The sequence below is a fragment of the Caulobacter ginsengisoli genome (genome assembly GCF_030814835.1).
GTDB lineage: Bacteria > Pseudomonadota > Alphaproteobacteria > Caulobacterales > Caulobacteraceae > Caulobacter > Caulobacter ginsengisoli.
In genome coordinates this window covers 1-56669 of record NZ_JAUSVS010000012.1, presented here as the reverse complement: position 1 = coordinate 56669, position 56669 = coordinate 1, and the positions used below count along the sequence as shown (strand labels likewise).

Annotated in this window: 48 protein-coding genes and 1 pseudogene (1 of these 49 running past the window's edge); 21 read left to right on the top strand and 28 right to left on the bottom strand. The window is 68.6% G+C overall.

All coding sequences use genetic code 11. From position 1 onward, the window contains the following. Both QO010_RS21550 and QO010_RS21545 read left to right on the top strand, forming a co-directional pair. Positions 1-1795, top strand: the 3' portion of a protein-coding gene (locus QO010_RS21550) for a M13 family metallopeptidase (protein ID WP_307352631.1). The gene continues 332 nt to the left of window position 1, outside the view; 1795 of the gene's 2127 nt are visible here — the last part of the coding sequence; its start codon lies off the left edge, out of view; it ends in the stop codon at positions 1793-1795. A gap of 166 nt (positions 1796-1961) precedes the next feature. Next, positions 1962-2351 (top strand): endonuclease domain-containing protein, encoded by a 390-nt coding sequence (locus QO010_RS21545; RefSeq protein WP_307352630.1) that lies wholly within the window; start codon positions 1962-1964, stop codon positions 2349-2351. A gap of 395 nt (positions 2352-2746) precedes the next feature. On the opposite strand, the gene hisG is transcribed toward QO010_RS21545, so the two are convergent. The 5 genes from hisG to pgi form a co-directional block, all read right to left on the bottom strand. Then, positions 2747-3709 (bottom strand): ATP phosphoribosyltransferase, encoded by a 963-nt coding sequence (hisG, locus tag QO010_RS21540; protein ID WP_307352629.1) that lies wholly within the window; start codon positions 3707-3709, stop codon positions 2747-2749. Next, the gene (locus QO010_RS21535) at positions 3709-4827 is read right to left on the bottom strand and encodes an ATP phosphoribosyltransferase regulatory subunit (protein ID WP_307352628.1); all 1119 of its coding nucleotides are present in this window, start codon (positions 4825-4827) and stop codon (positions 3709-3711) included. The genes hisG and QO010_RS21535 overlap by 1 nt, the downstream gene beginning before the upstream one ends. Beyond that, positions 4824-6299: a histidine--tRNA ligase gene (gene hisS / locus QO010_RS21530; protein ID WP_307352626.1), complete on the bottom strand. Its 1476-nt coding sequence runs from the start codon at positions 6297-6299 to the stop codon at positions 4824-4826. The genes QO010_RS21535 and hisS overlap by 4 nt, the downstream gene beginning before the upstream one ends. A gap of 218 nt (positions 6300-6517) precedes the next feature. Then, positions 6518-7105: a hypothetical protein gene (locus QO010_RS21525; protein ID WP_307352625.1), complete on the bottom strand. Its 588-nt coding sequence runs from the start codon at positions 7103-7105 to the stop codon at positions 6518-6520. A gap of 12 nt (positions 7106-7117) precedes the next feature. Next, the gene (pgi, locus tag QO010_RS21520; protein ID WP_307352624.1) at positions 7118-8659 is read right to left on the bottom strand and encodes a glucose-6-phosphate isomerase; all 1542 of its coding nucleotides are present in this window, start codon (positions 8657-8659) and stop codon (positions 7118-7120) included. An 84-nt stretch (positions 8660-8743) separates the two neighbouring features. Here pgi and QO010_RS21515 point away from each other — a divergent pair, with 84 nt between their 5' ends. Further along, a complete protein-coding gene (locus tag QO010_RS21515; protein ID WP_307352623.1) occupies positions 8744-9211 on the top strand; it encodes a hypothetical protein in 468 nt (155 codons plus the stop codon). Here the strand turns inward: QO010_RS21515 and QO010_RS21510 are convergent. Next, entirely contained in the window at positions 9183-11306 is a 2124-nt protein-coding gene (locus tag QO010_RS21510) for a protein-disulfide reductase DsbD family protein (protein ID WP_307352622.1), read from the bottom strand. The two genes, QO010_RS21515 and QO010_RS21510, sit on opposite strands and share 29 nt — an antisense overlap. Positions 11307-11386: 80 nt before the next feature. Between QO010_RS21510 and QO010_RS21505 the strand changes: the two genes are divergently transcribed. Both QO010_RS21505 and QO010_RS21500 read left to right on the top strand, forming a co-directional pair. Next, positions 11387-12403 carry an NADP-dependent oxidoreductase gene (locus tag QO010_RS21505; RefSeq protein ID WP_307352620.1) on the top strand — a complete coding sequence of 339 codons (1017 nt, stop codon included), beginning with the start codon at positions 11387-11389 and terminating at the stop codon, positions 12401-12403. A 4-nt stretch (positions 12404-12407) separates the two neighbouring features. Then, positions 12408-12800 carry an acyl dehydratase gene (locus QO010_RS21500; protein WP_307352619.1) on the top strand — a complete coding sequence of 131 codons (393 nt, stop codon included), beginning with the start codon at positions 12408-12410 and terminating at the stop codon, positions 12798-12800. A gap of 106 nt (positions 12801-12906) precedes the next feature. Here QO010_RS21500 and QO010_RS21495 read toward each other — a convergent pair whose 3' ends face one another. Next, positions 12907-13680, bottom strand: coding sequence for a SapC family protein (locus QO010_RS21495; RefSeq protein WP_307352618.1), 774 nt, complete (start codon positions 13678-13680; stop codon positions 12907-12909). 180 nt (positions 13681-13860) lie between these two features. Here QO010_RS21495 and QO010_RS21490 point away from each other — a divergent pair, with 180 nt between their 5' ends. From QO010_RS21490 to QO010_RS21480, 3 genes are read left to right on the top strand one after another with little or no spacing between them, the layout of a single operon-like run. After that, entirely contained in the window at positions 13861-14715 is an 855-nt protein-coding gene (locus QO010_RS21490) for a MaoC/PaaZ C-terminal domain-containing protein (protein ID WP_307352617.1), read from the top strand. A gap of 31 nt (positions 14716-14746) precedes the next feature. Then, positions 14747-15589: an acid phosphatase gene (locus tag QO010_RS21485; protein ID WP_307352616.1), complete on the top strand. Its 843-nt coding sequence runs from the start codon at positions 14747-14749 to the stop codon at positions 15587-15589. Continuing rightward, positions 15586-16446, top strand: a complete 861-nt coding sequence (locus QO010_RS21480) for a hypothetical protein (RefSeq protein WP_307352615.1) — start codon at positions 15586-15588, stop codon at positions 16444-16446. The genes QO010_RS21485 and QO010_RS21480 overlap by 4 nt, the downstream gene beginning before the upstream one ends. 110 nt (positions 16447-16556) lie before the next feature. On the opposite strand, the gene QO010_RS21475 is transcribed toward QO010_RS21480, so the two are convergent. The 4 genes from QO010_RS21475 to QO010_RS21460 all read right to left on the bottom strand — a co-directional run bounded on the left by QO010_RS21475 (position 16557) and on the right by QO010_RS21460 (position 22378). Then, positions 16557-17084, bottom strand: coding sequence for a GNAT family N-acetyltransferase (locus QO010_RS21475; RefSeq protein ID WP_307352613.1), 528 nt, complete (start codon positions 17082-17084; stop codon positions 16557-16559). After that, positions 17084-17962, bottom strand: coding sequence for an N-carbamoylputrescine amidase (gene aguB / locus QO010_RS21470; protein ID WP_307352612.1), 879 nt, complete (start codon positions 17960-17962; stop codon positions 17084-17086). The genes QO010_RS21475 and aguB overlap by 1 nt, the downstream gene beginning before the upstream one ends. Continuing rightward, a complete protein-coding gene (locus QO010_RS21465; RefSeq protein WP_307352611.1) occupies positions 17962-18960 on the bottom strand; it encodes an agmatine deiminase family protein in 999 nt (332 codons plus the stop codon). The genes aguB and QO010_RS21465 overlap by 1 nt, the downstream gene beginning before the upstream one ends. 103 nt (positions 18961-19063) lie before the next feature. Beyond that, entirely contained in the window at positions 19064-22378 is a 3315-nt protein-coding gene (locus QO010_RS21460) for a TonB-dependent receptor (RefSeq protein ID WP_307352610.1), read from the bottom strand. A 291-nt stretch (positions 22379-22669) separates the two neighbouring features. Here QO010_RS21460 and QO010_RS21455 point away from each other — a divergent pair, with 291 nt between their 5' ends. Further along, entirely contained in the window at positions 22670-24259 is a 1590-nt protein-coding gene (locus tag QO010_RS21455) for an ArnT family glycosyltransferase (protein ID WP_307352609.1), read from the top strand. Here QO010_RS21455 and QO010_RS21450 read toward each other — a convergent pair whose 3' ends face one another. Together QO010_RS21450 and QO010_RS21445 are read right to left on the bottom strand one after the other, a co-directional pair. Next, positions 24260-24889 (bottom strand): 3-oxoacid CoA-transferase subunit B, encoded by a 630-nt coding sequence (locus tag QO010_RS21450; protein ID WP_307352608.1) that lies wholly within the window; start codon positions 24887-24889, stop codon positions 24260-24262. Further along, on the bottom strand, positions 24889-25599 hold the full coding sequence (locus tag QO010_RS21445; protein ID WP_307352607.1) for a CoA transferase subunit A: 711 nt from the start codon (positions 25597-25599) through the stop codon (positions 24889-24891). The genes QO010_RS21450 and QO010_RS21445 overlap by 1 nt, the downstream gene beginning before the upstream one ends. Before the next feature lie 99 nt (positions 25600-25698). Between QO010_RS21445 and QO010_RS21440 the strand changes: the two genes are divergently transcribed. From QO010_RS21440 to QO010_RS21425, 4 genes are all read left to right on the top strand, one after another. Then, positions 25699-26277, top strand: a complete 579-nt coding sequence (locus QO010_RS21440; RefSeq protein WP_307352738.1) for an NAD(P)H-dependent oxidoreductase — start codon at positions 25699-25701, stop codon at positions 26275-26277. Then, positions 26277-28193, top strand: coding sequence for a monovalent cation:proton antiporter-2 (CPA2) family protein (locus tag QO010_RS21435; RefSeq protein WP_307352606.1), 1917 nt, complete (start codon positions 26277-26279; stop codon positions 28191-28193). The genes QO010_RS21440 and QO010_RS21435 overlap by 1 nt, the downstream gene beginning before the upstream one ends. A gap of 262 nt (positions 28194-28455) precedes the next feature. Then, on the top strand, positions 28456-29394 hold the full coding sequence (locus QO010_RS21430; protein ID WP_307352605.1) for an isopenicillin N synthase family dioxygenase: 939 nt from the start codon (positions 28456-28458) through the stop codon (positions 29392-29394). A 115-nt stretch (positions 29395-29509) separates the two neighbouring features. Beyond that, positions 29510-31903 (top strand): ATP-binding protein, encoded by a 2394-nt coding sequence (locus QO010_RS21425; RefSeq protein WP_307352603.1) that lies wholly within the window; start codon positions 29510-29512, stop codon positions 31901-31903. 167 nt (positions 31904-32070) lie between these two features. Here QO010_RS21425 and pstB read toward each other — a convergent pair whose 3' ends face one another. From pstB to QO010_RS21375, 10 genes are all read right to left on the bottom strand, one after another. Next, positions 32071-32910: a phosphate ABC transporter ATP-binding protein PstB gene (gene pstB, locus QO010_RS21420; RefSeq protein ID WP_370873839.1), complete on the bottom strand. Its 840-nt coding sequence runs from the start codon at positions 32908-32910 to the stop codon at positions 32071-32073. Next, a complete protein-coding gene (gene pstA, locus QO010_RS21415; protein WP_307352602.1) occupies positions 32904-34172 on the bottom strand; it encodes a phosphate ABC transporter permease PstA in 1269 nt (422 codons plus the stop codon). The genes pstB and pstA overlap by 7 nt, the downstream gene beginning before the upstream one ends. Further along, complete coding sequence (gene pstC, locus QO010_RS21410) at positions 34165-35607, bottom strand: phosphate ABC transporter permease subunit PstC (protein ID WP_307352600.1); 1443 nt, start codon at positions 35605-35607, stop codon at positions 34165-34167. The genes pstA and pstC overlap by 8 nt, the downstream gene beginning before the upstream one ends. 79 nt (positions 35608-35686) lie before the next feature. Next, a complete protein-coding gene (locus QO010_RS21405; protein WP_307352599.1) occupies positions 35687-36724 on the bottom strand; it encodes a substrate-binding domain-containing protein in 1038 nt (345 codons plus the stop codon). Between the two features lie 36 nt (positions 36725-36760). Then, positions 36761-38032: an OprO/OprP family phosphate-selective porin gene (locus QO010_RS21400; RefSeq protein ID WP_307352598.1), complete on the bottom strand. Its 1272-nt coding sequence runs from the start codon at positions 38030-38032 to the stop codon at positions 36761-36763. Between the two features lie 167 nt (positions 38033-38199). Then, positions 38200-38604: a TadE/TadG family type IV pilus assembly protein gene (locus tag QO010_RS21395; RefSeq protein ID WP_307352597.1), complete on the bottom strand. Its 405-nt coding sequence runs from the start codon at positions 38602-38604 to the stop codon at positions 38200-38202. Then, complete coding sequence (locus tag QO010_RS21390; protein WP_307352596.1) at positions 38601-39044, bottom strand: TadE/TadG family type IV pilus assembly protein; 444 nt, start codon at positions 39042-39044, stop codon at positions 38601-38603. Before QO010_RS21390 ends, QO010_RS21395 begins: the two co-directional genes overlap by 4 nt. Positions 39045-39048: 4 nt before the next feature. After that, complete coding sequence (locus QO010_RS21385) at positions 39049-40269, bottom strand: pilus assembly protein TadG-related protein (protein ID WP_307352595.1); 1221 nt, start codon at positions 40267-40269, stop codon at positions 39049-39051. A gap of 118 nt (positions 40270-40387) precedes the next feature. Further along, the gene (locus tag QO010_RS21380; protein WP_307352594.1) at positions 40388-41998 is read right to left on the bottom strand and encodes a TadE/TadG family type IV pilus assembly protein; all 1611 of its coding nucleotides are present in this window, start codon (positions 41996-41998) and stop codon (positions 40388-40390) included. A 158-nt stretch (positions 41999-42156) separates the two neighbouring features. Next, positions 42157-43524, bottom strand: a complete 1368-nt coding sequence (locus QO010_RS21375) for a TadE/TadG family type IV pilus assembly protein (RefSeq protein WP_307352592.1) — start codon at positions 43522-43524, stop codon at positions 42157-42159. A gap of 198 nt (positions 43525-43722) precedes the next feature. On the opposite strand from QO010_RS21375, the gene QO010_RS21370 reads away from it, so the two are divergent. Continuing rightward, the gene (locus QO010_RS21370; RefSeq protein ID WP_307352590.1) at positions 43723-45789 is read left to right on the top strand and encodes a PAS domain-containing protein; all 2067 of its coding nucleotides are present in this window, start codon (positions 43723-43725) and stop codon (positions 45787-45789) included. A 217-nt stretch (positions 45790-46006) separates the two neighbouring features. After that, positions 46007-46396, top strand: a complete 390-nt coding sequence (locus QO010_RS21365) for an endonuclease domain-containing protein (protein WP_307352589.1) — start codon at positions 46007-46009, stop codon at positions 46394-46396. 227 nt (positions 46397-46623) lie between these two features. Here QO010_RS21365 and QO010_RS21360 read toward each other — a convergent pair whose 3' ends face one another. Then, on the bottom strand, positions 46624-48468 hold the full coding sequence (locus tag QO010_RS21360) for a M2 family metallopeptidase (protein WP_307352588.1): 1845 nt from the start codon (positions 48466-48468) through the stop codon (positions 46624-46626). Positions 48469-48718: 250 nt separating this feature from the next. After that, a complete protein-coding gene (mtgA, locus tag QO010_RS21355; RefSeq protein WP_307352736.1) occupies positions 48719-49381 on the bottom strand; it encodes a monofunctional biosynthetic peptidoglycan transglycosylase in 663 nt (220 codons plus the stop codon). Between the two features lie 490 nt (positions 49382-49871). On the opposite strand from mtgA, the gene QO010_RS21350 reads away from it, so the two are divergent. Further along, positions 49872-50531 carry a nitroreductase gene (locus QO010_RS21350; RefSeq protein WP_307352587.1) on the top strand — a complete coding sequence of 220 codons (660 nt, stop codon included), beginning with the start codon at positions 49872-49874 and terminating at the stop codon, positions 50529-50531. A 9-nt stretch (positions 50532-50540) separates the two neighbouring features. After that, positions 50541-51002 carry a hypothetical protein gene (locus QO010_RS21345; protein ID WP_307352586.1) on the top strand — a complete coding sequence of 154 codons (462 nt, stop codon included), beginning with the start codon at positions 50541-50543 and terminating at the stop codon, positions 51000-51002. On the opposite strand, the gene QO010_RS21340 is transcribed toward QO010_RS21345, so the two are convergent. Then, complete coding sequence (locus QO010_RS21340) at positions 50983-51963, bottom strand: WD40 repeat domain-containing protein (RefSeq protein ID WP_307352585.1); 981 nt, start codon at positions 51961-51963, stop codon at positions 50983-50985. The two genes, QO010_RS21345 and QO010_RS21340, sit on opposite strands and share 20 nt — an antisense overlap. A 152-nt stretch (positions 51964-52115) precedes the next feature. Here QO010_RS21340 and QO010_RS21335 point away from each other — a divergent pair, with 152 nt between their 5' ends. Continuing rightward, complete coding sequence (locus tag QO010_RS21335; protein WP_307352584.1) at positions 52116-52559, top strand: biopolymer transporter ExbD; 444 nt, start codon at positions 52116-52118, stop codon at positions 52557-52559. 287 nt (positions 52560-52846) lie between these two features. Here the strand turns inward: QO010_RS21335 and QO010_RS21330 are convergent, their stop codons facing one another. After that, entirely contained in the window at positions 52847-53905 is a 1059-nt protein-coding gene (locus tag QO010_RS21330) for a CobW family GTP-binding protein (protein ID WP_307352583.1), read from the bottom strand. A gap of 32 nt (positions 53906-53937) precedes the next feature. Next, a complete protein-coding gene (locus QO010_RS21325) occupies positions 53938-54573 on the bottom strand; it encodes a hypothetical protein (RefSeq protein ID WP_307352582.1) in 636 nt (211 codons plus the stop codon). 175 nt (positions 54574-54748) lie between these two features. On the opposite strand from QO010_RS21325, the pseudogene rplU reads away from it, so the two are divergent. From rplU to QO010_RS21310, 3 genes and pseudogenes are all read left to right on the top strand, one after another. After that, positions 54749-55246, top strand: a pseudogene (rplU, locus tag QO010_RS21320) (50S ribosomal protein L21); the annotation flags it as partial. A gap of 266 nt (positions 55247-55512) precedes the next feature. Then, complete coding sequence (rpmA, locus tag QO010_RS21315; RefSeq protein WP_307352581.1) at positions 55513-55785, top strand: 50S ribosomal protein L27; 273 nt, start codon at positions 55513-55515, stop codon at positions 55783-55785. A 145-nt stretch (positions 55786-55930) separates the two neighbouring features. Further along, the gene (locus QO010_RS21310) at positions 55931-56461 is read left to right on the top strand and encodes a GNAT family N-acetyltransferase (RefSeq protein WP_307352580.1); all 531 of its coding nucleotides are present in this window, start codon (positions 55931-55933) and stop codon (positions 56459-56461) included. Positions 56462-56669: the final 208 nt, after the last annotated feature.

The window sequence follows — 56669 nt, the reverse complement described above, 5'->3', positions numbered from 1 at the left end:
CCTCTCCGAAGCCCGCACCCGCTCGATCATCGAGGACTCGGCGTCCGGCAAGGAAAAGGGCCCCGACGCCACCAAGATCGGCGACGCCTACAAGGCCTTCATGGACGAGGCCCTGGCCGAGAAGCTGGACATCCAGCCGATCGCCGGCGACCTGGCCCAGATCCAGAAGGTCAAGACGCGCGACGACCTGACCACCCTGATGGGCACGGACAACTTCTCGGGCTTCACCGCCCTGATGGGCCTGGGCATCGGCCAGGACGCCAAGGACCCGGCCCACTACGCCGTCTATGCCGGCCTCGGCGGCCTGGGCCTGCCCGACCGCGACTACTATCTGGACGCCAAATACGCCGACAAGAAAGCCAAGTACGAGGCCTACATCGCCCAGATGCTGACCATGGCCAAGTGGCCCGACCCGGCCGGCTCGGCCAAGGCCGTCCTGGCCTTCGAAACCCAGCTGGCCGAGGCCTCCTGGACCCGCATCGAGCGCCGCGACCGCGACAAGACCTATAACCCCATGACCTGGGCCGAGCTGAAGGCCTATACCCCCGGCTACAACTGGGACCGCTATTTCGCCGGCACCGAGCTGCCCAAGGTCGATCGCGTCATCCTGGGCACCAACACCGCCTTCCCGAAATACGCCAAGATCTACGGCGAGACCTCGGTCGATACGCTGAAAGCCTGGCAGGCCTTCCACCTGGTGGACGGCGCCGCCCCGCTGCTCTCCAAGCGCTTCGTCGACGCCAACTGGCAGTTCCGCGCCCATGAACTGTCGGGCGCCCCCGAGCAGCGCCCCCGCTGGAAGCGCGGTGTGGGCATGGTCAACGGCCTGCTGGGCGAGTCGGTGGGCAAGGTCTATGTCGCCCGCTACTTCCCGCCGGAATCCAAGGCCAAGATGGTCTCGCTGATCAGCGACATCCGCACGGCCCTCAAGGCCCGGATCGAGAAGCTGGACTGGATGAGCGACGAGACCAAGGCCAAGGCGCTCGACAAGCTGGCCAAGTTCAACGTCAAGGTCGGCTATCCCGACAAGTGGCGCGACTATTCCAAGCTGGTCATCAAGTCCGACGACCTGGTCGGCAACGCCCGCCGGGCCGGCGCCTTCGAATGGCGCTATGAGGTGGCCCGGCTGAACGGCCCGGTCGATCGCCAGGAGTGGGGCATGACTCCGCAGACGGTGAACGCCTACTACAACTCGACCATGAACGAGATCGTCTTCCCGGCCGCCATCCTGCAGGCGCCCTTCTTCGATCCGAACGCCGACCCGGCCATCAACTATGGCGGCATCGGCGGGGTGATCGGCCACGAGATCAGCCACGGCTTCGACGACCAGGGCCGCAAGTCCGACGGCGACGGCGTGCTGCGCGACTGGTGGACCCCCGAGGACGCCGCCAAGTTCAAGGTCCAGGCCGACAAGCTGGGCGCCCAGTATTCGGCCTTCGAGCCCATCCCCGGCTTCCATGTGCAGGGCGGCCTGACCATGGGCGAGAACATCGGCGACATGGGGGGCCTCTCCCTGGCGCTCGACGCCTACCGCGTCTCGCTGGGCGGCAAGCCGGCCCCGGTCCTCGACGGCTTCACCGGCGACCAGCGGGTGTTCCTGGGCTGGGCGCAGGTCTGGCGCGCCAAGATCCGCGACGAGGCCCTCAAGCAACAGGTCGCCACCGACCCCCACTCGCCGGCCTACTACCGCGTCGACGGGACCATCCGGAACGTCAACGGCTGGTATGACGCCTGGGGCGTGAAGGAAGGCGACAAGCTGTATGTCGCGCCGGCGGACCGGGTGAAGATCTGGTAGGCGCAAGACAGCGCTGAGACGGAGAAGGGCGGACCTCACGGTCCGCCCTTTTTCATTCCTCCCCCGGAGGGGGAGGGGGACCGCGCCGAAGGCGTGGTGGAGGGGGTTCGCCTCTACATCCACGCCAGGAGATTGCCTCCCGACATGTTCATGATATGTTCCAGTCATGGATGCTCCGGCGAAAACGAGAACCCGGGCTCGCCGTCTGCGACGCCAGATGACCTACAGCGAGGTCGTCCTTTGGACGCTTCTGCGCCGCGGAGGTCTGCAGGGGCTCCATTTCCGAAAGCAGCACCCCTTCGGACGTTTCGTTCTCGACTTCTACTGCGATGAGATCCGCCTGGCCGTGGAGGTCGATGGGGGAATCCACCATCTCGAAGCCAGGCGGGCCGAGGATGCTCAGCGCGATGCCTGGCTGGCCGACCGCCATATCCGCGTGTTGCGCATTCCGTCCGGCTTGGTCGTTCACGATCCCAACCGGGTCAAAAGCTTGATCCTGGCGGCTGGAGCCGAGCCGTTTGAGCGGCCATGGGGTCGCACGGCGTCGGCGCAGTAGGCTGGGCGCGAACACCTAGATGTGGATGTAGAGGCTGACCCCCTCCACCACGCCTTCGGCGCGGTCCCCCTCCCCCTCCGGGGGAGGATTGATGAAGTTTTGACGCACACGCCAAAAACACCAAACCCGCCGCGGGGGATAATCGCGGCGGGTCCGGCTTTTTCCTCGATCACTCGATCCAAGTGGGCGTTTCCTCCCCGAAACGCCGGAGGCCTCAAGATCTACGTCTTGATGAACCTCACGCAGTCACGAAAAGACGGCATGTCCCGTCCCCTGTCAAGGCGAGTCGCCCCCGTTCTGAGCAACAAAATTCGCCTAAGTGGCGGAAAAAGGGTCGATTATTGGACCCGACCGTCGAAAAAACCCCTCTGGTTGCGGAATTTTTGACGCCCGTGTCAAATACCGACCGACAGTCTGCCGGCGAGCGCGTCGGCGGCGGCGCTGGCCGGCTCGAAAACATAGTCCGGACGCGAAACCGTCAGCGGACCGATTCCCGCCGCGCCCAGGGCCTCGGCGATGGCGAAGAGGTCGCCCTGCCCGGCCAGCAGGCCATTGGCCCGCCGCTGCGCGCCCCGCGCCAGGAAGGCCTCGCTGGCCGTCCGCGCCGCCGCGTCCTGATCGGCCGGCCAGACCAGGCTGGCCAGACCGCCGGCCCGGGCCCGCGCCTCCACGACACCGAGCAGGCGGCGCACGTTCGCCAGGTTCTCAGCGGTCCAGTCGGCGGTGAGCGCCGCCGCCAGCTGGGCCTGGCTCTTCAGGATGACCCCGTCGCTGACGATCTTGAGGTTGTTGGCCGCCAGGGTCGCGCCCGTTGTGGTGATGTCGACCACCACCTCGGCCGCCCCGGCCGCCGGCGCCCCCTCGGTGGCGCCGCTGGACTCGACGATGCGGTAGTCGGCCACGCCGTGACCGGCGAAGAAGGCCCGGGTCTGGGCGACATATTTGGTGGCCACCCGCAGGCGCCGGCCGGTGCGGGCCAGGTGCAGGTGGGCGACCTCCTCCAGGTCGGCCATGGTCTCCACGTCCAGCCAGGCGCGGGGCACGGCGGTGACCAGGTCGGCTCGCCCGAAGCCCAGCGGCCGCAGCAGCTGCACCCGATCCTCCAGCGCCCCGCCGCGCTCGCGCAACAGGTCCTCGCCGGTGACGCCCAGATGGACCTCGCCGCTATCGACGGCGGCGGCGATGTCGGAGGCGGACAGCAGCCGCACCTCGATGCCCGGCGCACCGCTCAGCGAGGCGGAGTAGCCGCGCGACCCGCCGTCGGCCTTCAGGCCGAGGCCCGCATCGGCCAGCCAGCCCTCGACCTGTTCCTTGAGCCTTCCTTTGGAGGGAATGGCGAAGACTGCCGGACCGCTCATCATTCCCCTCCCGCCGCCAGGGCCCGGGCCGGGCGGACCATGCAGCCCACCGCCCCGCCGGCCCCGCCGCCCAGCCGGGCGATCAGCCCGTCATAACGCCCGCCGGCCGCCACCGGCCGATCCTCGGCCAGGGCGGCGCTGCGCACCTCGAACAGCACCCCGTCGTAGTAGCCGAACGCCCGGCCAAAGGCCGTGGTCAGGGTGCAACGCTCCAGCGCCACGCCCTGCGCGGCCAGGGCCTCCAGCCGCGCCGTCCAGGCCTTCAGCGCCGCGTCCAGGCTGGCGCGCGCCGGACCGGCCAGGGCGGCGACCTGGTCCAGCACCGCCTGGGGCGGGCCGGACAGGGCCAGATACCTGCGGATGACGTCCGCCTCGTCCTCGGTCAGGTGCGGGGCCCGCGCCGCCTCGGCCCGTTCGGCCAGGCGGCGGACGATCTCTTCCGGCGGACGCCCGCCGACCGGCGAGACGCCCGCCATGGCCCAGAGCTGGGCCAGGGCCGCGACGGCCTGGTCTTCCGAGACCCCGGCCAGTGGATTGACCGCCGCCTGCGCCTCGCCGGCCCGCGCCGAACCGTCCAGCTCGGCCGCCAGCAGCCGGGGCCGCGAGAACACCCGCTTCAGCCGGGCGGCCAGCAAGGGCGCGAGATCCAGGCTGTCGATGAAGGCGGCGAAGAGGGCGATGTCGCCGAACCGCAGGGTCAGGTCGTCGCGACCGCCGGCCAGCGAGGCCCGCCAGGCCAGGCCCGCGGCCTGGGCGTCGGCGGCGACGGGGTCGTCACCCCCGAAAGCCTCCAGCCCGACCTGCAGGAATTCCTCGGCCCTGGCCGTCGCGCCCGCCGCGCGGAAGGCCTTGCCCTCATAGAAGTAACGGCCGCCCGAGACGCCGCCATCCAGGTGGGCCCGCGCGACGGCGATGGTGAAGTCGGGCCGCAGCGCCGCCTCCTCGCCGCCCTCGGCCTGGACCACGAACAGCCGCGGCCGCATGGCCTCGCCGGCCAGCTCGAGCAACAGGGCCAGGGGCTGGAGCACCGGAACCTCGACCGGCGTCGCGCCGGCGCTGAGGAACGGCGCGCGGATGGCGGCCAAGGCCTCCGCCGGAACGGCCGGCTCCAGTCTCACGCCTTGTCTCCGACAATCGCGCGGATGGCGGCGACCAGGCCGGCGCGCGGGATGGTCTGCTGGCCCGGCCGCTCGGCCTTCCAGGCGGCGTTGTCGGCGATCTGGCTGGACAGTTCCCGGCCCAGGTCCAGATCCTTGATGGTCACCGTGCCGGCGGCGATCTCGTCCCCGCCCAGCATGATGGCGGCCGGCGCCAGGCGGCGGTCGGCGTATTTCATCTGGGCCTTCATGCCCGAGGAGCCGAGATAGACCTCGGCGGCGATCCCGGCGGCGCGCAGCTCGCGCGTGACCGAGAAATATTCCGCCATATGGGCCTGGTCGAAGGCGATGACCACGACCGGCCCGCGCACCGCGTCCGCCTCGGCCCGGCCCGCCGCCCGCAGCGCCGCCGCCAGCCGCGAGACGCCGAACGAGAAGCCCGTCGCCGGCACGGGCTGACCCGTGAACCGCGCCACCAGGTCGTCATAGCGCCCGCCGCCGCCGACCGAGCCGAACCGCATCGGCTTGCCGGCCTCGTCCAGGGTCTCGATCAGCAGGTCCGCCTCGAAGACGGCCCCGGTGTAGTATTCCAGCCCACGCACGATCGAGGGATCGAACAGCGCCTGGTCGTCGGCCACGCCCAGCCCCTTCAGCGCCGCGTCGATGCGGGCCAGCTCCTCCAGCCCCTCATCGCCCTCGGCCGAGCCGCCGATGACGTTGCTCAGAGCACTGAGCGTCCCGCCCCGGGTCTCCGCGCCGGCCTTCAGGAAGGCCAGCACGCTCTCGGCCGCCTTGGCGTTCAGGCCCGCGCCCTTGGTGAAGGCCCCGGATTCGTCCTTGCGGCCCTCACCGAGCAAGAGTCGCACGCCGTCAGTCCCCAGACGGTCCAGCTTGTCGACCGCCCGCAGCACGGCCAGCTTCTGGCCATTGCTCTCGACGCCCGCCGTGGTCAGCAGGCCGTTGAGGAGCTTGCGGTTATTGATCTTCATCACCGCCTGGCCACGGGTCAGCCCGGCGGCCTCCAGCCCAGCGGCGGCCATGGCGATGATCTCGGCGTCGGCTTCCGGCCGGGCCGAGCCCACGGTGTCGGCATCGCACTGGATGAACTGGCGGAACCGTCCCGGCCCGGGCTTCTCGTTGCGCCAGACCGGCCCGAAGGCGTAGCGGCGATAGGGCTTGGGCAGCGTCTCCCAGTTCTCGGCCGCGAACCTCGCCAGGGGCGCGGTCAGGTCGTAGCGCAGGGCCATCCACTGCTCGTCATCGTCCTGCAGGGCGAAGACGCCCTCGTTGGGGCGGTCGGCGTCGGGCAGGAACTTGCCCAGCGCATCGGCATATTCGAACGCCCCGGTGTCCAGGGCCTCGAAGCCCCAGGCCTCATAGACCCCCGACACCGCCTCGACGATGCGGCGCTCGGCCCGCAGCACCGCGGCGCGCTTGTCGGCGAACCCACGCGGGGCGCGGGCTTGCGGTCGGAATTGGGTTTCGTCGGTCATCGGTCCATCTCAGGTCTTGTTACAGGCCGGATGGAGCTCGCTTCGCAGCGCGCCCCATCCTGTTCGGCGGGGCGCTTCGGGATCGCTGGGTTCAGCCCGCGTGATCCCGCACCAGCCCGCCAAGGGTGGTGTGGTGGCGCCAGTGGCAATGGTGCGGCCGAACGATCATCGCGGGCGGCTATAGCGGATGAGGGCCCAGGACGCCAGACCCTGGGTGGTCAGGGCTTGGCGGCCGCGGCCTGCGGCGGATCAGGGATGTAGGTGGCCAGGTCGACGACGCTGATCTGGGGCCCCGCCGTCACGATCAGCACCCTCATCTCGCCGCCCTGGATGTTGGCGGGGAGGTTGCTGTCCGGCTGGCTCAGCGCGACGCGGCCGGTCGGGGTCTGGCGATAGATGTAGGTCGCCTGCGGGCCGAACGTGCGGGTGGGCTGGATGCCCGGCCAGGCGTTGGCGCCCTTGGCCAGGGCATGATCCGGATCAGTGACGATGATCCGGCACCGGGTCGCACGGGCCCCGCGAGCCTCATCGCGATCCCCCAGGAAGACCAGGTCGTAGGCGGCGGGCGCGGGCGGGGTCAGGATCGGGGTCGGCGGCGCGGCAGGGTCGCCGCCATAGTGCTTGAGGCTGGCGGTGAAGCCCATGGCGCGAGCCTGGGCTTCCGCCGCGGCGTTGTCGCCCTGATAGGCGGCGCAGAAGGTCTTGAAGGCGTCGAAGGCCGTCTGCGGAACGCCCGCCGGCTCGCCGTCAGCCCCGGCGGCGGCGAGGGAAAGGGCGCAGGCCAGGGCTGAGGCGCGAACGATCATGACAAGGCCCTTTCAGGTCTGGCGCAGCCGCGCGATGAGCGCCGCCGTCGAGGGATCATGCGCCCCGGCCGGCCCGCCCTCAAGCTCGGCCAGCACCCGGCCGGCCAGGGTCTTGCCCAGCTCCACGCCCCACTGGTCGAAGCTGTTGATGTCCCAGATGACCCCCTCGACGAAGGTCTTGTGCTCATAGAGGGCGGTGAGCGCCCCCAGCGCCCGGGGAGTCAGCCGGTCCATCAGGATGAAGCTGGAGGGAATGTCGCCGGAGAAGTCGCGATGGGGCTCGGCGGCGTTGGCCTGGCCCCGCATCAGGGCCTCGGCCTGGGCTATGGCGTTGGCCAGCAGGATGGGTTGCTGGTCCACCGGCCCCTCCTCGGCGTGGGCGATGGCGATGAAGTCGACCGGTATGACCGAGGTGCCCTGATGCAGCATCTGGAAATAGGCGTGCTGGTCGTTGGTCCCGGCATTGCCGAACACCGCCGCCGCCGTCGCCCAGGCGACGGGCTGGCCGCCTTGCGTGACCCGCTTGCCGTTGGATTCCATCTCCAGCTGCTGAAGATAGGACGGCAGCAGCCGCAGACGGCGGGCATAGGGGGCGACGACGCGGGTCGGCCGGTCCAGGCCATTGCGGTTGAAGATATGGGCCAGGGCCAGCAGGACCGGCAGGTTCCGCTCCAGCGGCGCCGAGCGGAAATGCGCATCCAGCTCGGCCGCCCCGGCCAGCAGTTCGGCGAAGGCCTCCCAACCCAGGGCGATGGCGCAGGAGAGGCCGACCGCCGACCACACCGAATACCGCCCGCCGACCCAGTCCTCGAACCCGAACACCCGCTCGGGGGCCACCCCGAACGCCTGGCAGGCCGGCAGGTTGGTCGAGGCCGCCGCCAGGTGGGCGTTGGCCTCCGCCTCGCCCAGGCCCTCGGCCAGCCAGGCCCGGGCCGCCGTGGCGTTGGCCATGGTCTCCTGGGTGGTGAAGGTCTTGGAGACCACGAAGACCAGGGTGGTCGCCGGGTCCAGCCCCGCCAGGGCGGCGGCCAGGTCGGCCGGGTCGACATTGGCGACGAAGCGCAGGTCGATCTGCGGCTCCAGGGGTTTCAGCGCCTCCCAGACCATGCGCGGCCCCAGGTCCGAGCCGCCGATGCCGATATGGACGATGGCCCGGATGTTGCCGGCCCGCACCGTTTCGACATAGGCCCGCATGGCCGCTCGCACCGCCTCGACCCCGGCCGAGACCGGCGCCCCCGCGGCCTTGAAGTCCGCCCCGTCCGGGGCCCGCAGCGCCATGTGCAGGGCGGGCCGGCCCTCGCTGACATTGACGATCTCGCCGCCGAACAGCCGCTCGCGGGCCGCCTCGACAGCGCAGGCGCGGGCCAGGTCCAGGGCGGCGGCGAAGCCCACATCACGGCTCCAGGGCTGCTTGGACAGGTCCAGCCGCAGGCCGGCGGCCTCGGCGCAGAAACCGTTCAGCCGGCCTGGATCGGCGCGGAACAGGTCGATGATGCGATGCCAGCCGTCGGCCTCGGCGGCCTCCAGGAAGGCGTTCCAGGCGTCGGACCTCATCGAATCCCTCCACGCGGTAGCATCTCGTTTACCATAACGGACTTAGTCCTCAGGCGGGGTGTGTTCCGCCCGGAGGCCTGATCCATGTCCTGCGACGCTGTCGCCTTTTCCGCCATGCTGTGGCTGGCCGCCGCCAGCCCCGCCGACAAAGCCAACCTGCAGATGGCTGAGATTTCGGCCCCGGCCCCGCCGCCCTCGGTGGCCGGTGAGCCGCTGTTCGCCGACATTATCCGCCGGGCCGGGGCGCTGAGGACCCAGGTCGACGGCTTCAAGGGCCTGACCGGGCCCCTGCCCAACTTCGCCCAGTTCCAGGCCGATGTCGCCAAGCTGTCCGACCTCGACATGCAGGGCCACCTGGTCCTGAAGGAGCGCGGCGTGACCGACGACCTGAAATGCATCCTGCGCGGCATCTCCCAGGACCTGCCGGTGCGGCTCAAGGACGTCGCCAACGCCGCCGATCCCAAGGCCCGCGACCAGGCGCTCAAGGAAATGTCGTACCTGCTGCGCGACAATGTCGAGGTGATCACTTCGCCGCCGCAGCCGGCGGCGTAGCGGCGGCCTCGTCCAGCGCCTTCACCACCAGCCCCTCGGTCAGCAGCTGCGGCAGCACCCGGGGCGGTCCGCCGTCCCGGCCATAGACCAGGTAAAGCGGCACCCCCGCCCGGCCAAACTGGCTGAGCGCGGCGGCGATGGTGGCGTCGCGATTGGTCCAGTCGGCGACCAGATAGACCGCATTGTCCCGCTTCAGCGCCGCCGCCACGCCGGGGGTCGCCAGGGCGACGCCCTCATTGACCTGGCAGGTCACGCACCAGGCGGCGGTGAAATTGACCAGGACCGGGCGGCCCTCGGCGCGCAGGGCCTCGACCCTGGCCGGACTCCAGGCCTGGCTTTCCAGCTCGATCTTGCCGGCCGCGGGGGCCTGCGCGACCCGGGCCGGCCCATAGGGATCTCGGGTGATCAGGAGGACGGCCAAGGCCAGGACCAGGAACGCCGCCCATTGCCAATAGGCCGCCAGCGGCCGCGCCTGGGTCAGGCCCCAGAGCCAGGCCCCGAAACCGACCAGCACCGCGGCGATCAGCAGCCGCGCCAGACCCAGCGAATCGGTCTGCTGCGACAGCACCCAGACCAGCCAGGCCGCCGCCGCATACATCGGGAAGGCCAGGACGTGGCGGAAGACGTCCATCCACGGGCCGGGCCGGGGCAGGCGGCCGCGCAGGGCCGGCGTAACCGCCAGCAGGGTGAAGGGCGCGGCGAAACCGAGCGCCAGCCCCAGGAAGATGGCCAGGGCGGCTATGGGCGAGAGAGTCAGGGCCAGGCCCAGCGCCGGACCCATGAAGGGCGCGGTGCAGGGGGCGGCGACCACCACGGCCAGCACGCCGGTGAAGAAGGCGCCGATCAGCCCGCCCCGGCCGGCCAGGCCCGAGCCCAGGCCCTGGATCGAGGTTCCGATCTCGAACACGCCTGACAGGTTCAGCGCCGCCAGCAGGATAATGAGCGAGAGCGCGGCGACCACCGGCGGTGACTGCAGCTGGAAGCCCCAGCCCACCGCCGCCCCGCCGGCCCGCAGGGCCAGCAGCGCGCCGGCCAGGGCCAGGAAGGTGGCGACCACCCCGGCCAGAAAGGCCAGCCCCTCGGCCCGCGCCGCGCCGCCATGACCGGCCAGAGAGGCGGCCTTCATGCTGAGCACCGGGAAGACGCAGGGCATCAGGTTGAGGATCAGCCCGCCCAGGAAGGCGTAGAGGATGGCCAGGAGCAGGCCGAGCCTGGCCTTCGCCGCCGGCGGACCGAGCCCCGTGGTCCCCGGCAGGGCGGCGCCCGGGGTGGCGGTGACTTCGTAGGACGCGCCCGGCAGCACCAGCACGCCATCCACCTCGGCCAGCGGCGTCCCCTTGGTGAAGCTGTAGCCGGCCGGATAGCGCAGGGTCAGGCCCTGGGGGCCGTGGTCGAGGACGGGGTCGGCCCGGTGCTTCAGCGCCTTGGGCGAATAGGGCAGGAACTGCGCGCCGGCCAGGTCGGCGCCGGCGAGCGGGGCCCCGGCGATGCTGATCGTCAGGGTCTGGCTGTCGGCGGCGAAGCGGGCGTCCAGGCCCGCCGGTTTGGGGGCCTTGGCCAGGGCCTCGGTGACCGCCCTGCCCCACTGCGGATCGGGCGCCGGGGCGCCGGCCTTGACGGGAATGTCCAGGGTCAGGTCGGCGTTTTCCGGCACGCACTGCTCGGCGCAGACCAGGAAGGCGACGGTGGCCTTCAGATGGGCCGTGGTCCCCGGCCGGGCGTCGGCCGGAACCTGGATGGCGACGGGCAGCAGCACCTCGCCCTCGTAGGCATAGACGGCCACGGCGAACTCGCCCTCGCCCTCGATCAGCCGCTTGGGAACTGCCCAGACCAGGTCTCCGGCCTTCCAGCCGGCCGGCAGGGTCCAGGCGATCTGGGTGGCGGCGCCGGAATCGCCGCTGTTGCGCCAGTAGGTGTGCCAGCCCTTCTGGATCTTCTGGCGCAGGGCGACATAGACGGTCGAGCCCGGCGCCACCGAGGCGTCCTGGGCGACCAGCTGGGCCTCGATATGGCCGGTATTGACCGGGCCGGCCACGGCTGCCAGCGGCGCGGCGAGCATCGCCAGGAGCAGGGCCAGAAGAGCGGGAAAGCGCATCAACCCGCTATAGGCTGGCGCCCGCCCCTCGACAACGCCAGCCGGGCCGTGATGATGGTGCAAAGACCGGGAGACGAGCCTTGCCGACGAATCGCCAGTGGATCCTGAGGAAGCGCCCCCAGGGCGAGATCGCGCCGGGCGATCTGGAATTTACCGAGGCGCCGATCCGGCCGCTGGAAGACGGCGAGGTGCTGGTCCGCAATATCTACCTGTCGCTGGACCCGACCAACCGCATCTGGATGAGCGACCAGGACCAGTATCTGCCGCCGGTCGAGATCGGCGAGGTGATGCGCGGCGGGACCATCGGCGTGGTCGAGGCCAGCCGCAGCGACCGCTACAAGGGCGGCGAGATCGTCAATGCCGGCCTCTCGGGCTGGCAGAGCTACACCATCGCCCAGGGCGCTTCGCTCAGCCCCGTGCCGGTCATCCCCGGCGTGCCGCTGACCGCCTTCATGAGCGTGCTGGGGGCCACGGGCCTCACCGCCTGGTTCGGGATGATGGACATCGGCCGGCCGCAGCCGGGCGAAACCGTGGTGGTCTCGGCCGCCGCCGGGGCGGTGGGCTCGATCGCCGGCCAGATCGCCAAGCTGAAGGGCGCCCGCGTCATCGGCATCGCCGGCGGCCCGGACAAATGCCGCTGGCTGACCGATGAACTCGGCTTCGACGGGGCCATCGACTACAAGAACGAAGATGTCGGCGCCGCGCTCGACCGGCTCTGCCCCAATGGCGTCGACGTCGATTTCGAAAATGTCGGCGGCAAGATCATGAACCAGGTGGTCAGCCGCATGAACAATTTCGGCCGCGTCTCCCTCTGCGGGATGATCAGCACCTACAATGCCGAGGGGCCGGTCCCGGGCCTCGACGACTTCGCCGCCATCCTGATGAAGCGGCTGACGATCAAGGGCTTCATCATCATCGACTACCTGCCCCGGGCCGGCGAGGCCTTTGCGGAACTGGCCCCCTGGGTGATGGGCGGCCAGCTGAAATGGAAGGCCCATGTGGTCGAGGGGCTGGAGAACGCCGCCACCGCCGTCCAGCGCCTGTTCACCGGCGACCACGACGGCAAGCTGCTCATCCGCGTTTCGGCGGAGCCTTAGGTCCATGCCCGCCGCTTTTGACGACATCCGCATCGGCCAGGTGGTTTCGCTGGGCGTCACCGCCATCGACGCCAAGGCGCTGGAGAGCTTCATCTCGTCCTACGCCCCCGGCTGGGACATCGAGCGGGGCGCCCCGGACGCCCTGATCTACGCCATCTGGTCCAAGCTCGAGGCCGAGGCCTCCGACCAGTGGCCGCAGACCAAGCGGTTGGGCGTCGACGCCCTGCGCTGGTCCCGCAACCCGCCGGCCGGCGAGCTGCTGCGCGGCCGCATGACGGTGATGGGCAAGGACGCGGTGGGCGAATCCAAGGGCATCGTCATCGCCCAGCACGACCTGCTGGATGAGGCGGGACGGCTGGTGTTTTCGTGCCTGACGCGGAGTTTGTTCGCTCGATAGCCTTCTTGTTTCTCCCTTCCTCGTCGATGGAGGAAGGGTTCCAGAAAGGACAAAGCCTCCCCCGGTCCGGAGGAGGCTTTGCCGATCCCTGAGGCTGTAGCTTGGCTTACGCCGTCTGCGCGGCCCGTTCGCTGGCGATCATCACCAGGCGGTCCCAGCCCAGCAGCGAGGCCATGTGCGAGTAGATCTTGTCCAGGGCGCCGCTGTCGCGCAGCTCGGCCAGCTTTTCGGCCGGCAGCTTGCCCAGCTTCTCTTCCGAGACGCCGAAATAGTCGGCCAGCACCACCGGGGCGCTCTGGGTGCCGTCCGGCAGGGTGGTCTGGAAGCTGGCCTGCTTGGTCTCGAACAGGTCCAGGCTGGTCAGCAGGTCGACGAAGGCCTCGGTGCGGCGGCGCTCGGTTTCGAAGTCCTCGCAGAACTTGATGGCGCTCTGGGTGTATTCGCTGGGCTCGCCCTTGTCGTCGAACAGCGGCACCTCGGCGTTCTCGCCCAGCATCGGGGCGTTGCGCTCGATGCAGACCACCATGCGGTTCTGGGACTCGTCCGAGGCCAGCACGAAGGGATAGCGGCGGATATAGGCCGGGATGTAGGCGCCGGTGGCGAAGGCCCCATCGTTCTTGATGAACAGGTTCTCGCCGGCGTTGACGCCCATGACGCACAGCGGCACGCGCTGCTCGCCGGCGAAGATGATCGGGAAGTTGATGCCGGCAAAGCCGAACTCGGCGACGGTCAGCGGCACGACATGGCCGATCGAGGCGAAGCCGTAGGGCTTGTCCATGCGCAGGACGCCCAGCTTGCCGTGCTCTTCACGGCTGAGGGGCTCGGGCTTGGTATAGAACAGGACGTTGCCGGAGACGGGGCCGACGGTGGCGGTTTCCATGGAGGATCTGGCTCGGGTTCGAAAAGTTGACGGCAGCGGCCGTAGGAAGGTCGAGGGCGGGTGTCTAGCCGATCAAACGGCGCCGGGCAATGCGACCGCCATCCACAGGCGAGCAGCTTGCACGCCCTAGCGTCAATCGGCTTCTATCCCTCCAACCACCAAGCCTGACGAGGAAGCGCCATGCCCATCGCCTATCCCGAGATCCTGGACCTGAAGAGCGAGGGCCAGACGTTCGCCTGGGGCGACCGCGAGACCATGCTCTATGCCCTGGGCATCGGCCTGGGCTCGGACCCGATGAACGAGCAGGAGCTGCCCTTCGTCTACGAAAGCGGCCTCAAGGCCGTCCCGAGCCTGGCCACCGTCGTGGCCTGGGGCGCGGGGCCCGGCGGCCCCAAGATGGGCATCAACTACCTGATGGTCGTGCACGGCGAGCAGAAGGTCGAATTCCACAAGCCCATGCCCACCGAGGCGGCCATCACCGCCGAAGGCCGGATCATCGGGGCCTATGACAAGGGGGCCGACAAGGGGGCCGTGATCGTCTCCGAGACCATCCTTCGCGACCAGAAGGACGGCAGCAAGATCGCCACCCTGACCGGGGCCACCTTCGCCCGCGGCGACGGCGGCTTCGGCGGCCCCTCGGAAGGCGCGCCCGAGCCGCACAAGGTTCCGGATCGTCCCGCCGACCTGTCGCTCGACTTCCCGACCCAGCCCAACCAGGCGCTGATCTACCGCCTGTCGGGCGACCGCAATCCGCTGCACAGCGACCCCAGGATCGCCAAGGCCGCCGGCTTCCCTCGCCCTATCCTGCACGGCCTCTGCACCTACGGCATCACCTGCCGGGCTGTGCTGCAGGCCTATTGCGATTTCGACCCGGCCAGGGTGAAGAGCCACCAGGTGCGCTTCTCCAGCCCGGTCTTTCCCGGCGAGACCATCACCGTCGATCTGTGGAAGGACGGCGACGTGGTCAGCTTCGAAGCCCGGGTCAAGGAACGGGGCGTCACGGTGATCCGCAACGGCAAGACCCAACTGGGTTGACGTTTCCGCTCGCCTGGGGACCACTCGGCGGATGAAGTTGCGAAAATCATGGACCGGCCTGGCCGTGGGCGGGCTGCCCCTCCTGGCGCTGGCGGCCTGCTCGGTCATGCCCTCGGTCTGGCCGCTGGCCGGCCCCCGGCCGGGCGTGGGCCCCTTCGACCAGCCTCCGACGCCGGTCAGCTCCAGGGACTGGAAGGTCCCGCCCAAGGGCTATCTGCCAGACGGCGGCGCGCCGGACGCTCTGAAGATCCTGGGACCGCCGCCGACCCCGGGCTCCAAGACCGGCAAGGCCGACAAGGCCCGGTTCGAAGCGACCCGGGACCTGGCCGGCTCGGCCCGCTGGACGATGGCCCAGCGCGACGCCGACCTGTCGGGCGGCGAGGCCTGGAAGAGCTATGGCTGCGCGGCCGGGGTCAGGATCGGGCCGGACACGACCCCGGTCCTGGCCCGCATGATGCTGCGCATCGAGGCCGACGCCGCGCCGGTCTACAGCCCGATCAAGGACCGCTACGACCGCAAGCGCCCGCCGGTGGGCAACAACAAGCAGATCTGCGTGCCGCGCGAGACCTGGATCTACACCAACGGCTCCTACCCCTCCGGCCACAGCCTGATCGGCTGGAGCTGGGGCCTGGTGCTGGCCGAACTGGTCCCGGACCGCTCCAGCCAGCTGGTCGCCCGCGGCCGCGACTTCGGCGACAGCCGGGTGATCTGCGGGGTGCACTGGCAGAGCGATGTCGACGCCGGCCGCGACCTGGGCTCGGCCCTGGTGGCCCGCCTGCACGCCGATCCCGGCTTCATGGCCGACCTCGCCAAGGCGCGGGACGAGATCGCCGCGGCGAGGAAGCTGGGTCCGCCCGAGGGATGCGGCGCATGAACCGATTGTCGATCGTCCTTGGCCTGGCCGGCCTGCTGGCCCTGGGCGCCGGACTGCCCGCCCGGGCCGCGGAGGGTCCGCCGCCGCCCGCTTGCCGCGCCGCCTACGACCAGCACTGGGAGGCGGCCAAGGCTGGGCTGAAGAGCGGTGGGCTGGCGGCGGCCGAACCGCATTTCCAGGCGCTCAAGGCGGCCTGCGGCGACGGCGCCATGGGCCGTCTGATCGGGACCGTGCATGCCGAGGCCCGGCTGCAGAACGGCGACGCGGCCGGCGCTCTGGACGAGCTGACGGCCCTCAACCTGCCCGACACCGATGACATCAAGCCGGTCGCGCTGTGGATCGAGCTGGCGGCCCGGGCCCGGCTGGGCGACGTCCCCGCCTTCACCGCCGCCCGCGACCGCCTCCTCGACCTGGCCGCCACCCGGCTGACCGACCCGGCCGGCCCCTTCAAGGGCCGCCTGCGCGAGCGGTTCGAGACCGAGGCGGCCGTGGTCGACGTCTATGACCTGGACCTGCAACAGGGGGTCTTCCAGCGGCGGATGCTGTTCGTCGCCCGACCCAAGGACGGCGGCATGTTCGTCACCGGCGCGGTGACCCTGGACCTGGCGGTCGAAAGCATGGGCCTGGGCGGCGGCGGCAAGGCCTCCTGGTTCCTCGACCTCTATCCTTGCGACAGCCACGCCACCCTGACCATCATGCCCGGCAAGAAGAGCGCCCCGCCCGACTACGCCAAGGTCAAGGAGGTCTTCGCCAAGACTTTCGGGCCCGAGGGCTTCAAGGCGCGGATCGGCGATCCCGAGCGGCCCTTCTGCGCCTTCGAGTCCTATATGGCGCCGGGCCTCTATCCGCCGGGCTAGAGCATGTTAGGGCGAAGTGTATGCGGTTCGCCCGCCCGGACATGCTCTAAACTTTTGAATCTAGACCCTTTTTGTCAGGTTTTGATGAAATCATCAAAACCTGAAAGGGTCTAGGGCTGAGCGATCGCGTAGACGACGTGCCGCAGCAGTGGACTGTCCTTGGCCAGGCTGGGGTGGTCGAAGTCCAGCTCCGGCCTCGCCGTCATGCCGATGCGGCGCATGACCGCCTGGCTTTGCAGGTTGCTTGTGGCGGTGATGGCCGAGACCTCCGGCGCGTTTAGCGTCTCGAAGGCGAAGGCCAGGGCCGCCCGGGCCGCCTCGCTGGCATAGCCCTGGCCCCAGGCATGGCGGGCCAGCCGCCAGCCGGCCTCTATGCCGGTCAGCGGCAGGTCGGGGCTATAGTCCTGGATGCCCGTGAAGCCCAGGAAGACGCCGTCGCTCCTGCGCTCCAGCGCCCAGAAGCCGTAGCCGCGGTCGGCGATCTTGCCGCGCGCCCGATGGAAGGTCGCCACGGACTCGTCGTGGCTCAGCAGGGCCGGGAAGTGCCGCATCACCTCCGGGTCCTGGCCCATGGCGGCGAAGGGCTCGACGTCCTCTTCGCGCCAATTGCGCAGGATCAGGCGTTCGGTCTTGATCATCACGCGGGCCGGGGCGCCGTCAGCGATCCATAGAGATCCGGCCGGCGGTCGCGGAAGAAGCCCCAGGCGGCGCGGTGGCGGGCCAGGAAGTCCAGGTCGAAGCTGGCGGTCGTCACGCCCACTTCATCGCGGCCCAGGTCGCCGACCAGGTCGCCGCGATGGTCGGCGATGAAGCTGGAGCCGTAGAAATGCTGGCCGCCGCCCGGATAGCCGTCCCAGGGCTCGAAGCCGGTGCGGTTGGCCCCGACCACCGGGATGACGTTGCTGACCGCGTGGCCCTGCATGGCGCGGCGCCAGGGCAGGGCGGTGTCGAGCGTCGGGTCGTGCGGCTCCGAGCCGATGGCGGTCGGATAGAGCAGGGCCTCGGCCCCCATCAGGGCCATGGCCCGGGCGGCCTCCGGGTACCACTGGTCCCAGCAGACGCCCACGCCGATGCGGCCAAAGCGGGTGTCCCAGACCTTGAAGCCGGTGTCGCCCGGCTTGAAATAGTATTTCTCCATATAGCCCGGCCCGTCGGGGATATGGCTCTTGCGGTAGACGCCCAGCAGGGAGCCATCGGCGTCGGCCATCACCAGGCTGTTGAAATAGTGCGGCCCCTCGCGCTCGAAGATCGAGATCGGCAGCACCACGCCCAGCTCCCCGGCCAGCGGGGCCAGGGCGGTGACGCAGGGATGCTCGCGCCAGGGATGGGCCTCCTGGAACCAGCGCTCCTCCTGGGCGACGCAGAAATACGGCCCCTGGAACAGTTCCGACGGCAGGATGACCTGGGCGCCCCTGTCGGCGGCCTGGCGGATCAGGTCGGCGGTCACGGCGATGTTGGCGGCCAGGTCCGTCCCGTAGCCGGTCTGCAGGGCGGCGAGGGTCAGCATGCGGCTCATCAGGCGGGCTCCTGCTGGCTGATGCAGTGGAACGAGCCGCCGCCGGTCAGGATGGCCCTGGACGGCAGGCCGATGACCTGGCGCTCGGGAAACAGGCTGCGCAGGGCGGCCAGGGCGTATTCGCCGATCTTTTCGTCATAGATCGGGACGATGACAGCCCCGTTGGCGATCAGGAAGTTCATGTGGCTGGCGGGAACCATGTCGCCATGGCTGTCCTCGGTCCAGCCGGGAGAGGGAATGCGCATGACCGTCAGCGCCGCGCCGCGCGCGTCGGTCATGCCCGACAACAGGCGGGCGGTCTCGCCATAGAGGTCGGTGTTGGGGTCGGCCCGGCCGACCGCCACCGGACAGGCCACCACGCCGGGGGCGACGAAGCGGGCCAGGTTGTCGACATGGCCGTCGGTGTGATCGTTGCGCAGGCCATCGCCCAGCCACAGCACCTTGCGGGCCCCCAGCGCCGCCGTCAGGGCGGCCTCGGCGGCGGCCTGGTCCCAGCCGGGGTTGCGGTTGGGGTTGAGGAGGCACTGGCGCGTGGTCAGCACCGTGCCCAGGCCGTCATGGTCGAGCGCCCCGCCCTCCAGGATGAAGTCGTGGACGTTCAGCGGCGCCCCGGCGGCGGCGGCGATCTGGCCGGCCACCGCCTCGTCGCCCTCGAGCTGGTATTTGCCGCCCCAGCCGTTGAAGCCGAAGGCCTGGGCCGTCCCGTCGGCGGTGAACAGCGGGCCGGTGTCGCGCAGCCAGATGTCGCCGAACAGGCCCCGCACGAACTCGACGCCCGCCACCCCGTCCAGACGCGCCCGGGCGGCGGCTTCCGCTTCGTCGCCGCAGACCATCAGCCGCACCCGCTCGCCGCCGGGACCGGCCAGGGCGCGGGCCAGGGCGGCGACCTCGTCCTGGGCGGGTTCGAGGTTGTCCTCCCACAACTCGCCATGGCTGGGGAAACCCAGCCACATGGCGCGATGCGGGGACCATTCGGCGGGAACGAGGGGCGTGGTCATGGGGCTGCGCAAGTGGCCTCAGCGAAGGCTGTCGTCAAGATGGCAAAGGAAAAGGGCGGCCCGTCGCCGGACCGCCCTTCCCCTGTCAGTGTCGATGACGGGATCAGAACCGGTAGCGGATGCCCAGCTTGACCTGCCACAGCGACGGGTTGGTCACCGTGAAGGGCTTGGGCACGCTGAACGAGCCGCCGGCTCCGAGGCCGGAGTAGGTGTAGAAGGGCGCGCCGCCGCAGGTGGTTCCCACTCCGCCGCTGCAACTCACGTTCACCACGGGCACGCCGCGATAGAAGGTGTACTGATCCAGCACGCCCCACTCGTCATTGAGCATGTTGCCGATGTTTTCGATGTCCATATAGGCCTGGAACTTGGCGCCGCCCGGGAAGAAGGCCGGCAGCTCCTGGCTGAGGTGGATGTCGACCGTGGTCACGTCATGGACGGTGAAGCCGTTGCGCGGCGCGATCTTGCCGGCATAGCCGATCAGGCCGCTGGTCTTCAGGAAGGCGTTGAAGCTGGCGATATCGAAACCGGGGGCGTAGTGGACCTTGGGATCGCTCGTCAGGGTGACGTCGCCGCTGGCGTCCTTGGCCGGCACATAGAGCAGCTGGTTCGAGGTGGCCTGCAGGCCGCTGTAGGTCTGGGTGACCAGGTTGCCGAAGTCGTTGTCGAAGTTGCCGGTCCGGCTGTTGCCGAAGGTATAGCTGAACGGCGTGCCGCTCCTCCGCTGGCCGAACAGGGTGACGCCGGTCTCGTAGTCGCCGAAGAACTTGCGATGATAGTCCAGGGTCACCGTGTAGCGGTCACGGATTTCATAGTCGGACGTCGCGGCGCCCGGGTGGTTGTGGTCCGACGAGGCAAAGCGCACGAAGCTCGAATCGGCGATGGAGCTGGTCATCGGGTTGGCGTCGGTCGCGTGGGTGTTGGTGTAGGCCAACCGCATCGACAGGCCGTCGAGATAACCGTCGTTCCAGGACTTGGACACACTGAAGGCCGCCGATTTGGAAATGCCCACATCGGTGTTGGTCAGCATCATGTCGAAGACGTTCGCGCCGATGGTGCCGGTGGTCGAGCGGGTGTAGACCGGACGGCCGTCCGGGGCCACGCCGTTGGGCCCGGCCGCCTGAACGGCGCGCAGGTCGTACCAGTACAGGGCGTCCTTGTTCTTGGCGTAGACATAGTCGAACTGGAAGCGCCAGTCCTCGCCCAGGAAGGGCAGGTCCGTCGTATAGGCGGCCGAGAAGGTGCTCTTCCAGACCGACGGAATCTTGAAGTCCGGATCCATGACGTTCACGTTGCCGTTGCCGGGCGTGAAGGTGCAGCCGGCCGGCGCCTGGCGCAGGTCGACGTTGAGATAGGGGCCGGCGGGGCAGACGGCGTTGGTCTGGCGCACCCCGTCATTGGCGAAGGGGTTGGAGATCCAGACGTTCAGGCCCTGGCTGGAGAACCGCCCGAAGCCCGCGCTGAGGTCCCATTTGTCACTGGGGTCCCAGGTCACGTAGATCCGCGGCAGGAGAATGCTGACGCCGTCCAGGTTCTGGCGGTTGGAGAAGCCTTCCCGCGAGAAGAAGTTGGTGTTTTCGGTGGGCAGGCTGTCCATCGAATACCAATCGTAACGCAGACCGCCGAGAATGCGGATGGTGTCGCTGAACTGGTAGGTGTCCTCGAAATAGAGCGAGTTCAGCCGGTATTTAAACTGCGCCGCGCCATCGCGGGCGGTGCCGGTCGTCGCCGGCACGGTGCCGCCGGTCGGATCGACGGCGCCGGTCAGCGTGAAGCTCTGGGCCGTCCGGTTGAGGAAGTTGGTGTAGCTGCTGAAGGTGTAGCTGCCGATAGAGTTGGCGACGAAGACGTTGAAGACCTGCAGTTCTTCGGTCCGAATCCCGGCCAGGAAGTCGTTCGCCCCCCAGCTGTAGCGGCCGTAGAACTCGATGTTGGTGGTCTTGACGTCGAGATAGTTGTCGTGCCGGAAGGTGTCGGCGCCGAACTGGATGCGCGGGGTGCCGGCGCCGGCGAGAACGCCGGGCAGGTCGGTCACGGTCACCTGGGTTTGCCCGACGTCCAGGCCCTTCAGCGGAATCTGGCTGGTCTCGGTCTCCTTCCAGCCCACCCGAAGCTGGGTCGAGAAGTCCGGCGTCCACTGCGAGTTGACCTGCAGGTTGTAGGTCGTCAGCAGCTCGTTCTTGTCATACTGGCGCGATTCCAGGCCGATCTGCGGCTGGGTGGTGCTGTTGCCCGAGGCGAAGGTCGACGAGGTCGAGCCGTTGAACGAGTTGCCCTCGGTCTTCTGGTAGGTCAGCGAGGCGCGCTGATCGTTGGTGATGTTCCAGTCGACCTTGGCCAGGAATTTCTTGTCCGACACCGGCGGAGCGCCGTCCACCCACGTGCCCGGATCATAGTTGTAGACCGACTGGGTCGCGGCCTGGAAGGTGTCGATGGCGCCGGTGGTGATGCGCGGGATCAGGGTCGTCTTGTCCGAATCGGCCGGCCCCTGGTCAAGGTTGAAGATCCCCTCGAACTCGTCGTAGGACAGGAAGAAGAACAGCTTGTCCTTGATGATCGGGCCGCCAAAGGTCCCGCCCTTGGTGGTCTCCTCGAAGGTCAGTTTGACGGGGTTGCCGCGGATCGTGTCGCCCTTATGCTTGGCGTCGGTCTTCTCGTAGAACAGCGAGCCGCTGAAGTTGTTGCCGCCCGACTTGGTGACCGCGTTGATCGAGCCGCCGAGGAAGCCGTTGTTCAGTACGCTGTAGGGCGCGATCGAGACCTGGACGCCTTCGACGGCGTCGATCGAGATCGGCGAGCGCTGGGTCGGATAGCCGTTGTTGTTGAGGCCGAAGTCGTCGTTCTGGCGGATGCCGTCGACGGTCAGCTGGTTGAAGCGGGTGTTGACGCCGCCGAAGGAGAGGGCGTCCTGGTTGTCCGGGTCCTGGACCACGGCGAACGGGTCGGCCCGGGCGACGTCCTTCAGGTCGCGGGAGATCGAGGGCAGGGCCTGCACCTGAGAGCCAGAGAAGTTGGTGCCCGTGCCCTGGGTGGGCTTGGTGGACGAAGAGGCGGTGACGATCAGTTCGCCGACGGTGGCGCCGGAGTTCGCGAGCAGCAGATCGACCTCGGCGGGGTCGCCGACGCCGATGGAAGCAACCGTGGTCTGCTGGGGGTCATGACCGGGGGCCGTCGCCGAAATTGTATATGGACCGCCGACGCGCAGGCCGCGGGCCGAAAAGAAGCCATTATCCCCGGACATGGTGGTCTGCACCGAACCGGTGGGAACGTGGGTGATCGTCACCGTGGCGCCGGCCACGGGCGCGCCGGCGTCGTCGGTGATCTGGCCGCGGACGCCGCCCGTGGTTTCCTGGGCATAGACGGCGGTCGACATGGCCAGCGCCAGCACGGACAGCGCGGCGCCGCCGGCGAGCCTATTCATCAACATCATTTGAGTAACCCCTCTTATCCCGACGCCGGCCAATTGCTTTGAGTTCCCAGCCCCGCGGTCCATCGCCTTTAGCGTGGGTTTGCGAAGCTTCGGTGACCCCCTGCGGATCATGACGCCTATAGAATTCCTTGTATGGGTGCGCTGCAGCAAGGCAAGCGGCATTAACACTTCGGGGCGGTTTTGAGGCGACTTGTCGCAAGTTTGCGACACTCCCGGGGCGGTTCGCCTGTAGAAGGAGCGTCCGGCGCAAAGCTGTTTCCCGCGCCGATTCTCGGAGGCCGTGTGACCGACGCCACAACCCCGTTGAGCGGCAATCCCAACCTGGAAAAGGGCTTGCGGCTTTGCCTCTGGGCGCTGGTCGCCCTGACATTGCTCCGTGTGGCGGTGCTTTTCGCCTCGCCGCTGGAAATCTACCCCGACGAGGCCCAGTACTGGCTGTGGTCGCGAAAGTTGGACTTTGGTTACTTCTCCAAGCCGCCGATGATCGCCTGGGCCATCGCGCTGACCACCACGGCGGGCAACGCCGAGGCCTTCGTGCGCCTCTCCGCCCCCCTCTTCCATTTCGTCGCGGCCCTGGCCCTGTTCGGGGCGGGACGAAAGCTCTACGGCCCCTGGACGGGCGCGGCCGCGGCGGCCCTCTACAGCCTGATGCCGGGCGTGCAGCAGTCGTCCTTCATCATCTCGACCGACGCCCCGCTGCTCTGCTTCCTGGCCCTGGCCCTGCTGGCCTATGCCACTCATCAGAGTACGGACTTTAAGATTCGCGCGGCCGCGGGCCTGGGCGCGGCGCTGGGCCTGGCCATGCTCAGCAAATACGCCGCCCTCTACGCGGTGATCGGCATCGTCCTGCACCTGGCCCTGTCTTCCCAGGCCCGCCAGGCCTGGACCCTCAAGGCGGCGGGGACAACGATCGGCGTCTTCCTGCTGGTCCTGGCCCCCAACCTGATCTGGAACGCCGCCCACCACTTCGCCACGGTCGGCCACACCGCGGCCAATGCCGACTGGGGGGCCGGCAGGCTGTTCAATCCCGGCGAGATGGCCAGCTTCCTGGGCGCGCAGTTCGGGGTGTTCGGCCCCATCCCCTTCGCCGTCTTGCTGGGCGGGCTCATCCTGCTGGCCGTGCGCCGCAAGCTGGCCGGGCCTGACCTGCTGCTGGCCTGCCTCACCCTGCCGCCGCTGCTGGTGGTGACCGTCCAGGCCTTCATCTCGCGCGCCAACGACAACTGGGCCGCCAGCGCCTATGTGGCCGGCTCGGTGCTGGCCGCCGCCCTGCTGACCCGGCCCTGGCCCGGTCGCTGGCGGCGCGTGGCGCCGGTTCTCCTCGCCATCGCCATCGGCCTGCAGGGCCTGCTGGTCGTGGCCGTCGAAATCGGCCTGGCCAATCCCCGGCTGATCGACAAGGCCGGCTTCGCCAACAGCATCAAGCGGGTGCGCGGCTGGAAGGCTATGAGCGAGGCCATCCTCGACGAGGCGGACCTGGCGGCGGCCAACGGCGGCCTGACCGCCATCGCCGTCGACAACCGCTTCCTGTTCAACACCATGGCCTATTACCAGCGGGACTATTTCAGCCGCCCGGACGCCCTGCCCCTGCGGATGTGGGTCAAGCGGGCCGAGGCCGGCAACCAGGCCGAGGCCGAGTCGCCCCTGACCCCGGCCCAGGGCCGCCGGGTCATCGTCGCCAGCTTCGAGGGCCGCAACGTCGGCGCCATCTCGCAGGATTTCGCGGCCGCCTCGGTGGTCCGCACCACCCGCGACTTCCTCAGCCTGCCCTGCGCCCAGAAGCCCAAGGAGACCCCAGCCCACTACGACAACCGCTGCGTCCGCCGGATGTCGGTGATCCTGGGCGAGGGGTTCAGGCCGGTGGCGCGCTAGCTAGCCGATCGTCGCCTCGGTCTTGGCCCTGACCTCGTCCAGCGTAACGCCCGGGGCCAACTCCACCACCTTGACCCCGGCCCCCCGGCCAACGTCGAACACGCCAAGCTCGGTGATCAGCAGGTCCACCACCCCGGCGCCGGTGATCGGCAAGGTGCAGGCCTTCAGGAACTTGGAGGCCCCGGTCTTCTCGCAGTGGTCCATGACCACCACCACCCGGCGCACGCCGGCCACCAGGTCCATGGCCCCGCCCATGCCCTTGACCATCTTGCCCGGCACCATCCAGTTGGCCAGGTCGCCATTCTCGGCCACCTGCATGCCGCCCAGGATCGACAGGGCGATATGGCCGCCGCGGATCATGCCGAAGCTATCGGCCGAGCTGAAATAGGACGAGCTGGCCAGCTCGGTGATGGTCTGCTTGCCGGCGTTGATCAGATCGGCGTCCTCTTCGCCCGGATAGGGGAAGGGGCCCATGCCCAGCATGCCGTTCTCGGACTGCAGGGTCACATGCATCCCCTCGGGGATGTAGTTGGCCACCAGGGTCGGAATGCCGATCCCCAGGTTCACATAGAAGCCGTCCTGCAGCTCCTGGGCGGCGCGGGCCGCCATCTCGTCGCGGGTCCAGGCCATTACACAGTCTCCCGGTCGCGGGTGGTGACGCGCTCGATGCGCTTTTCGAACACCGCGCCCTTGAACAGCCGGTCGACGAAGATGCCCGGGGTGTGGATGTTGTCCTTATCGAGCGCGCCGATCTCGACGATATGCTCGACCTCGGCGACCGTGGCGGCGCCGGCTGTGGCCATCATCGGATTGAAGTTCCGGGCGGTCTTCCGATAGATCAGGTTGCCCTCGGCGTCGCCCTTCCAGGCCTTGACGATGGCCAGATCCGCCTTCAGCCAACGCTCCATGACATAGAGGCCGTCCTCGAACTCGCGGGTCTCCTTGCCCTCGGCCACCAGGGTGCCGACCCCGGTCTTGGTGAAGAAGGCCGGGATGCCCGCCCCGCCGGCCCGGATGCGTTCGGCCAGGGTCCCCTGCGGATTGAACTCCAGTTCCAGGTCTCCGGAGAGGTAGAGCTGTTCGAACAGCTTGTTCTCCCCCACATAGGAGCTGACCATCTTCCGGATCTGGCGGTTCTCCAGCAGGATGCCCAGGCCGAAGCCGTCGACCCCGCAGTTGTTGGAGATCACCGTGAGATCCTTCGTCCCCGCCAGCCGGATCGCGGCGATCAGGTTCTCGGGAATGCCGCACAGGCCGAACCCGCCGGCCATGATGGTCATGCCGTCCTTCAGAAGCCCGGCCAGGGCCTCCGCGCCGTCCTTGCGAACCTTGTCGACCATGAACGCTCCTGTTGCGAAAGCCGGCTCATCTCGCAGGTGCGAGATTGAAATTCAAGTCTTGATGAATAACCGGGAGGCTGCGTGAGCAAGGCTGATACCATGAGCCAATCGGAGGGCGAAGCCTCGGTCCTGCTCGTCTTCGCCCACCCGGCGCTGGAGCGCTCGCGGGCCAACCTGGTGCTGTCGAAAGTGGCGGAGGAGATGGAGGCCATTACCTTCCACGACCTCTATGAGACCTATCCCGACTATGTGATCGACGTGGAGGCCGAGCAGGCCCGTCTGCTGGCCCACGACGTCATCGCCCTGCAGTTCCCGATGTACTGGTATTCCACCCCGGCCCTGATGAAGGAGTGGCTGGACCTGGTCTGGCTGCACGGCTTCGCCTACGGCAAGGGCGGCGACAAGCTGTTGGGCAAGCGCCTCTTCGTCGCCTGCACCACCGGCGGACCGGCCGAGGCCTATCACAAGCGTGGCTACAACCGCTTCACCATGGAGGAATTCCTGCGCCCGCTGGAGCAGACCGCCCATCTGTGCGGCATGACCTGGGAAAACCCCTTCGTGGTGCATGGCGCGCCATTGAAGGACGAGAAGGGCCTGGCCATGAAGGCCGAGTTCTACCGCCAGCGGCTGGTGTCGCTGACCCAGGTCCCCAAACCGGGCCGCAAGGTGAAGGCCTGATGCACGCGCAATCCTTCCTCATCCAGGCCCTGGTCTATCTAAGCGCCGGCGTCGTCTCGGTGGTGGCGGCCAAGCGGCTGGGACTGGGCTCGGTGCTGGGCTACCTGATCGCCGGGCTGATCATCGGCCCCTATGCCCTGTCGCTGGTCGGCGAGCAGGCCGACGTGATGAAGTTCGCCGAGTTCGGCGTGGTCATCCTGCTTTTCCTGATCGGTCTGGAGGTCCGGCCGGCCCTGCTGTGGTCGATGCGCAAGACCATCTTCGGCCTGGGCGGGGCCCAGGTGCTGGCCACCGCCTTCGCCATCGCCGCCGCCGCCACCCTCCTGGGCCTGGACTGGCGCACGGCGCTGGCCGTCGGCCTGGTCCTGGCCATGTCCTCCACCGCCATCGTCCTGCAGACCCTGGACGAGAAGGGCCTGCGCCAGGGAGCCATCGGCCGGGCCGCCTTCGGGGTGCTGCTGCTGCAGGACCTGTCGGTCATTCCGCTCTTCGCCCTCCTCCCGCTGCTGGCCACCCACGCCCCGGTGGTCACCGGCGCGGTCCAGGCGCACGGGACCGGCAGCCTGATCTCCAGCCTGCCCGCCTGGCTGCAGACCCTGGCCGTGCTGGCCGCCGTCGCCACCGTCATCGGGGTCGGCCGGTTCGCGGTCAGACCGATGTTCCGCTTCATCGCCCAGGCCCGCCTGCGCGAGATCTTCACCGCCTCGGCCCTGCTGATCGTGGTGGGGGTCGCGGCCTTGATGCAGATGGTCGGCCTCTCCGCCGCCCTGGGCGCCTTCCTCGCCGGCGTCGTCCTGGCCGAGAGCGAATTCCGCCGCGAGCTGGAGACCGACATCGAGCCCTTCCGGGGCCTGCTGCTGGGCCTGTTCTTCATCACCGTCGGCGCCCAGATCGACGTGCCGCTGATCCTCACCCAGCCCCTGCTGCTGCTGGGCGTGGTGCTGGGGCTGATGACCCTGAAGTTCACCGTGATGTTCAGCCTGGCCAAGATCGGCGGCGCCTCCAACCGCGTCGCCTCGGCCGTGGGAGTCGCCCTGGCCCAGGGCGGCGAGTTCGCCTTCGTGCTGCTGGCCTTCACGGTGGGCGCCGGGGTGATCGACCCAAAGCTGGCCAGCCTGCTGACCGCCGCCGTCGCCATGTCGATGGCCTTCACCCCGCTGACCGTCATCGCCTATGAGCGCATCGCCCGCTGGCTGGACGCCCATGTGGTGGCCCCCGCCATCCCCGACCCGGTCTTCGAGGAGGGCGAGCCCGACATCATCATCGCCGGCTTCGGCCGCTTCGGTCAGATCGCCGGCCGCATGCTGACCGCCAACGGCTTCCGCTCCACCGTGCTGGACAGCGACATCGAGCAGATCGAGCTGCTGCGCCGCTTCGGCCGCCCGGTGCACTATGGCGACGCCACGCGCCTCGACCTGCTGCGGGCCGCCGGGGCCGAGAAGGCCAGGATGCTGATCGTCGCCCTGGACGACCAGGCCAAGACCAGCGAACTGGTCGAGCGGGCCCGCAAGGCCTTCCCCAACATCATCATCCTGGCCCGGGCCTTCGACCGCCGCCACGCCTATGACCTCCTGGCCAACGGCGCCGACGCGGTCGAGCGCGAGACCTTCGAGGCCAGCCTGGCGCTCGGCGTCACGGCCCTGCGCAAGCTGGGCTTCCGCGCTCACCGGGCCCAGCGCGCGGCCGACTTCTTCCGCCGCCACGACCGCCGCACCTTCGAGGAGCTGCGCCCGATCTGGGGCCAGACCGAGGCCTACATGCTGGCCAGCCGCGACGCCCAGGACACCATGAACAAGCTGCTGGCCGCCGACCTGGAACGCATGAAGCCGGAGGGCGCCGACGGCTGGGAAACCTCCGGCCGCGACGAGGACATCCGCGAGGAAGCCGAGCGGGAGGGGTGGGAGTCCGGGGCATAACTCTCCCCCTCGCTTGCGAGGGGGAGCGAGGGACACGCCGAAGGCGGCGTCCCCGGAGGGGGAGCCCTTGCGGCGGTTCGGCCTTCCGCCGGCGCAGGGTGTTTCCCCCGACACGCTTTCGCCGATCTGTCTCCTCACCCGCTCTTCGCGCTGGCGCGCTCAGAGTCGACCTCTCCTCGGAGAGGAGAGGAGGCGCGTTGGGGCCTCCCCCTGGCGCGGTTGTCGGTGTAGAGAGCCGGCCGTCGCGCCCAGGAGTCCCGCCATGCCGCAGTCCGCCATCCCACCCGTCTCGTTCAAGCGGTTCACGACCGACTTCGCCGGCTTCACCCGGGACTTAGGGGACAGCTTCGCCCGCTACGGCTTCGCGGTAATCAGCGACCACCCGATGGACCAGCCCCACATCGACCGGGCCATCGACAAGGCCAAGGCCTTCTTCGCCCTGCCCGAGGCCGTGAAGAAGAAATACAACGTCCCCGGCGGCAACGGCCAGCGCGGCTACATCCCCTTCGGCGTGGAGACCGCCAAGGGGGCCGAGCACTATGACCTCAAGGAATTCTGGCATGTCGGCCGCGACCTGCCGCCGGGCCATCGCTTCACGCCCCACATGCCCCCCAACCTCTGGCCCTCGGAGATCGAAGGCTTCCAGAGCGACCTGACCTGGCTGTTCGAGCGCCTGGACGCCATGGGCCACCAGGTGATGGAGGCCATCGCCTGCTATCTGGGCCTGGACCGCCACCTGTTCGACGCCGCCATCGCCGACGGCAACTCGATCCTGCGGCTGCTGCACTATCCGCCCTCGGGCTTCGACGGGCCCAATGTGCGGGCCGGCGCCCATGAGGACATCAACGCCATCACGCTCTTGCTCGGCGCCGAAGAGGGCGGGCTGGAAGTCAAGGACCGCGACGGCCGCTGGTTGCCGATCAACCCGCCGCCGGGCTCGGTGGTCTGCAACATCGGCGACATGCTGCAGCGGGCCACCAACCACGTCCTGCCCTCGACCAGCCACCGGGTGGTCAACCCGCCGCCGGAACGCCGCAACGTGGCGCGCTACTCGACGCCCTTCTTCCTGCATTTCGCGCCGGACTATCTGATCAAGACCCTGCCGGGCACGGTCACGGCCGACCGCCCCGACCGCTACCCGACCCCCATCACCGCCAACGACTTCCTTCTGGAGCGGCTGCGAGAGATCAAGCTGGCCTGAGCGGCAACCCAGAATCATGCGACATACCGCCACGCAATTTTAACGACGTTGACCTCATCCTGCTTCGCGCAGGATCGGGGAGCGTGACATGCGGGGCGATATCGGGGGCGATGAATTGAGCGTTCGGCTCGCCGAACTTCGCTCTCTTGACCTCAAACAGCTGCGGCCGACCATCGACCGGGTGACCCGCCTGGCCAGCGCCCTGGCCGGGGCCGAATACGCCTATGTCGTCCTGGTCGAGGAGGACCATGTCTGGCAGTCGGGCTTCTCGGCCATGCCCGAGAGCATCGGCCCGCTGGAGGCGGCGATCACCGCCCAGACCATCGCGAGCGACCAGGCCCGCTGGATGGACGACGCCCGCCTCGAGGCGCCCGACCACCCCTGGGTCCAGACCGGCCCGATGATCCGCTTCTATTGCGGCTCGCCCATCATCCTGGCCAGCGGCGCGCGCATCGGGGCCCTGGTGGTCGCCGACCGCCAACCCCGCGCCCGGGACGAGACCCTGATCGCCCGGCTGGCCGAGTGCGCCGCCATCCTGGCCGACGCGGTCGAGCGGCTGCGCATGCAGCGGGCCCTGAGCGACGCCGAGGCCGAGGCGGCGACCGCCACCGCCCTCAACCGCTCGATCATCGATTCCACCGCCGTGGCCCTGGCCATGCTCGATCGCGAGATGCGCTACGTCTATGTCAGCCCCCGCTGGCTGCAGGACAAAGGCAAGCGCCGCGAAGAGGTCATCGGCCAGCGGATGAGCGACCTCTTCCCGCCGACCTACACCGACTATCTCGACGTCTACGAGCGCTGCCTGGCCGGCGGCACGCACAATGCCGACCTGGTGCCGGTGCGCCGGCCGGGCGGCGAGGACCACTGGCTGCGCGCCGACGTCACGCCCTGGCGGCTGGCCGACGGCCAGATCGCCGGGCTGATCATCACCACCACCGACATCACCGACGTGGTCACCGCCCTGCAGCGGGCCAAGAAGTCGGAGCAGCGGCTCAAGCTGGCCCTCGAGATCGCCGACGTGCTGGTCTACGAGGTCGACTATGTCCGGCGCACCCTCAGCACCGAGGGCGCCCAGGACACCTTCTTCGAAGGCGCGATCAGCTTCGACGACATCGCCGACGACATGTGGGTCACCGTCCACCCCGACGACCGCGAGATGGCCAAGGGGGCCTGGGCCGAACATCTGGCCACCGGCAAGCCCTTCCGCACCGAATACCGCATGAACCCCGCCGACGGCCGCGAGGTCTGGGCCTTCTCGGGCGCCGACTTCGTCCGCTCGCCCGAGGGCAAGGTCGAGGGCGTGCTGGGGGTCCTGAAGAACATCACCGACCGCAAGCGCTCGGAACAGACCATCGCCTCGGCTAGAGACGCCGCCCAGGCCGCCAACCAGGCCAAGAGCGACTTCCTGGCCAATATGAGCCACGAGATCCGCACCCCGCTGAACGGCGTGATCGGGGTCGCCGCCGCCATGGCCCGCACCGGACTGACCCCTGCCCAGGCCGAGATGGTCCAGCTGATCGAGACCTCCGGCCAGACGCTGGAGACCATCCTCTCCGACATCCTGGACCTGTCGCGCATCGAGTCTGGCCGGCTGGAGCTCAAGCCCGAGCCCTTCGCGCTGGACGCCTGCGTCGGCGCCACGGCCGCCCTGTTCGAGCCGCTGGCCCGGGACAAGGGGCTGGACTTCACCGTCCGCATCGACCCCGAACTGCGGCGCGCCTTCGAGGGCGACAGCCCTCGTATCCGCCAGATCCTCTGCAACCTGCTGTCCAACGCCGTGAAGTTCACCGGCCAGGGGGGGCTGACCCTGTCGGTCCGGCCCGAGGACGGCCAGATCCGGTTCGACGTCGCCGACACCGGCATCGGCTTCACCGACGAGGTCAAGGCGCGGCTGTTCGAACGGTTCGAACAGGCCGACGGCTCGATCACCCGCCGCTTCGGCGGCACGGGCCTGGGCCTGGCCATTTCGCGGAGCCTGGCCCGGGCCATGGGCGGCGAGCTGTCGGCGACGTCGCAGCCGGGCCAGGGGTCCTGTTTCACCCTGCGCCTGCCCCTGCCGCCGGCGGCGGCGAGCGAGGTCGCCAAACCGGCAGCCGCGCCGGCCGCGCCCCTGGCCGAGCGCTCGGCGCGGGTGCTGCTGGCCGAGGACCATGCCATCAACCGCCGGGTGGTCGAACTGATGCTGGCCGGGCTGGACATCGAGCTGACCTGCGTCGAGGACGGCGCCCAGGCGGTCGACGCCGCCCGCGCCGGCGGCTTCGACGTCATCCTGATGGACATGCAGATGCCGGTGATGGACGGCCTGACCGCCATCCGCGCCATCCGGGCCGAGGAGGCCCTCGGAGGCGCCCGGCCGACCCCGATCTGGGGCCTGTCGGCCAACGCCCTGCCCGAACACCTGGCCGCCTCCCGCGCCGCCGGCGCCGACGGCCACCTGACCAAGCCGCTCTCGGCCCCGGCCCTGTTCGACGCCCTGGCCCAGGCCTGCGCGGTGAGCGAGGCGGCCTAAAGCTCCGCCCACGTAGGGGGCGGCGCCATGCTTACCCTTCCCGAGATTCCTGGCGAAGGCCAGGATCCAAGCGGGCTTGGCCACCCTGCCCGCGCCCCTTCAGGACCCTCCGCTTGGGCCCTGGCCTTCGCCAGGGAAACCGGGGGATGGGGCGAGGGTTTGAAGCCCTACCCCGTCCGACCGGTGATGTAGTCCTGCGTCCGGCCGTCCTTGGGGTTGGTGAAGATCATCCCGGTGGGGCCCGTCTCGACCAGGCTGCCCAGGTGGAAGAAGGCCGTCTGCTGCGACACCCGGGCGGCCTGGGCCATCGAGTGGGTGACGATGACGATGCAGAACTGGCTGGCCAGGTCGTCGATCAGCTCCTCGATCCGCGCCGTGGCGATGGGGTCCAGGGCCGAGCAGGGCTCGTCCATCAGGATGACTTCCGGATTGACCGCGATGGCCCGGGCGATGACCAGCCGCTGCTGCTGGCCGCCCGACAGGCCCGTGCCCGGGGCCTTGAGGCGGTCATGCACCTCACCCCAGAGGCCGGCCCGCTTGAGCGAGGCCTCGACCAGATCGTCCAGGCCGGTCTTGCTGGTCTCCAGGCCGTGGATGCGCGGCCCGTAGGCGACGTTGTCGTAGATGCTCTTGGGGAAGGGGTTGGGCTTCTGGAACACCATGCCCACCCGGGCCCGCAGCGACACCGGATCGATGCTGGGGTCGTAGATGTCGTCGCCGTCCAGCCCGATGCGGCCCTCGACCCGGCAGCCGGGGATGGTGTCGTTCATGCGGTTGATGCAGCGCAGGAAGGTCGACTTGCCGCAGCCGGACGGGCCGATGAAGGCGGTCACCGACTTGCCGGGAATGTCGAGCGACACCGACTTCAGCGCATGGTTGGCGCCGTAATAGACGTTGACGTCGCGCGCGGTGATCTTGGCCGGCTCGCCCGCCGGCGGGGCCTGGTTGGCGTGCGTCCCGACGACGGGAGTGGGGGCTGAGGTCTGCATGTTCACCTTGACTACCATCTCCGCTCGTAGCGCCGCCGCAGGATGATGGCGGTGGCGTTCATGACGATCATGAAGGCCAGCAACACCATGATGCCCGCGGCCGTCCGTTCGGCGAAGGCCCGCTCGGAGGCGTTTTCCCAGATAAAGACCTGCACCGGCAAGACCGTCGCCCCGCCGATGAAACTCGAAGGAATGCCCGGCACGAAGGCCACCATGCCCACCATCAGCAGCGGGGCGGTCTCGCCCAGGGCGTGCGACAGCGACAGGATGGCCCCGGTCATGATGCCGGGCCGGGCCAGCGGCACGACATGGTGGAACACCGTCTGGGTCCGCGAGGCCCCGATGGCCAGCGCTCCGTCGCGGATCGACGGCGGCACGGCCTTGAGGGCGGCGCGGGTGGCGATGATCATGGTCGGCAGGGCCATCAGGGCCAGCACGATGCCCCCGGTCAGGGGCGAGCCCCGTGGCGCCCCCAGCCAGTTGATGAACACCGCCAGGCCCAGCAGGCCGTAGACGATCGACGGCACGGCGGCCAGGTTGTTGATGTTGACCTCGATCAGGTCGGTCCAGCCGTTCTTGGGCGCGAACTCCTCGAGCCAGATCGCCGCCATCACCCCGACCGGAATGGCGATCAGGGCGGTGACCAGCAGCATCATCGCCGACCCGACGGCGGCCCCCAGGATGCCGGCCTGCTCGGGCTCGGTGGAATCGCCGTGGGTGAAGAAGGCGCTGTTGAACCCGCCATGGACGCGTCCGGATTTCTTGAGACGGTCCAGCCAGGTCAGCTGCCGGTCGTTCAGCTTGCGGTTCCCCTCGGCGACCGACCGCTTGATCTCGCCCTTGTAGTAGAGATCGGCGTCGGCCTTGACCGGCCCGGTGACGGTGATCGTCTTGCCGATCAGGCCGGGATCGGCCTTGACCTTGTCGAGGATCTGGAAACCCAGGTCGCGGCTGATCAGGGCGGAGGCGTCCTCGGACATGGTCCCCAGCTCGTCCTCGGTCTCGCCCAGGGCCTTCAGCACCGCCAGCGACACCAGGTAGTCGTAGTTCGAGCCGGAAAGGTCGGCGCGGTCGATCCGCGCCGGGTCGAGATAGACCGGCAGCGAGACGGTGTTGGTCGTGAAGGTCGAATAGCCCTGCAGCACGATCCGGCCCAGCAGGATGACCAGGAAGGCCAGAGCGATGGTGATGGCCAGCCGCCCGTACATCTTGAACCGCGCTTCGGCGGCGTAGCGCTTCTTCAGATGCTTGGCGCTGGGGTGTTGGGCGGCGTCAGTCATATTGTTCCCGGTACTTCCGCACGATGGTCAGCGCGATGATGTTCAGGGTCAGGGTGACGACGAACAGGGTCAGGCCCAGGCCGAAGGCGGCCAGGGTCTTGGGGCTGTCGAATTCCTGATCGCCGGTCAGCAGGGTGACGATCTGCACGGTCACCGTGGTCACCGTATCCAGCGGATTGGCGGTCAGCTTGGCCTGCAGGCCGGCGGCCATGGCCACGATCATGGTCTCGCCGATGGCCCGCGACATGGCCAGCATCATCGCCCCGACCACGCCCGGCAGGGCGGCGGGCAGGATGACCTGGGTGATGGTCTCGGACTTGGTGGCCCCCATGGCCAGGCTGCCGTCGCGCAGGGACTGGGGCACGGCGTTGATGATGTCGTCCGACAGCGAGGAGACGAAGGGGATCAGCATGATGCCCATCACCACCCCGGCGGTCAGGGCCATCTGGTTCTGGACGCCGGCCAGATACTGGCCCAGCCCATCCAGCGGGCCGCCGACCAGAAACGAACCGATCCAGTTGAAGAAGCTGCGGAAGATCGGGCCGACGGTCAGGGCGGCGAAGAAGCCGTAGACCACGGTCGGCACCCCGGCCAGAATCTCCAGCAGCGGCTTGACCCAGGCCCGCACGGCCGATCCGGCGTATTCCGAGAGATAGATGGCCGAGAACAGCCCGACCGGGCCGGCCAGGATCATGGCGATGGCCATGATCAGGAAGGTGCCGGCGAACAGCGGCACGGCCCCGAACGCCCCCTTGGCCGCGACCTGGTCCTCGCGCATGGCGATCTGCGGGCTCCAGTCGGTCCCGAACCAGAAGTCCAGCGGCGAGACGCTCTGGAAGAAGCGGAAGGACTCCCAGGCCACCGAGGCGACGATGGCCACGGTGGTCAGCACCGCCACGGCCGAGCAGACGACCAGCAGCAGGTCGGTCCAGCCCTCGACCCGGTTGCGGGCGCGGAAGTCCTTGTTCAGGCGCGGATAGGCCAGCAGGAAGCCGGCCAGGGCCAGCACGACCGCCAGGCCGATGGCCAGGACCAGGCCCAGGGTCGAGATGTTGCGCGCCTCGGCGGTCTTGGCCTCGAAGGCGGTCTTCAGCTCGCCGTCCCAGCTGACCGCGCTGCGGGCCTTGCCGGCGGCGGTGGCCTGGACGTCGCTGTAGAAGACGGCCTGGCGCTGGGCGTCGAGTTTGGCCACGGCGGGCGGCGTCTGGGCCTGGATAGCGGCCCCTTCCAGCCTGGCGCCGAAGATCAGGAACAGGACCAGCAGCAGCGCGGCGGGCGCGCCGGTCCAGAGGGCCACCCAGGTCCCGTGATAGCCGGGCAGGGAATGCAGGATGGCGAGCCGGCCGCCGGCGGAACTCACCGCGCGTCGCCGCGCCAGCTGATAGGCCGAGGCCGACAGGGCGAGCAGGGCGGCCAGGGCGATCAGGAAGATCATGGTCACTCGGTCGGGGCGGGATGATGAAATGCGTCGGCCGCGGTCCGGGGACCGCGGCCTTCGCGAGGATGGCCGAACGTCAGGCCGCGGGGCGGGCCATGGTCGTGCCGGCCTTGAACAGGGCCTTCTGGCCGTCGTGCTGGCCGGGGGGCAGCGGGATCAGGCCGCGGCCCTGCAGGTAGCCGCCACGACCCGAGGCGGCGTCCGACAGGAACTCGTTGACATATTCCGTCAGGCCGGGAGTCACGCCCAGGTTGGACTTCTTGACGTAGATGTAGAGCACGCGCGACAGCGGATAGGAGCCGTTGGCGATCGTCGCGGCGGTGGGGAATACGCCGTTGACGGACGAGCCCTGGATCTTGTCGGCGTTCTCTTCGAGGTAGGAGAAGCCGAACACGCCCAGGGCGCCGGGGGTCTTGACCAGGGTCTGGACGATGGCGTTGTCGTTCTCGCCGGCGTCGATCCAGCCGTCCTTGCGCAGCGGATCGACCAGGTTCTTGAAGCCCTTTTCGTTGTTCGAGCGCATCTCGTCGAGCAGCGGGAACTTGCGGGCCCCGGCCTCGATGGCCAGCTCCAGGAAGGCGTCGCGGGTGCCCGAGGAGGGCGGCGGGCCATAGACCAGGATCTTGTTGCCCGGCAGGCCGACGCCGACGTCGTCCCAGGTGTTGTAGGGGTTGGGGACGAACTTGCCGTAGCGCAGCACCTGGGCCGACAGGCCCAGATACAGGGCGTCGAGCTTGAAGTTGTAGACGGGCGAATCCTTGTCGTTGGCGATGACGATGCCGTCGAAGCCGACCTTGATCTGGATGATGTCCTTGACGCCCTTGGCGGCGCAGGCGTCGAATTCCGACTTCTTCATCGGCCGCGAGGCGTTGGCGATGTCGGGGAAGCCTTCGCCCGAGCCCGAGCAGAACAGCTTGATGCCGCCGCCGGTCCCCAGGGACTCGATCTTGGGGGCCTTGCCGCCGTTCTTCTTGGCGAAGTTTTCCGCCACGCGGGTGGCGAAGGGGAAGACCGTCGAGGAGCCGGCGCCCCAGACGTAGTCGCGGGCCGCGTGGGCCTGCGAGGCGATGGTCATGACCGCGAGCGCGGCGACCGTTCCGAGAATCTTTTTCATGGAATGAACCTTTGGGTCCGAGGTTGCTGGGCTGGCTTAGAAGTCGAGCTGGGCGCGGAACTGCAGCTGATCGACATCCACGTCACGGCCGAGGACCGGCATGTCCTGGGTGATCTTGCTGTAGTTGGCCTGGAAGCGGACGTAGGGCGTCGGGTAGTAGTTGACCCCGGCGGTCCAGCCCTTGAAGACCCCGGCGTCGCGCGAGGTGGTGCGCGAAGCGGCGTTCGAGGCGGTGTCGTAGGCGTCGGTGGCGTCGGCGTAGTCGTAGCGCAGGGCCAGCTCGACCCCGCCCATGCCGCCGGAAGACACCGAGTTGAGGATCTTCGGACGGCCGAACTCGCCCTTGGTCCCGTCGTAGTTGCGCGTTTCGCCGGTCGGCCAGAAGCTGATCATGGCGTAGCCCACCTTGACGTCCGGGTCGCTGCCGGCGGTGGTGGCGCTGATGAAGCGGGCCACCTTGACGTCGGCGTATTCGGCCTGGATCGAGAAGCTGTTGTGGACCCAGGCGCCTTCGACGCCCCAGGTGGTGTCGGTGTCGCCGATGGCGCCGGTGGTCAGGTAGCGGTTGCCGAAGGCGGTGATCGGCCGGGTGGCGTAGGCGAAGGCGGCTTCGTTGCCGTGATCGCGGTAGCGGGCCCAGACGCCCAGGTGCAGCTTGTCGGTGTCGGTCATGATCGGGGCGAAGGCCAGGCGGCCGGTCACGCCGATGCGCTCCTTGGAGTCGGGGGCGTTGGTGACCCCGGCGTTCAGGTCGCCGTTGTTGATGGTGTCGCCCTGGACGCCGATGGCGGCGACCCAGTTGAGGCCGTTCTTCTTGGCCACGGCGCTGACCAGGTAGCTGTCGGGGCCCATTTCACCGTAGGGGCCGCGGTCCATGAAGGTCGTGAAGCGGGTCGAGGTCAGGTTCTCGATGCCGGCCACCTTGATGTTGCCGAACGCGACCGAGGTGAAGTCGTCGGGCTTCCATTCGATGGAGACGTCGTCCCAGGCCCAGGCCCCGCCGTTCACAGCGCCGCCTTCGGCCTTGTAGTAGAAGAAGTTGTTCAGCTGGCCTTCGACGCCCAGGAACACCTGGCGGCCGCGCAGGGCGCGGGTGTCGAAATCGGCGCCGACTTCACGGTCGACGCTCTGGAAGACGGCGTCGATCAGCAGGCGTCCACGGACCTTGAAGGTGACGCCGTCATTGCTCCACTGCGGGGCGCCCTTCCACACGGTGGTGGTTTCTTGCGCCTGCACGGCCGAGCCCAGGGCCAGCGCCGCGAGCGCGCCCAGCGCAGACCCGCAGATCAGCGAGGTCTTCGTCTTCATGGTTTGATCCTTGTCCGTAGCCCGGCGCCCCTCGCGCAGGGTTGGTGGCGGACTCTTAGGATCGCTCCATGACGGTCAGGCTACGGAGTTTATAAACTTCCATGACCACCCCATGACAGTCGCGTGACGGTCGACGCCCCATGGCCGGGCCGGATCCCCCCTCGGGCTCAGCTGGCGGCTGCGGCGACGAGGAGGCTGGACTCGAAGGTCAGCACCCGGTCCGGCACGAACGGGATGCTCAGCGGGTAGCCATAGGTCCAGGCGACGCGCTTGACCGCGACCCCCTCGATCGTGGTCGCCGTCACTGTGAGGGTGAGGTTCTGCGCCGGCACGTTGGCCAGCATGCCCGCCGCGGAGGCCTGGAGGCTGGAGGCCGGCGTCGCGGGACTGGCGATCAGGACGCGGGAGGCGCGCTGCACCGCGTTGCGGACCGCCGCGCCGCTGTAATAGGCCAGGCCCAGATTGAAGATGCCGAACAGGCAGACGACGAGCACCGGCGCGACGAGGGCCAGCTCCACGGCCGTCGCGCCCGACCGGTCGACGGCGAAGCGCCCGAAAGCCCGGCCTCTCATCGCACCCGCACCACCTGTTGCGCCGAGACCGAGTGGTTGACGACGCCGTCGTTGAAGATGTCCGTGGCGCTGATGGTCACGAAGGCCTGCGGAACGCTCTGATCGCTGGCGCACAGCAGCGAACAGTCGGCCACGGTTCCGCCGCAGCGGCAGACCTTGCTGGCGGCGATGGTGGCGGTGGCCCCGCGCGAGGGCCAGGCCTCCTGGGCGATCAGCCGGGCGGTGGCCAGATCGGTTCCGCCGCCCATCACATACTGGGCCCCGTTGCTGATGCCCGTGCGCATGGCGTTGTATTTACCCAGCATCGTGCCGCCCTGCACGATACCCAGCACGACCAGGGCCAGGATCGGGGCGATCAGCCCGAACTCGACCATGGCGGCGCCCCGCTGGTCGGCGGACAGTCGGCGCAGGATGGGGCCGGGTGCGAAGCGCAATGGCATGCCGCTACTCCATCAACTTGACGGCGCCGCCGACCGGCAGGGCGCTCATGCCATAGGCGGTGCAGTCGACGGCCAGGTTGGCGTTGCCGCTCCAGGATACCGTCCGGGCGACCACCTGGGTGCAGCCGTTCGACCCCTGCATGTCGCCCAGATAGCTGACCGACTGGTTAGGGAAATAGAGGGCGCCGGTCAGGTTGGACCCGGCCGTGCCGTTGAGGGTCACCGATCCGGTGTTGGATCGGCCGCCGAAGAACAGGATGCCGGTCAGGTCGCCGGTGGTGGGTGCGGAAAGGGTCAGGCTGGCGTTGCCGTTGAAGCTCACGTCGGCGCCGTTGGTCAGGTAGAAGGTGACGCCGGAGCCGGAAATGACCGAGCTGCCGTTGGTCCGCAGGGTGCCGCCATCGATGATGTAGGTCCCGGGGTTCAGGTTCTTTGACCCCTGCAGATTGAGGCCGTTGCAATAGCGGCCCGGCTGCAGGGTCGCGCCGTTGGAATTGCGGCACTGACCGGTGAGGGCCGGCTCGGCGAGGTCCTTGAAGGGGTCCTTGACCGGCGCCATCTGGGTGATGGGGGCGGCGCAGGCGGTCAGGGTGACCTCGGCGTTGATCGAGGCGCCGCCGGCCGACATCAGGCAGGGAACGCTGACCGTCGTGGCCCCCTGGCTGTAGACGGCCTCGTCGGCGATGGAATTGGCCATGACGTTGCAGCCGTTCAGGCTGACCGTCGAACTGCCGGTGAACTCGATGGCGCGGCTGGCCCCCTTGTCCAGCGCCAGGATGCAGGCGTTGGCCGCGGTCTGGTAGGTCGCCACCGCCCGGCCCCGAACGATCGCCGGGGTCGAGATGAAGATTTGCGAGAAATAGCGGGTCTCGGCGCGCGCCAGCTTCACCTCGACCGAATTGGCGTTCTGATTGGGACCCGAGGTCGGCGGGGTATTGACGATGAGGGTGTCGGTGGCGGCGTTGAATCCGTTGGCCGTCGCGGCGGCCAGGGCGGCGGCGGTCATGCTGGCCGTCGAACTGCCCGCCCGGTTTTCCAGCGCCGCCGCATAGGCCGCCGCGTCGGCGGCCTGCTGGATACGCAGCTGGTCATAGTACCAGTAGCTGGATTCCACCCCGAAGGCCGCCCCGCCGGCGACCAGGGGCATGCTCAGCGCGGCGATGACCGCCACGTTGCCTCTGCGGTCGCCCAGCCAGGATTTCAGGAATTTCACAGCGCCGCACACCGTAACCTCCCCCAGTCGGTCCGGGTACGGAACTTAGCTGAAGTCGGTTACCGGAACGGGCGCCAGGCATGGTCAAATCGCGTTCACCACGCCGGTCCGTCCGCGGATGCGCCGCGCGCTATTTCGAGATCCGCAGCGAGGCGATCGCGCCGGCGATGTTGTCGAAGACGGTATCCAGCTGCGAGGCGTCGGTGACGTCGTAATAATAGTCGCTGTAGCTGGCGCAGGTCTGCAGGATCGACTTGGAGTGGGTCGAGACCCCCACGCCGATCGAATAGATGATGATGCCCTTGGCCTTGATGTTCGCGCAGAGCTTGGCCTCGCGGTCGTCGATGGCGTCGCGGCGCTGGGTGTCGCTCGAAGTCTCGTCCAGATAGGTCGAGGTCGAGCCCGACGCCAGCAGGCGCTTCTGCCAGATATAGCCGACGCCGGTGTAGATCGAGTTCTCCGGATTGGAGACCTCGTCATTGGTGTTGTCGCCGTCGGTCAGCAGGATGATCACCTTGGTCACCTTGGGCGTGCCGTAGGCGACGCCGTCCGCGAAGGGCGCGTTGGGGGACAGGACATGCCAGCCCCACATCAGGCCCATGGCGACGTTGGTGTTGCCCACGCTGACCATCGAGTTGAGCTTGTTGGTCACCGTCGAGAAGTTGCTGGTCAGCCGCAGCAGCGGGGTCAGGCCGCATTCCCGGTTGGGACCGAAATCCCCCGTGCCCCTCGCTGTGGACGAGATGCTGGTGCTGTATTTGGTGGTGTTGCCCTGGCGGGTCTTCCAGACGGTGCTCGAGGTATTGTCGTTGCTGATGTAGTTGTTGTCAAAGTCGTAGTAGTAGGTGTGTCCCCACCTGGTGTAGCTGATCTTGTTGTCGTCCGGTTCGTCCGGGGCGAAGTAGGGCACGAACATCGTGCCCCCGATCGAGGGGGTGGGGGCGGTGTCCTGGATGTCGTAGGGCGCCGGACGGCTCTCGACGCAGCCCGCCCAGGTGGCTCCCATCTGGGTCAGCATGGCGAAGCGGTTGGTCGGGGTGTTGAAAATGTCCTCGCCATACTCGTTGGGCTGGGTGCCGGTGATCCAGACCTCGTTCTGATAGGTCGAACCGACATTGACGCTCATCGAGAAGGGCACCACGCCGATTTTGATCGGATCGGTCAGCGAGCTCCTGCTGGCGGCGGCCTGCAGGGTCGAGACCAGGCCGGTGGCGGCGGTCTTCAGGGCGCTGATCTTGGTCGAACTGCCCAGGGTGAAGGCCATGGATCCGGTGTTGTCGAGCGCCAGCACCACTTCCAGCTTGTTCTGGGAGCGGACGACCTGCGAGGCGGCCCCGACCGTCATGTCGCCCTGCAGCCACAGATTGGCGATGATCGGGGTGACCTTGACCTTGGCGGTGGAGATCACCGTGGTGTTGCCCGTCCCGCCCAGCACGAAGCTGGAGCTGGTCAGGGTGGCGTCGCTCATCGTGCCCAGCTGGGCGACCAGGGCGGCCGAGCCGACGGTCTGCAGGCCGGTGTTGTTGGTGGCGCTGGAGCGGGCCGCCATCAGGGTGGCGGCGTCCAGGGCGTCCTGCAGCTCGCGCTTGGCGACGCTGGCCCGGTTGATGTCGACCAGGCCGAACGACAGCACCGCCAGCGGCACGGCCAGGATGGCGAACTGAATGGCCACGGCCCCGCGGCGATCGCGGCGGAAACTCCGCACGATCCGCATGCCCAGTTGGGCAATGGGTTGCAGCATGGCGCTCAGCATGGCGGACGACACCCCTTTCCGCCCCAGCATGACCTCAGCAGGTAAGGAATTCGCCAACGGCCATGGTGAATCGAAGGTCAACGCCGCGGGCGGCATCAGGGGCTTGGAAGCCGGTTCCGATAGCGCCCTTCCGGCTCAGGCGACCGTCACTTCGACAATCGCAGCGAGTCGATATCGCGGCCGATGGCCCGGAAGGCGTCCTGCAGGGCGACGCCGGTCGAGGGCAGGTAGACATGCTGGGCGTCGGTGGCGCAGCCGTTGACCAGGTCCTTGGCCCGCTGGTCGTTCACCACGTCGAACCCGACCGTGTAGACGATGACCCCGGCCGCCTTCATGTTCGTGCACAGGGTCTGGGACTGGGTGAAGGCGCTGCCGTTGGGGGCGTCGCAGTTGATGTGGTCCGAGCTGGAGCCGCTGCCCGACGTCGAGTCCTGGCTGATCACGCCCTTGCAATAGGTCGAGTTGTATTCGCCGTCGGTCATCAGCACGACGACCTTGAGCAGGTGCTCGCCGCCATAGGCCGCCGGCTGGCTGGCGCTGGGCCACAGATAGCCGAACCTGGGCGAGACCATGTACCAGCCCCAGGCCACGCCGATATGACCCCCCGTCGAGCCGGACGCCGACAGGGCGTCGACCTTGCCCTTCAGGAAATCCCGGTCGCTGGAGAGCGGCACGATGGTGCTGGCGATGCAGGGATTGCCCGAGGCGGGATAGTTGCGGCCCAAGGGCGCCGCGCTGGGCGCCGCGTCGGTAAAGGCGTCAGCCCCGGTCCGCTCGCTGACGCAATTGCTGATCGCGAAGGTCTTGAAGTTTCCCGAGGGGTTGGTGAACTTGAAGCTGGCGCAGCCGGGCGTGGTGCAGGTTCCGGCCGTGTACGAGCCGCGCACCTGGGTCGCGTAGGTCGAGCCGACATTCACCGCCATCGAGTAAGGGACCAGGGCCACCTTGGTGTAGAAGGGCGTCTGGTTGGTCTTGACCACGATGTCGATCAGGTCCTTGGCCGCCGTCTTCAGGTCGTCGATCCGGGTTCCGGCCATCGAGCCGGTGGTGTCGAGCACCAGGGCCACCTCGACATCGTTGGAGGCGCGGACGACCTCGGCCTTGACGCCAATGGTCATGTCGCCCTGCGACCAGATGCCGGCGATCAGGGCCGGCACCTTGGCCGTGGCGCTGGCCATCACCTTGCTCCCGTCCAGATGGAAGCTCTTGCTGGTCACCGTCGCCTTGGAGCCCGTCATATCGGCGGCCAGGGTGGGATCGCCCACCGCGGCCAGCCCGGCGTCGGTCGTGGCCGGGGATCGGGCGGCGGCCAGGGCGGCGGCGTCCAGGGCGTCCTGCAGCCGGGTCTTTTCCTGCGAGGCGTTGGCGATATCGAGCGCCCCGAAGGTCATCACCAGGATGGGCCCCGCGCACAGGGCCGCCTGCACGGCGATGGCCCCGCGTCGATTGCCCGCAAAACGCCCAAGGAAGTTCACGATCCGCCGCAGCGGCGCCAGCCCCTTATGAGGAGACATCAGCTCCCCTCCCCCAACTCACGACGGATCAGGCCCGCCGATCCGACACTTTGCGGAAGGTGCGGTAAACGCATCGGCCACCAAGTTGGGTGAAGATGGCGGAAACCATGTGCGGCGCCATGGGGGGTTGAATCCGACTCCTTCAAGGCGCGTACTTGATTCGCCGCCGGCAGGGGCTTCGCCCGTGGAAATGTCCCGATGAGTGAGATTGGAGAGCTTGAGTCCGAACTGCGGTTCGCCCTGGACGCCGCGCGTTTCGGCGCCTGGAGCATGGACCTCATCCGGGGCGAGCTGACCACTTCGGCCACCTGCCGCGAGATCTTCGGCCGCGATCCCGCCGCCCCCTTCACCTTCCGCGACCTGCGCGACTGCATCCATCCCGACGACCGCGAGCGTCAGCGCCAGGCCAATATCGACAGCCTGGCCACCGGCGCCGATTTCGACATCGACTATCGGGTGATCACGCCCACCGGCGAAATCCGCTGGATCAGCAACCGCGGCCAGGCCTTCCACGACGCGCAGGGCAAGGCCGTGCGGATGGCCGGCATCTCGGTCGACGTCACCCATCGCCGGGCCCTGGAGGCGCGGCGGGCGGCCCTGGTCTCCCTGAGCGACTGTATCCGCGACATGGAGGATCCCGCCGAACTGGCCTATGCGGCGGCCCAGATCATCGGCGCCACCCTGGACGCCTGCCGGGTCGCCTTCGGCCATGCCGACCGGGCCGCCCAGACCCTGACCATCGAGCGCGACTGGTGCGCGCCGGGCGTGGTCAGCCGCACGGGCGTTCGCCATTTTCGCGACCACGAGGCCCGGGTCAGCGCCCTGGCCGGCGGCGGAACCGTCATCGTCGAGGACATCGCCCAGAGCCCCGGCGCCGCGCCCAAGGCCGAGATCCTGCTCGCCTCGGGCGTGCGGTCGCTGGTCAACATGCCGATCCGCGACCAGGGCGGGGTCGTCGCCGTGCTGTTCATGAACAGCGCCGAGCCCCGCGCCTGGGCGGCCGACGACCTGGCTTTCGCCCGCGAGGTGGCCGAGCGCACCCTGACCGCCATCGCCCGCCGCCGCGCCGAACGGGCCCTGCGCGACCTGGCCGCCAACCTGGAAAAACAGGTCGAGGCCCGAACCGCCGAGCTGGTCCAGGCCCAGGACGCCCTGCGCCAGGCCCAGAAGCTGGAGGCCATGGGCCAGCTGACCGGCGGTGTGGCCCACGACTTCAACAACCTGCTGACCCCCATCATCGGCAGCCTGGACATGCTGCAGCGCAAGGGGCTGGGCGGCGAGCGCGAGCAGCGGCTGATCGACGGCGCCCTGCAGTCGGCTGAGCGGGCCCAGGTGCTGGTCCAGCGCCTGCTGGCCTTCGCCCGCCGCCAGCCGCTCAGGCCCGAGCCGGTCGATGTCGCCGCCCTGATCGGCGGCATGGCCCAGCTGATCGCCTCCACCTCCGGGCCGCAGATCAAGGTGCGGGTGGAGGCTGAGGACGACCTGCCCCCGGCCCTGGCCGACGCCAACCAGCTGGAAATGGCCCTGCTCAATCTCAGTGTGAACGCCCGGGACGCCATGCCCGATGGCGGCGCCCTGACCCTGTCCCTGGCCCTCGACACCGTCGCCGCCGGCCACCGGGCCAATCTGGCGGCGGGCGATTATCTGCGGCTGTCGGTGGCCGACACCGGCGAGGGCATGGACCCCGACACCGTCCTGCGGGCGGTCGAGCCCTTCTTCTCCACCAAGGGCGTGGGCAAGGGCACCGGGCTTGGCCTTTCCATGGTCCACGGCCTGGCCTCCCAACTGGGCGGCGGCCTGGCCATCGCCAGCCGGCGGGGCCTGGGGACGCTGGTCGAACTGTGGCTGCCGGCCTGCGAGCGGCAGGCCGGAAGTCCGATTGCCGAACCTCGGGCCCCGGGCCTGGCCACATCGGCCGGCGCCGTGCTGCTGGTCGATGACGAGCCGCTGGTGCGGGCCAGCACCGCCGACATGCTGGGCGACCTGGGCTATTCCGTCACCCAGGCCGAGTCCGCCCACCAGGCCCTCAGCCTGCTGGACGCCGGCGCCAAGATCGACCTCTTGGTCACCGACCATCTGATGCCGGGCATGACCGGAACCGAGCTGGCCCGCGCCGTGCGCGAGCGCTGGCCGCACCAGCGCCTGCTGATCATCTCCGGTTTCGCCGAAGCCGAAGGCCTGGCCGCCGACCTCCCCCTCCTGGCCAAGCCCTTCCGCCAGGCGGACCTGGCGGCGAGTCTGGCGGGGTTGAAGGCGGCGGGGTAGCCCCCTCATGCAAATCCTCCCCCGGAGGGGGAGGGGGACCGCCCGAAGGGTGGTGGAGGGGGTCGGTGTGATTTCCACTTTTGATGTGGCATCGCAGCCGATCAGCCGCGCCTTTTTCTGAATTGTGATGACCACACCGACCCCCTCCACCATGCTCCGCATGGTCCCCCTCCGGGTGAGGATTTGCAAAGAACATTGTTCTTGATATGTTCTCGCGATGGATGCGCCTGCCAAAACCCGTGATCGCGCCCACAAATTTCGGCGCGAGATGACGTTCACGGAGAAAAAGCTGTGGACTCGCCTCAGGCGCAACGCCCTAGGCGGGCTACATTTCCGGCGACAGCATCCGTTCGGCCGGTTCGTGCTCGACTTCTACTGCGACGCGGTGCGACTGGCCGTGGAGGTCGATGGTGGCATCCATAATCTCGAAACCAAGCAGATCGACGACGCTCTACGGGACATGTGGCTCGCTGAACGGCACATCCGGGTGTTGCGGATTCCGAGCAATCTCGTGGTGAACGATCCTGCCAGGGTCGAGGTGATGATCTTGGCTGAAGCGGCCAAGCCATTCACGCGATCGCCAGGTCGAACGCTCTCCCCCCAATAAATCCTCACCCAGAGGGGGAGGGGGACCGCGCCGCAGGCGTGGTGGAGGGGGTAGCCGAGATTTCCGCAGCGAACGTGGAGGCTTCAGCCGATCAGCCGCGCCTCTTCCTGAACCGTGATGACCACGGCGACCCCCTCCACCATGCTCCGCATGGTCCCCCTCCCCCTCCGGGTGAGGATCGGGGAGGCGCGGTCGTTCGCGCTCCCCTCAACGCCGAGAAGGCTACCCTACCACCCGCACTTCTCGCCCTTGTTCGCCTTGATCAGCCACTTGTTCAGCGGCTGGAAGTAGTCGGTCACGGCGCTGGCGTCGGTCTGGGTTTCGCCGGTGAAGGCGGCCAGTTCCTTGGGCCAGGGCTGCGACTGGCCCATCTCCAGCATGGTCTTGAACTTGGCCCCCACCGCCTTGTTGCCGTAGATCGAGCAGCGGTGCAGCGGGCCCTTCCAGCCTTCCATCTTGCAGGCCGCGCGATGGAACTGGAACTGGTAGATGTGGGCCAGGAAGTAGCGGGTGTACGGCACGTTGCCGGGCACATGGTACTTCGCCCCCGGATCGAAGGCGTCGGCCGGGCGCGTCCCGGGCGGGGTGATGCCCTGGTACTGGGTGCGCAGCTTCCACCAGCCGTCGTTATAGGTCGCCGGGGTCAGCTGGCCGTCGAACACCTGCCAGCGCCACTTGTCGACCAGCAGGCCGAACGGCAGGAAGGCGATCTTCTGCAGGGCCATCTTCATCAGGAAGGGGATGTCGCCCTCCTCGCCCGGAACCTTGTCCAGCAGGCCGATCTGGTTGAGGTAGGTGGGGGTCAGGGCCGAGAGGCCGGCGAAGTCGCCGATCGCCTCGTGGAAGCCGTCGTTGGCGCCGCCCCTGAACAGCCAGGGCTGACCGCTGTAGGCGCGCTGGTAGTAGTTGTGACCCAGCTCGTGGTGGACGGTGTAGAAGTCATCGCCGTTGACCTTGGTGCACATCTTGATGCGGATGTCGGACTTGTCGTCCAGGTCCCAGGCCGAGGCGTGGCAGACGACTTCGCGGTCGCGCGGCCGGGTGATCTGCGAGCGGGTCCAGAAGGTGTCGGGCAGCGGATCGAAGCCCAGGGACGAGTAGAAGTTCTCGCCCGTCTTGACCATCTTGACCGGGTCATAGCCGGCCTTCACCAACAGGTCGTCGAGGCTGTAGGCCGAGGTGTCTTCCTTGGGCGCCACCAGCGGATAGATGTTGCCCCAGTCCTGGGCCCACATGTTGCCCAACAGGTCGGCGCGGATCGGGCCGGTGCGCGGCTGCACGCCGTCGCCGTACTTCTCGTTCAGCCGGGCCCGCACATAGCAGTGCAGGTTCTTGTAGAAGGGCTCGACCTGCTTCCACAGCCGGTCGGTCTCGGCGGCGAAGGCGTCGGCCGGCATGTCGTAGCCCGACCGCCACAGCGCCCCGGTATCCTTGTAGCCCAGGCCCGTGGCGCCCTCGTTGGCCAGCTTGACCAGCTCGGCATAGTCGCCGCGCATGACCGGCGAGATCGAGTGCCAGCCCTCCCAGACGGCCTTCAGCTCGGCCGGGTCACGGCTCTGGGCCATGATGTCCTCGGCGTCGTTCAGCGTCAGGGTCTTGCCGCCGTACTGGAACTTGCCGGTCGAATAGGTGGAGTCCAGCCGCGAGGCGATGGTGGCGAGCTGGTCGGCGGCGCCGGGCCGCTGCGGAGCCGCCACGACCAGGCCCCGCTTGAGCAGGTCCAGCTTGCGGCGGGTGACCGGATCGGCGTCGGTCTTGTCATAGAGCGAGGCCTGCATGGCGTATTTGGTCGCCAGGTCAGTGATCTCGGCGGTGGCCTTCGCCTCGAGCCACTGGGTGTCCTCGGTGATGTAGGTGGCCCGCACCCACGAGGCCTTGTTGACGTATTCCGAGAGCTTCTCGAGATCGGCCTCAGCCTTGTCGGTAAAGGCCTTGGCTTCCGCCGGGGTCGGGATGGCGGCGGGGGTCGCGGCGGGCGTCTGGGCCTGGGCCGGAGCGCCGGTGCTGGCGGCAAGGCCGAGACCGGCGACGAGGGCGATGGCGGCGCCGGCCGCCATGAGCTTGAGCTTCATGCTGCGCTTCCCTTCTTAAGGAGAATTTTGGTGGCGCAGGAGAGGCCCGGGGCTGGGCTCAGTCAAGGGTCCCTCATTCCAACGTCCGTCATGGCCGGCCGAAGTGCCGGCCACCCATAAACGCGGCGCTCAAGAAGGCCCCCGGTCAGGCCCGCCGCCAACCGTCGTCTCCGGTGTGTATGGGTGGCCGGGACAAGCCCGGCCATGACGGTTGAGGGGTGGTTTGAAGGCCTTCACGCCGCAACGCCCTCTACTCGACCACACAGGCCCCCAACCCATCGCGCCGCACCGTCCCCGAAGCCGCCCCGATTCGCCGCGAGCGCTTCTTGACGTAGGGCCCCGGCGCGGCGGCCTTCCATTTCAGCGGGCTGGGCAGGATGGCGGCCAGCCGGGCGGCCTGGGCGGGGGTCAGCCGGTCGGCCCCGACCCCGAAATTGCGCCGGGCGGCGGCCTCGGCGCCGTAGACGCCCGGCCCCCATTCGATGCTGTTGAGATAGACTTCCATGATCCGCCTCTTGCCCCACAGCCCCTCGATCAGGACGGTGAAGCCGGCTTCGGCGACCTTGCGGACATAGGAGCGCTGCGGCCAGAGGAAGACGTTCTTGGCGGTCTGCTGGCTGATGGTCGAACCGCCGCGGATCTTGCCGGGGTGGCGCTGGTTGCGGGCATAGGCCTTTTCCATGGCCTCGAAATCGAAGCCGTGGTGCTCGCAGAACCGGGCGTCCTCGGCGGCGATCACCGCCCGGGGCAGGGCCGGCGACATGCTGTCCAGCGAGCGCCAGCGGCGGTCCAGTCCCTTGCCCTCGAACAGGCGCTGGACCATCAGGAAGGTGATCGGCGGCGGCACGAAGCGGTAGATGGCCGTCAGCCCGACCGGGCAGACGACAAAGATGATCAGTCCCCAGACGAACAGCCTGCTGACCCACTGGCCCAGACCGCGCGGCCGCTGCCGGACCCGCCTGGGCGGCGGCTCGCGACGGGGCGGCGGGCGATAGGGCGGGGGCGGGAGGACGACCGCCGGCGGGGGTTCCGGCTCTGGCTCTGGTTCTGGTTCTGGTTCGGGCTCGGGTTCTGGCTCAGGTTCCGGTTCTGGCTCGGGTTCTGGCTCAGGTTCCGGTTCCGGTTCGGGCTCCGGCTCCGGCTCCGGCTCGGGCTCTAGCTCGGACTCCAGCTCCGGTTCCGGTTCAGACCCGGGATCCGGCTCAGCCGTAACCTCTGGCTCGAGCTCTGGCTCGATGCCCGGCTCCGGCGCGGGTTCGTCCAACGACGATTCCATCTCCGCCGGCGGCGGGGCGTCCTCGTCCTCGTCCTTGGGCGAATTCGGATCCTGCATGGCCCCCTCTTGCCATGACCCTGCGGCCGGGTGCTAGCCAAGCCTGTCACAGCCGAGAAAGACTTAAGCCATGGACGTCAGCCAGGCCATCGCCGCCCGCTATTCCACCCGGGCCTTCAAGCCCGACCCGGTCCCGGGCGAGGTGGTGCGCGAGATTCTGGTCGCGGCCAGCCAGGCGCCCTCCGGCGGCAACCTCCAGCCCTGGCGGGTGACCGCCCTGACCGGCGAGCCGCTGGCGGCCCTGAAAGCCACGGTGGCGGCCAATCTCGGCGGCGAGGAGCCGGAATACGACGTCTATCCGCGCGACCTGTGGGACCCCTTCCGCACCCGCCGCTACCAGTGCGGCGAGGACCTCTACGCCTCGATCGACATCCCCCGCGAGGACAAGCCCGGCCGCATCCGCCAGCTGATGCGCAACACCGAGTTCTTCGGCGCCCCGGTCGGGATCTTCTTCTGCCTGGACCGCAAGCTGGGCCCACCGCAGTGGGCGGACCTGGGCATGTATATGCAGAACGTCATGCTGCTGGCGGTCGAGCGCGGCCTGGATACCTGCGCCCAGGAGTTCTGGGCCCGCTATCCGCGCACCGTGGCCCGCGCCATAGATTTGCCCGATGACCACATGCTCTTCTCGGGGATGGCGCTGGGCTATGCCGATACCAGCGCACCGATCAACAACTGGCGGACACGGCGCGATGACTTCGAAATCTGGGGCGAGCTTCGAGGGTTCTAGGAGGTCGCCATGGCGTCATGGCTGATGCTGGCGCTCGTGGCGGCGGCCGTGGCGCAGGGTCCCTGGCCGGCGGTTCGGCCGGGCGACAGCCGCGCCCAGGTCACCGCGGACTTTCCGAGCGAACCATCTTCAATCGAGTTCGCTGACGCGCGCCCCGGTCTGAATCTTCCCGACCAGCAGCTTGGCGGCGAGCAGTTCGCCGCGCGGGTGCATTTCGATGGCCAGGACCGGGTGGAAGACATCGTTTTGCAGTCGGTGAAGCGGGACACCGGCGTGCGCCTCGAGGCGCTCACCGCCGACCTTAGGCAGCGGTTGGGCGGCGAGCCCGTGTGCCACGACTACATGGGTTATCTCGATTCCACCGAATGCGGCTGGAACATCGGCGACATCCAGGTCTCCCTCATGTACCTGGACGGCATCCGATACATCACCATCGCCAAGGCGGGGCCGCTCAGGCCTGCGCGGCGATAACCCCCACCTCGCCGTCCTCGTCACCCCAGGCCACCCAGGCCCCGTCGGGGCTGACCGCCAGGGCGCTGATCGCCGCGCCCTTCTCGGCCTTGACCGTCTTCAGCGATCCCGAGCCCAGGTCGCCCACCCAGACCCGGCCGTCGTCCAGCCCGCCGGCCAGCACCCCGCCCTTGGGGGTGGCGGCGACGCGGACGACCAGGGCGCCCTCGTTGAAGCCGACCTCAGCCGCCTCCTTGCCCATGGGTCCATTGTTGCCCGCGAACGGCCAGATCACCGCGCCGTTCGCGCCCGCCGTGGCCAGCATCAGTCCGCCGGACAGGAAGCACATACTCTTCACCTTGGCCGGATAGCCGCCCATCCGCATGTCCTTGCCGTCGGCCAGCCGCCAGCCGTGCAGGCTGTTCTCCTGCATGGCCGACATCAGGAATTTGCCGTCGGGGCTCCAGGCCAGGCCGATATGGCTGCCGGCCCAGCGCAGCATCTGCGGCTTTTGCTCGGCTATGCGGGCATACCAGAGCGCCGCCCCGCCATAGGTGGCCGCCGCGATTCGCCGGCCGCCCGGATCGATGGCCACCGCCGCCACCGACTTCTCATGGGTGAAGCGGGCTTGAAGTTTGGCGTCCTTCACATCGCGCACATGCAGGTCGCGCCCGGCCGAATAGGCGATCAGCCCGCCGGGGTGCGAATCGACCGAGTCGATCCAGCGGCCGGGGACCTTGGCCAGCTCGCTCGCCTCGCCGTCCCGGGTCCAGACCAGGCGGCCGTCATCGCCGCCGGTGATGACGCCCTGGCCGCTGGGATGGCCGGCCGCGCAGAGGATTACCCCGTCGTGGGCCTGGACGGCCTGGCCGCCCGAACTGCGCACCGTGCCGTCGCCCAGAGCGAAAATTGCTTCGCTGGAGGGAACGAATCGGGCGTCCGAGACGTAGGCGTCGTAAGAGGTTCGAAAGGCTTGGGTCATACCCAAGGGTGCTAGCGCGACCGGGACCGCTTGCCCAGATGGTGACGGATTCTCCTGTCACGATAGTCGGGCTTTACATCCTCGCTCTTCCGGGCGATGGGTGTTTTCGAACGCAACGGGCCCCTCGAAGGGGCGCGAGAGGGAGTGTGCGCATGGCAGGGAAAGTCGCCGGCGGAAAAAAGAACAAGTTCGACCTCGGTCAGAACAGCGACATGAACGTGACGCCCTTCGTGGACGTCATGCTCGTTCTGCTCATCATCTTCATGGTGACCGCGCCTCTGGCCACGGTGTCGATCCAGGTCGACCTGCCGCCGGCCGTGCCGCCGGACGCCAACGACCACAAGAAGCCGGTCTTCATCTCGCTGCAGCCCGGCGGCCACATCTTCTTCGGTGGCAAGGAAACCTCGCTGGCGGCCCTGCCGACCGACATCCCGATCGGCCTCCTCAACAACGGCGACACCGGCCCGCCCACCGAGCAGCGCATCTTCATCCAGTCGAACCCGGACGTGCTCTACGAGCAGTTCATGTCCGTGCTGAACGTCCTGCAGGGCAACGGCTACTTCAAGGTCGGCCTGATCCTGGAAGAAGTGAACTGATCCAGCCGCAAGGCTGAACGGAAAAGGGCCGGTGGCGACACCGGCCCTTTTTGTTATTCCGCCCCCGGCGGGGGCGGACGGCCCGCCCGAGGCGCGCAGCGAGCGCGCCCGTGGCCGGCCAGGTGAGGGTTTGGGAGGCCATGCGGCGGCCAGAACCGTGAGTCGCTCGCGACTGTGCTAGGCGCCAAGCCCATAGACCGGGAACTAGCCCCGACCTTCGTAACACGGCCCCGAAACCCTCACCGGACCTCGCTCTGGCGAGGTCGTCCGCCCCCGCCGGGGGCGGATTAAGCCACACACCCCTCGAAACCCGCCTTCAGCGCCGCCTCGTCCAGGTCGCGGCCGATGAACACCATGCGGCTGTTGCGGGTCTCGCCGGCCTTCCAGTCGCGCTGGTAGTCGCCCTCCAGGATCATGTGGACGGCCTGGAAGACCAGCCGGCGGTCTTCGCCCTTCACATCCAGTATGCCCTTGGCCCGCAGGATGTCGGGGCCCTTGGCCTGCAGCAGGTCGTTGAGCCAGCGGGTGATCTTGATCCCGTCCAGCGGCTTTTCCAGCGTCAGGGAAACGCCCTTGATGCCGTCGTCATGCACATGGTCATGGTGGTCGTGTCCGTGATGGTCATGGTCGTGGCCATGGTGGTCATGGTCGCAGTGGTCGTCATGCACATGCCCCGCCTCGCCGTGCGGCGGGTTGAGGAAGTCCGGCTCCAGGGTGGTGATGCGGTCCAGGTCGAAGCTGTTCCGGCCCAGGATGGCCTCCAGCGGCACGTTCGAGCGCTGGGCGCGGTGGATGGCGGCCAGGGGGTTGAGGCGGCGGATGCGGGCCTCGACCTCGACCAGCTCGGCCTCGGTCACCAGGTCGGTCTTGTTCAGCACGATCTGGTCGGCGAAGGCGATCTGCTCGACCGCCTCGCGGCTGTCGGCCAGGCGCAGGGTGATATGGCGGGCGTCGACCACCGTGGTCACCGAATCCAGCCGCGTGCGGGCCCGCACGTCGTCGTCGACGAAGAAGGTCTGGGCCACCGGACCGGGATCGGCCAGGCCGGTGGTCTCCACGATGATGGCGTCGAAGCCGCCCTTCCTTTTCATCAGGCCCGAGAGCACCCGGATCAGGTCGCCGCGCACCGTGCAGCAGACACAGCCGTTGTTCATCTCGAAGACTTCCTCGTCGGCCCCGACGATCAGGTCGTTGTCGATGCCGACCTCGCCGAACTCGTTGACGATCACGGCGTAGCGCTTGCCGTGGTCCTCCGAGAGGATGCGGTTCAGAAGCGTGGTCTTGCCGGCCCCGAGATAGCCGGTGAGCACGGTGACGGGGGTACGGGTGGGGGTCGCGGTGTCCATGGCGCTCATTTAGGCGAGCCGGAGCCGGATCGCTATGTCCGTTCGACCAGCAGGACGACGACGCCGAGGATAACCAGGGCCGCGCCGAGGATGGCCTGCTCGTAACCCTGGAGCGCGACCAGCTTCAGCCGGTCGGCCCCGGCCAGCGACAGGCTGGTGAATAGCGTCATACCCAGCCCCGTCGCCAGGGTCAGCACCAGGCTGAGGATCAGAAAGCCCGCCCAGCCGTGCGGCGCCCCGGCCAGATAGACCGGCAGGAAGGCCTCGCAGGGGGAAACGGCCAACAGGGCGACCAGCCCCGAGATCGCCGCCGCGTCGGTCGCGTAGAGCGCCGGGCGCTTCTCGCCCGCCGCGACCCTGGCCCGTCTGGAGTGGCGCAACAGGTAATAGAGTCCCAGCGCGATGGGCAGGCCGCCGGCGATGTAGGGGAAGACGGCGGCGATGTGGGGCTGGATGACCAGGCCGCCGGCCAGCACCAGAAACCCCAGGGCCACGGTGACCAGCACATGGCCGATCCCCGCCACCAGGGTGACGCCCAGGGTCTTGCTGGCCGTCCATTGCCGGTCGCGGCCGACCAGCACGAAAGGCAGCCAATGGGTGGGCAGCGCCGCGTGCATGAAGGCGACGGCGAATCCCAGGGCGATGGAGGCGAAAAGCGTTGAGGTCACCCATCCGCTATAGCCTGTTATAATGTAACTATCGAGAGGCTTTCGAAACCGGCCCGGAACCGTTGACTCGGGCGATCTCCCCTGTATAAGTCCGGCCCCTCGCCCGCGGGCTCTCTCGCGGGCGCAAACTTTTTTGCGACTACAAACTCTCTTAGAGAACGATTGGGCGAAACCGATGTACGCGGTGATCAAGACCGGCGGCAAGCAGTACCGGGTCAAGGCCGGGGATCTGATGGTCGTTGAGAAGCTGGGCGGCGAGCCCGGCGCGCAAGTGGCCTTCGACCAGGTCCTGATGCTCGGCGAGGGCGACACCGTCGTCATCGGCGCGCCGACCGTGGCCGGCGCCGCCGTCACCGCGACCCTGATCGAGACCCGCAAGGGCGAGAAGGTGAAGATCTTCAAGAAGATCCGCCGCCAGGGCTATCGCCGCACCCGCGGTCACCGCCAGTTCGAAACCGTCCTGCGCGTCACCGGCATCGCCGGCGAAGGCAAGAGCGAGACCTGGGACGGCACGGTCGACCTGACCACCAAGGCCGTGCTGAACGCCCGCTCACGCAACCTGCGCCTGCCGGAAGGCACCGTCGCCGAAGCCGCTCCCAAGGCTGCCAAGAAGGCCGCGGCTCCGAAGGCCGCCCCCAAGGCCGCCGCGCCCAAGGCTACTGCCCCCAAGGCCGCTCCGAAGGCTGAAGCTGCCGCCCCGGCGCCTGAGGCTCCCAAGCCCGCCGCCAAGAAGGCCGCCGCGCCTAAGGCCGAAGCCAAGACCGAGGCCCCCAAGGCTGAAGCCAAGGCCGCCGCACCCAAGAAGGCTGCTGCTCCGAAGGCCGCCCCTAAGGCTGACGCCGCTGCCCCCGCCAAGAAACCGGCCGCCAAGAAGGCCCCCGCCAAGAAGGACGGCGACGCGTAAGCGTCGGCCTCCTCTGATCGTTTAGGAGAGCACCCATGGCTCACAAGAAATCAGGCGGCTCCTCGCGCAACGGCCGCGATTCCGCCGGCCGGCGCCTTGGCGTCAAGAAGTTCGGCGGCGAAGCCGTCGCCGCCGGCAACATCCTGGTCCGCCAGCGCGGCACCAAGTTCTGGCCGGGCGTCAATGTCGGCATCGGCAAGGACCATACCCTCTTCGCGCTCGAAACCGGTGCGGTGAAGTTCGTAACCAAGCGCGATGACCGAACCTACGTCACGGTCGTTCCGGCCATGGCTCCCGCCGCCGAGTAGGCGCTCCGGGACCCACGCTCCGGATCGCCCAAGCAAGCGATCCGGACACGAAACCCAAATGGGGAGTCCGGTTCGCCGGGCTCCCCATTTTCGTTTCAGGCCGAAACCTTCCCCCCAGAGGAAGCCGGCCGGGAGGCTAAACATCATGTGCGTCATCGAACCCAGTCCCATACTCGAAACCCGCCGGCTGCTGCTGCGGGCGCCGGACAGAGGCGACGTGGATCGCTTTGTCGAACTGGCCGGCGACTGGGACGTCGCCCGCATGCTGAGCCGCATGCCCCATCCCTACCTGCCCGAACACGCCGAGGAATTCCTGGGCGCCTGCGAGGCCTTCGACCCGGCCCAGGACCAGGTGTTCGCCATCGAACTGGAGGACGAGGGGGTGATCGGGGTGATCGGCCTCAACCCGCACGAAGCCGGCACGGAGCTGGGCTACTGGATCGGCCGCCCCTACTGGGGCCGGGGACTGGTCAGCGAGGCTGTTGACGCCACCCTCGCCTGGGCCAAGCGCGCCTGGAAACGCCGCCACATCGTCGCCGGCCACTACACCGACAACCCGGCGTCCGGGCGGGTGCTGTGCAAGGCGGGGTTCCTCTACACCGGCCGCCTGGAGCTGCGCGACAGCCTGGCGCGGGGCGAGAAGGTCCCGACGCGGATGATGGTGTGGCTGGCCTAATTCCTCGCCCCTTGGGCGAGGGGGACCACGAAGTGGTGGAGTGGGCTCTGGGGAGCACACGGAGTGTCAGGCACGCCCACTCCGGCAGTGCTCAATCCTGAAATCCCGTGTGCTCCACGGCCCACTTGTCTGTTGGCTTGCCGTTATTGTGAGGCTGTCTTCCGGGACGCCCGCCTGACGTTCTGAGCGTCAGGCGGGCCGTCGGTGG

What these genes read in the sequence shown, in the direction of transcription:
- QO010_RS21545 (WP_307352630.1), top strand. Translation starts at nt 1,962, where the DNA reads ATGGATGCTCCGGCGAAAACGAGAACCCGGGCTCGCCGTCTGCGACGC.
- hisG (WP_307352629.1), bottom strand. Translation starts at nt 3,709, where the DNA reads ATGAGCGGTCCGGCAGTCTTCGCCATTCCCTCCAAAGGAAGGCTCAAG.
- hisS (WP_307352626.1), bottom strand. Translation starts at nt 6,299, where the DNA reads ATGACCGACGAAACCCAATTCCGACCGCAAGCCCGCGCCCCGCGTGGG.
- QO010_RS21525 (WP_307352625.1), bottom strand. Translation starts at nt 7,105, where the DNA reads ATGATCGTTCGCGCCTCAGCCCTGGCCTGCGCCCTTTCCCTCGCCGCC.
- pgi (WP_307352624.1), bottom strand. Translation starts at nt 8,659, where the DNA reads ATGAGGTCCGACGCCTGGAACGCCTTCCTGGAGGCCGCCGAGGCCGAC.
- QO010_RS21515 (WP_307352623.1), top strand. Translation starts at nt 8,744, where the DNA reads ATGTCCTGCGACGCTGTCGCCTTTTCCGCCATGCTGTGGCTGGCCGCC.
- QO010_RS21510 (WP_307352622.1), bottom strand. Translation starts at nt 11,306, where the DNA reads ATGCGCTTTCCCGCTCTTCTGGCCCTGCTCCTGGCGATGCTCGCCGCG.
- QO010_RS21500 (WP_307352619.1), top strand. Translation starts at nt 12,408, where the DNA reads ATGCCCGCCGCTTTTGACGACATCCGCATCGGCCAGGTGGTTTCGCTG.
- QO010_RS21495 (WP_307352618.1), bottom strand. Translation starts at nt 13,680, where the DNA reads ATGGAAACCGCCACCGTCGGCCCCGTCTCCGGCAACGTCCTGTTCTAT.
- QO010_RS21490 (WP_307352617.1), top strand. Translation starts at nt 13,861, where the DNA reads ATGCCCATCGCCTATCCCGAGATCCTGGACCTGAAGAGCGAGGGCCAG.
- QO010_RS21485 (WP_307352616.1), top strand. Translation starts at nt 14,747, where the DNA reads ATGAAGTTGCGAAAATCATGGACCGGCCTGGCCGTGGGCGGGCTGCCC.
- QO010_RS21480 (WP_307352615.1), top strand. Translation starts at nt 15,586, where the DNA reads ATGAACCGATTGTCGATCGTCCTTGGCCTGGCCGGCCTGCTGGCCCTG.
- QO010_RS21475 (WP_307352613.1), bottom strand. Translation starts at nt 17,084, where the DNA reads ATGATCAAGACCGAACGCCTGATCCTGCGCAATTGGCGCGAAGAGGAC.
- aguB (WP_307352612.1), bottom strand. Translation starts at nt 17,962, where the DNA reads ATGAGCCGCATGCTGACCCTCGCCGCCCTGCAGACCGGCTACGGGACG.
- QO010_RS21465 (WP_307352611.1), bottom strand. Translation starts at nt 18,960, where the DNA reads ATGACCACGCCCCTCGTTCCCGCCGAATGGTCCCCGCATCGCGCCATG.
- QO010_RS21460 (WP_307352610.1), bottom strand. Translation starts at nt 22,378, where the DNA reads ATGAATAGGCTCGCCGGCGGCGCCGCGCTGTCCGTGCTGGCGCTGGCC.
- QO010_RS21450 (WP_307352608.1), bottom strand. Translation starts at nt 24,889, where the DNA reads ATGGCCTGGACCCGCGACGAGATGGCGGCCCGCGCCGCCCAGGAGCTG.
- QO010_RS21445 (WP_307352607.1), bottom strand. Translation starts at nt 25,599, where the DNA reads ATGGTCGACAAGGTTCGCAAGGACGGCGCGGAGGCCCTGGCCGGGCTT.
- QO010_RS21440 (WP_307352738.1), top strand. Translation starts at nt 25,699, where the DNA reads ATGAGCCAATCGGAGGGCGAAGCCTCGGTCCTGCTCGTCTTCGCCCAC.
- QO010_RS21435 (WP_307352606.1), top strand. Translation starts at nt 26,277, where the DNA reads ATGCACGCGCAATCCTTCCTCATCCAGGCCCTGGTCTATCTAAGCGCC.
- QO010_RS21430 (WP_307352605.1), top strand. Translation starts at nt 28,456, where the DNA reads ATGCCGCAGTCCGCCATCCCACCCGTCTCGTTCAAGCGGTTCACGACC.
- pstB (WP_370873839.1), bottom strand. Translation starts at nt 32,910, where the DNA reads ATGGTAGTCAAGGTGAACATGCAGACCTCAGCCCCCACTCCCGTCGTC.
- pstA (WP_307352602.1), bottom strand. Translation starts at nt 34,172, where the DNA reads ATGACTGACGCCGCCCAACACCCCAGCGCCAAGCATCTGAAGAAGCGC.
- pstC (WP_307352600.1), bottom strand. Translation starts at nt 35,607, where the DNA reads ATGATCTTCCTGATCGCCCTGGCCGCCCTGCTCGCCCTGTCGGCCTCG.
- QO010_RS21405 (WP_307352599.1), bottom strand. Translation starts at nt 36,724, where the DNA reads ATGAAAAAGATTCTCGGAACGGTCGCCGCGCTCGCGGTCATGACCATC.
- QO010_RS21400 (WP_307352598.1), bottom strand. Translation starts at nt 38,032, where the DNA reads ATGAAGACGAAGACCTCGCTGATCTGCGGGTCTGCGCTGGGCGCGCTC.
- QO010_RS21395 (WP_307352597.1), bottom strand. Translation starts at nt 38,604, where the DNA reads ATGAGAGGCCGGGCTTTCGGGCGCTTCGCCGTCGACCGGTCGGGCGCG.
- QO010_RS21390 (WP_307352596.1), bottom strand. Translation starts at nt 39,044, where the DNA reads ATGCCATTGCGCTTCGCACCCGGCCCCATCCTGCGCCGACTGTCCGCC.
- QO010_RS21380 (WP_307352594.1), bottom strand. Translation starts at nt 41,998, where the DNA reads ATGCTGCAACCCATTGCCCAACTGGGCATGCGGATCGTGCGGAGTTTC.
- QO010_RS21375 (WP_307352592.1), bottom strand. Translation starts at nt 43,524, where the DNA reads ATGTCTCCTCATAAGGGGCTGGCGCCGCTGCGGCGGATCGTGAACTTC.
- QO010_RS21370 (WP_307352590.1), top strand. Translation starts at nt 43,723, where the DNA reads ATGAGTGAGATTGGAGAGCTTGAGTCCGAACTGCGGTTCGCCCTGGAC.
- QO010_RS21365 (WP_307352589.1), top strand. Translation starts at nt 46,007, where the DNA reads ATGGATGCGCCTGCCAAAACCCGTGATCGCGCCCACAAATTTCGGCGC.
- QO010_RS21360 (WP_307352588.1), bottom strand. Translation starts at nt 48,468, where the DNA reads ATGAAGCTCAAGCTCATGGCGGCCGGCGCCGCCATCGCCCTCGTCGCC.
- QO010_RS21350 (WP_307352587.1), top strand. Translation starts at nt 49,872, where the DNA reads ATGGACGTCAGCCAGGCCATCGCCGCCCGCTATTCCACCCGGGCCTTC.
- QO010_RS21345 (WP_307352586.1), top strand. Translation starts at nt 50,541, where the DNA reads ATGGCGTCATGGCTGATGCTGGCGCTCGTGGCGGCGGCCGTGGCGCAG.
- QO010_RS21340 (WP_307352585.1), bottom strand. Translation starts at nt 51,963, where the DNA reads ATGACCCAAGCCTTTCGAACCTCTTACGACGCCTACGTCTCGGACGCC.
- QO010_RS21335 (WP_307352584.1), top strand. Translation starts at nt 52,116, where the DNA reads ATGGCAGGGAAAGTCGCCGGCGGAAAAAAGAACAAGTTCGACCTCGGT.
- QO010_RS21330 (WP_307352583.1), bottom strand. Translation starts at nt 53,905, where the DNA reads ATGGACACCGCGACCCCCACCCGTACCCCCGTCACCGTGCTCACCGGC.
- rpmA (WP_307352581.1), top strand. Translation starts at nt 55,513, where the DNA reads ATGGCTCACAAGAAATCAGGCGGCTCCTCGCGCAACGGCCGCGATTCC.
- QO010_RS21310 (WP_307352580.1), top strand. Translation starts at nt 55,931, where the DNA reads ATGTGCGTCATCGAACCCAGTCCCATACTCGAAACCCGCCGGCTGCTG.